Here is a 57,671-nt window from a genome sequence, read left to right as displayed (position 1 = left end):
GTGCATCACGATCCTGGCGAAATGCCCTGCAATTCCGGCGCAGGCACATGATATGCGCGAACATCACGAGCACAACGACAAAAAAACCGCACCAATAAATCAGCATACCCCTTCCTTATCACGCTTCACATGTGGTTGCGCGAGCGACTACGTCATGGGTACCACTTTATAAGTAGCAAGCCGTTGTCGCCATTAGCGAGATCAACAAAGCGGATAAATGAGGTATTTTCAGCAAGTACTCACGGGGAAATAAAAAAATCCGAAGTCGGTGCCCGGCTTCGGATTTTTTTCATTGTGCGGCTATCACTTAGCTGGCTTTACGTTCATGCTCCAGACGATAAGCCACCAGATCTTCGATGGTGACAACAGCCATGTTGTGCTCGCGAGCAAACTGGATACACTCCGGCGCGCGCGCCATGGAGCCATCATCGTTCGTCAGTTCACACAGCACACCGGCCGGTTTGAACCCTGCCAGGGTCACCAGGTCAATCGTCGCTTCGGTATGACCACCGCGCGTCAATACACCGCCCTGCTGCGCACGCAGCGGGAACACGTGGCCCGGACGATTCAGGTCAGAAGGTTTAGCGCCATCGGCAATGGCAGCACGCACAGTAGTAACACGATCGGCAGCCGAAACACCGGTAGTAACCCCCGTAGCCGCTTCGATGGTAACGGTAAAGCCGGTACCGTAAGCGCTGGTATTGTTTTCAACCATCATCGGCAGATCAAGTTGTTTACGACGATCTTCGGTGATGCACAGGCAAACAATGCCGCTACCGTGACGGATGGTCAGCGCCATCTGCTCAACGGTCATGGTTTCAGCGGCAAAGATCATGTCGCCTTCATTCTCGCGATCTTCATCGTCGAGAACCATTACACCGCGACCTTCGCGCAGTGCAGTTAAAGCATTTTCAATACGTTCGAATGGCGTGCCAAAAGAAGAAAGCAGCGTCTGATTCATGGTAAAAGACCTCAATAAAGTTATGGTTACCAGAATCAGGGCAGTCTTAGGAGTATAAAAAAATAACGCGAGCAGGCCTCCAGGCCCAACTGAATCGTTACTCTCTCCCATCCGGACTTTAACCGTCGGCCCCGGAATTACACCGGATCTGCTGACCTTTCGATTTTCATCGAAAGCGCTCGCGGGCTTTCAACCTGTCCTTCATCTTTCACGCCGCTGCTGCGTTGGCTTCCTTCACTCATCCCAGTTACATAGTTGACTATGTTCCTGGAGTTCGCTCAGTTGCCGCCTTGCCGCTACGCGAAATCTATTGGACATCGCTGATTTACCGCCGGTGGGGAATTTCGCCCCGCCCTGAGAATAAGCGGGATAACTATAACGCTATTGATTACCTTCGGCAACGCGTAACCTTCAAACAAATCTGGTTTATCGTTATGGCATATCACACTACAATAATTGTCAGAACCTATCCGAACAGGGAACATACAAATGATTGACCCGAAAAAAATTGAACAGATTGCGCGTCAGGTCCACGAATCGATGCCAAAAGGGATTCGCGAGTTCGGGGAAGATGTTGAGAAAAAAATCCGCCAGTCTCTGCAGGCGCAACTGACTCGCCTTGACCTCGTCAGCCGCGAGGAGTTTGACGTACAGACACAGGTACTGCTCCGTACACGTGAAAAACTGGCCCTGCTCGAGCAACGTCTGAACGAACTGGAAAATCGCAATGCGTCAGCAGAGGTGAAACCGGCTCCGGCAATTCCTCCTGTTGATTCGCCAGATACAGGCGTTTAAGCCAATTCTGGCATCCCCCTCATAGCCAACCGCAAAGGGGTAATCGATAAGGTTTTCATCGATTACCCTACGATATTCCGGGAGCCCATCTGCCTTTTTGTTACTCCCTCATTTATGATAATATCACCTTCAATACTAACGAAAATATGCGTCTGATTTAAAAAAATAACCCAAGGAGAATATATGGATATTTTTCCTGAATACTACTCGCCTTACTTTTTCGCCCTCGCATTTGTGGCGCTTATAGGTATTGTGGAAATTGTCTCACTGTTCTTTGGGAATGTTATTTCAGGTGTTATTGATTCACATCTGGGTGATTATGACGGCGTCGCCTCAGGCCATTTGAACCAGTTTTTCCATTACCTTAATTTTGGTCGCGTTCCCGCACTGGTTGTCCTTTGCCTTATCGCCGGTTGCTTCGGCTTGTCTGGCATCTTTTTACAACATATGAGCGTGACACTGCTGCAAACCCCGCTTCCCAATATAGTCCTGACCCCTTTTTGCCTTATTTTTTCAGGTGTTTGCACACACTATACCGGTAAATTTTTAGGGCGCTGGCTACCGGGAGATGAAACCAGTGCGATCACAGAAGATGATTTTATTGGCGCTATGGCCATTATCACGGGTCACAGTGCGGAGCCTCAACGCCCCTGTGAAGGAAAATTTAAAGATAAGTTTGGGCAGGTACATTATTTACTTCTGGAACCCGAAGAAGGAAAGACGTTTAAACGAGGCGATAAAGTCCTCATTATTTGTCGGTTGTCCGCCAGCCGTTATTTGGCGGAGCTGAACCCCTGGCCGAATGAATTGTAAAAACAAAAGGAAGTATTATGGAAAATCTATTGAATCTATTTCCCTCATGGATGAGTTACGCCCTGATAGTCGTTTTTGTCTTGTTGGTCATCGGGATTATTTTTGCCCGGTTATACCGTCGGGCCTCGGCTGAGCAGGCGTTTGTAAGAACAGGTTTAGGTGGGCAGAAAGTGGTAATGAGCGGCGGCGCGATTGTGATGCCCATCTTCCACGAAATTATTCCGATTAACATGAACACCCTTAAACTTGAGGTGAGCCGTTCTACGGTTGACAGCCTGATCACTAAAGACCGTATGCGTGTTGATGTCGTTGTTGCCTTTTTTGTACGCGTAAAACCGTCGATTGAGGGGATTGCCACTGCCGCACAGACATTGGGGCAGCGTACATTGTCACCAGAAGATCTCCGCGTGCTGATTGAAGATAAATTCGTTGATGCCCTGCGTGCTACGGCCTCCCAGATGACCATGCATGAGTTACAGGACACTCGCGAGAACTTCGTTCAGGGTGTGCAAAACACCGTTGCGGAAGATCTGTCGAAGAACGGTCTGGAGCTGGAAAGCGTCTCGTTAACCAACTTCAACCAGACGGAAAAGGTGCATTTCAACCCGAACAACGCCTTTGATGCGGAAGGTCTCACCAAACTGACTCAGGAAACTGAGCGCCGTCGTCGTGAACGTAACGAAGTCGAGCAGGACGTTGAAGTCGCAGTCCGTGAGAAGAACCGCGATGCCCTGGCGCGCAAACTTGAGATTGAGCAGCAAGAGGCATTTATGACGCTTGAGCAGGAGCAGCAGGTGAAAACCCGCACCGCCGAGCAGAATGCCAAAATCGCCGCCTTCGAAGCAGAGCGCCATCGTGAAGCCGAGCAAACACGTATTCTTGCGGAACGGCAAATTCAGGAAAGTGAAATCGAGCGCGAACAGGCAGTACGATCCAGAAAAGTTGAGGCTGAGCGTGAAGTTCGCATTAAAGAGATCGAGCAACAGCAGGTGACGGAGATTGCCAACCAGACGAAATCCATCGCCATCGCGGCAAAGTCAGAGCAACAGTCTCAGGCGGAAGCGAAAGCCAACGACGCACTGGCGGAAGCCGTTCGTGCCCAGCAAAACGTAGAAACCACACGCCAGACCGCAGAAGCCGATCGTGCAAAACGGGTTGCGCTAATTGCCGCAGCTCAGGATGCGGAAACCAAAGCGGTTGAGCTGACGGTACGCGCCAAAGCCGAGAAAGAAGCGGCAGAATTGCAGGCTGCAGCCATCGTGGAACTGGCGGAAGCAACGCGGAAAAAAGGGCTGGCGGAAGCCGAAGCGCAGCGCGCATTGAACGATGCGATCAACGTGCTTTCCAACGAACAAACCAGCCTCAAATTCAAACTGGCACTTCTGCAGTCTCTGCCTGCGGTTATCGAGAAATCCGTTGAGCCAATGAAGTCCATCGAAGGTATCAAGATCATTCAGGTAGATGGGCTGAACCGCGGCGGAGCGGCAGGCGAAGCGACCACAGGTACGGTTAACGGTGGCAATCTGGCGGAGCAGGCGCTCTCTGCCGCCCTCGCCTACCGAACCCAGGCACCGCTGATTGATTCGCTGCTTAATGAAATTGGGATTTCCGGCGGCTCGCTGGCAGCCATGGCAACGCCGTTAAATTCATCGCCTGCGGTCGGGCCAAATGAAGAAATCGCGGTCACAACGGTAAAAGAAGAAACGGTAAAAGAGGAATAGTTTCTTCCCACCTTATGTAACCCCATCCCTGGCCCATAAAGCCGGGGATTTTTTTATTCTGAACGCGCCTTTTCAGTACGTAACGTTCGGAACGGGGGCCGTTTTGCGTGAACGATCCAGTAATAAAACATCCGAGGGGAAAAGCTCTTGTCCCTGTAGAAGCACTCACCAACAATCGCTGGGTCAGCAAGGGGCTGAAACGGGAAAGCCCCTCCCGAGGAAGGGGCTTTAATAGGGAAAGGGTTATGATGAAGCACGTCATCATACTGATTGTTCTGTTAACGATAAGTTTCGCAGCTTACTAACAGCCAATCAGAGGGGGGAGAAATCCCCTCTCACCCTTGTTCCTTTAATTTAGGTCGAAAAAGCAGCACCGTCAACAGCGAGGAGAGCCTCATAACGAGATGTTCGATGCATCTCCCGCATTCCTTACTTCTCGCTGTCTTTCTGGATTTTCCTGATGATGTTGGTGGTCGAACAGCCATCTTCAAAGTTGAGCACCAGCACTTCACCGCCGTTGGCCCACACTTCTTCGCTCCCGGCGATCTCCTCCGGCTTGTAGTCACCCCCTTTCACCAGTTTGTCCGGCAGAACGGAGGCAATCAGACGCTGCGGCGTATCTTCTTCAAACGGGACCACCCAGTCCACGGCTTCCAGCGCGCTGAGAACAATCATACGTTGCTCAAGCGGGTTAACCGGGCGCGAATCCCCTTTCAGCCGTTTAGTGGAAGCATCGCTGTTCACCGCAACGATCAGACGATCGCCGAGCTTACGGGCATTCGCCAGATATGACACATGACCCGCGTGCAGGATGTCGAACACGCCGTTGGTCATGACCACTTTTTCGCCACGTTTGCGTGCTGCCGCCACGGCGTCGCGCAGTTCTTCTTCGGTCATCACACCAAAACCCGTCTCCGAACGCCCGCGCACCACGTTTTCCAGTTCGACAGGCGAAACCGTTGAAGTTCCGAGTTTACCCACCACAACGCCAGCAGCAGCGTTCGCGAAGAAGCAGGCTTCTTCCAGCGAATTACCCGCAGCAAGCGTAGCAGCCAGCACACCAATCACCGTGTCACCCGCACCGGTCACGTCATACACTTCCTGCGCCTGCGTCGGCAGATGTAGTGGTGCTTTGCCCGGCTGTAGCAGCGTCATTCCCTGTTCAGAACGGGTGACCAGTAGCGCGGTCAGGTCGAAATCGGCAATCAGCTTCATGCCACGTTCAACAATATCGTCTTCGTCTTTGCATTTGCCGACCACGGCTTCAAATTCGGAGAGATTCGGCGTCAGCAGGGTCGCACCACGGTAGCGTTCAAAGTCGGTCCCTTTCGGGTCGATCAGTACAGGCACACCTGCACCGCGCGCCAGCGTGATCATCTGCTGAATGCTCGTCAGCGCCCCTTTGGCGTAATCGGAGAGCACCAGCGCGCCGATGCTGCTCAGCGCCTGATTAATCCGTTCATGCAGCGGCTCAGGATCCACACCATCAAAGCCCTCTTCGAAATCGAGACGAATCAGTTGCTGATTACGCGACAGAACGCGCAGCTTGGTGATGGTAGGGTGAGTTGGAACAGAAACGAAGTCGCATTTCACGTTGACGTCCGCCAGGGCTTTACTCAATGCACGCGCCGCATCGTCAATACCGGTCAACCCAACCAGACGGGCGCCCGCGCCCAGAGAAGCGATGTTCATTGCCACGTTCGCCGCACCACCCGGACGCTCTTCAATGGTTTCGACCTTCACCACTGGCACCGGCGCTTCCGGTGAAATACGGCTGGTTGGACCGTACCAGTAGCGATCCAGCATCACATCGCCTACGACCAGCACTCCCGCTTGATTAAACTCTGGCAGCGTTACTTTCATTCCTGTCTCCTGAGAGATACAAAATTTGCGCGCGATAATAGCACACTTACGCGTCCTCGCACGGCTCCACCAACCACTTGTTCCAGCAGGCTCGCACCATCGCGCGTTCAGCGACAAAACACGCCTCCGGAACATGCCCTGGCAGCTCCTGTAGCGCCAGGTGATGCAGCTCATCACGCAACGTTGTATAGGCGGTGGTAAGTGCCTGCGCTTCCTGCTCTTCCATAATGCCGTTTTGCGCCAGCCCTTCCAGAATGCGGACATTGTCCGACCAGCGCGTCAGTTTCGGTTTTGCATGGGCATAACGCAGCACCAGATACTGGGTGATAAATTCGATATCGGTAATTCCACCCTCATCGGCTTTAATATCAAAGCGATCCTTGTGCTTATTGCTCAAGTGGGCGCGCATTTTTTCGCGCATCTCGCGCACCTCGGTTTGTAACGTTGCACCATCACGCACGGTCATGGTGATATCGCGGCGGATGGCATCAAATTGCGCGTTTAATTGGGGATCGCCATAAACAACGCGGGCGCGAACCAGCGCCTGATGTTCCCACGTCCAGGCTTCGGTGCGCTGGTAGTCGGCAAAGGATTCGGTTGAGGTCACCAGCATTCCCGCCGCACCGGACGGGCGCAAGCGCGCGTCCACTTCATACAGGATCCCGGATGAGGTGCGCGTACTGAACAGATGCATCACGCGCTGGGCAAGGCGCAGATAAAATTGGCGTCCATCGATTTCCCGCTCGCCGTCAGTCATCACGTCCACCGGACAGTCATGAAGGAAAATCAAATCCAGATCGGAACTATAGCCCAGTTCCCAACCGCCCAGTTTGCCGTAACCAACCACCGCAAACCCACGGCCTTCACGATCGCGTAAGTGTTTCGGTTGCCCATAACGCGATACCATCAGGCTCCACGCCTGTTGTACCACGGCTTCAATGATGGCTTCGGCAAGCCATGTTAAGTGATCGCTCACTTTCATCACGGGGAGTGTTCCAGCGAGGTCTGCTGCCGCCACACGCAACAATTGAGCCTGTTTAAACTGGCGTAACGCCTCCAGTTGCTGCTCTTCATCGTCATCCGGCACACGCAGCAGATACTGACGTAGCTCATCCCGGTAGGCATTCATCGCCGTGGGCTGATAAAGGGTATTCGGATCGAGCAACTCATCCAGCAATAACGGATAACGCGCCAGCTTACTGGCCACCATCGGCGAGGCGGCACAGAGTGAAATCAGATGTTTACGCGCACCGGGAAATTCGCTGAGCAGCTCAAGATACGTCGTACGCGTGACAATTCCCGTTAACAGCGGCGTCACGCGAGACAATGGTACAGGGGCATCCTCACGGGAGCAGACATCACTCAACAGATGCGGCATCAGATGGTCGAGCACCTGGCGGCCTCGCGGGCCAATGGTGCGCTTATCCAGCTCTTTGCGAAAATCAGCAATCATCGCGACCACGCGGCGGCGATCATCGTCAGAAAGGTGCGCCAGCACTGGCGTGCTGTCATCTTCCTGAAACGCATCCTGCCACAACTCACTCCATTGCCCGCAGAGCGCATCCCCCTGCTCTTCGGCTTCGTCATCGCCAATCAGGGTGTTGAATATCCCTCGTACGGCAGACATCTGCTTTTCAAGCTCAGCGGTCAGGGTTTCCCAATCAGCGACCCGCATACCCCAGGCCAGACGCGCGCGATTGAGTTCGTCTGTCGGCAGCGTCTGCGTTTGCTCGTCGTTAATGCTTTGCAGCAGGTTTTCCAGACGACGCAGATACAAATAGGCCTGGCGTAACGCCGGTGCATCGCCAGGCGGCAGCAAACCCAGCTTATCGATAGCGTCCAGCGTCGGTAACAGTGAACGGGACTGCAACGACGGCTCGCGCCCACCGCGTATCAACTGGAACACCTGAACGATAAACTCAATCTCACGGATGCCGCCCGCGCCCAGCTTAATGTTATCTTTCAGACCACGGCGGCGCACTTCACGGGCAATCATCCCTTTCATGTTACGCAGAGACTGAATAACGCTGAAATCGATATAGCGACGGAAGACGAACGGCCGCAGCATGGCCCGTAATTCACCAGCGTAAACATCGTCCTTATCGCCCATAATGCGGGCTTTCACCATCGCATAACGTTCCCAGTCGCGCCCCTGCTCCTGATAATAATCTTCCAGCGCGGCAAAACTCAGCACCAGCGGACCGCTGTCGCCAAACGGGCGCAGCCGCATATCCACGCGATAGACAAAGCCATCCTGCGTCGGCTGGTCGAGCACTTTGATCAGGCGCTGTCCCAGACGAGTAAAAAACTGGGCGTTATCAAGTTCGCGTCGCCCACCGCGCGTTGAACCGTTTTCCGGCCAGGCAAAAATCAGATCGATATCGGACGAAAAGTTAAGCTCCCCGCCACCCAGCTTGCCCATGCCAAGGATCAGCAACGGCTGCGGTTCCCCCTGCTGATTGCACGGCGTTCCCCACTCGCGACAGCAGGCATCGTAAAGCCAGTCACGTGCAGCGACGATCAGGGTCTCCGCCAGTACGCTCAACTGCTGCAACGTCTCCTCTTCGGCCACCAGCGCCAGCGACTGCGCCCAGGCAATGCGCACCATCATATGGCGACGGAACAGACGCAGCGCACGCATTAATGATGCCTCATCTCCCACACCCTCCAGCGATTCGCGAAGGGTTTGCGCATACTGCTTCCACTCGTCCGCCTGTGGCGGTGCGCTTTCCAGCTCAGCCAGCCAGTCAGGATGCGCGGCAAGGCTATCCTGCACAAAATCACTGAAAGTAAGCACTAACTGCGCTTGTTCACTAAGCGGTGTTTCACTGAATGACTCAGGCAAGCGGGCCAGTACTGTTTGCCAGTGCTGCAGTAACTGTGGAGAGTGCGGCATCATCGGGGGTTCCTTGACCGGGTTAGCGTTGTCCACTGTGCAGCCAGAAGGGCTGCTGACAGATTGCTTCGTTACGGAAATGTTCGATTTCAATACGCTGGCGTGTCTCAATGGCGTGAAGCAAGCCTTGCCAGTTTTCCAGCCACGCATTTGCCTGCACCGCGTCGTAATAGTCAGACAGCAACAGCACGCTATCTATTTCTCGTGCCAGACGCGGCAACTGATCGCGATAACTGTCTCCCAACGGATGCGCGAACGTACTTTTGAGTTCAGCAGCGCAGCGGGACAAATGAGTATCGGCAAAACGCTTGAAGGAGTCGGCAAATTTCGCCTGCGCTTTGTCATCGAGGAAGGTGCGCCAGCCCTGGGAAACCAGCCACTCTGTCAACAGCAGTTTCGCCGTTGCCGCCTCTGCGCTCCAGGCGGCCGTCGCTGCGGAGACATCTGACGTCAACGTTGCTTCTGCCTGGGTCAGCAAATCGCGCAGGCGCGCGCTCGCTTTACGCGGCACAATGCCGCCGAACAACATAAGAGTATGGCGAATGAGCGTAATCGCAGACTGTACGTCCCCTTTGGCCCGGGTATCGCCGCGAACCCACAGTTCTTCATGGTACTGCCACTGCGAAAGTCCCAGCTCCAGCGCGGCGGTAAAAGCCTGCTCCGTTGTGGCTTTTGGTTGAACTTTGAGTATGGGCGTCGGGCGGCGATGACGTTCGGCATTACCCTGCGCCAGATGATAGCCGCGTGCGGCCTTACTCAGGCTTCCCTGACGCAGCCCTGACTGGGTCACGAGCTGACGGGCAAGTTTGAGGATATCCGCCGGATCGCCGCTTAGCAGTTCAAGCTCAAGCTCACATATAGGCTCTGCCAGCTCGCCGGCTTTAACTTCACCCAGATCGAGCCCAATCTCAATACGGCTTTCACCAACGTTAACCAGCCATTTCTCCCGGTAGAAATCGGTGCTAAAGAGCGGCTGTGTCTGCGCCTGGAGATTTTCTGGCAGCGCGCCATCCGGCCAGACTTCCTGCGGAAAGCGAGCCAGATCCAGCTCCGGTTTATCCAGCGCGATATTATATTCAGGACGTTGATGTAACCCGCCGACAACGCGTCCGGCGATTTTCATCGTCATTTCGTACTGACCGTCGAAGCCGCGGATACGCAGACCCATATCATGACGACGCAGCCAGTTATCTGCCGTTTCGTAATAGATGTTGAGTAACTGGGTGGGCGCTACGCGATCGTCGGTGAGCGAATGAAGATGGTTACGAAGCGTTTCAACGCTGTCGGGATGTACGTAAAATTTTAATTCGATTTCCTGAGCCATGGCTTTGCACTTATGGTTATGTCACATCAGTCAAAATTTCGGCGAACTAACGCGCCCGATGTTTGTCAGTAGATAGTATTTTGTGTCAGATTGCCATGCAATGCGCGATATCATGGGTGTAAAAGTTCACTTATGCGCTTTGTTTGACCCGGATGATTCCGATTGATGCCGCCTGCCAGCTATCGTCAGACTGTTGGCACTGTTTTTATTCACGCTTAAAGATAATAACGACGCCTGATGCTTAAATTACGCCTGATTGGAATGACCTTATTTGCGCTTAGCGTTTCCACATTGGCCCATGCCGAAGAAAAACGTTACGTCTCTGATGAATTGAATACCTGGGTTCGCAGTGGCCCGGGAGATAACTACCGCCTTGTGGGCACGGTAAACGCCGGCGAGGAAGTGGTGCTGTTGCAAACCAATGAAGCGTCTAACTACGCACAGGTACGCGACAGCAGTGGCCGTACGGCCTGGATCCCTCTTAAAGAACTCAATACTCAGCCCAGCCTGCGCACGCGCGTGCCGGAACTGGAAAACCAGGTGAAGACCCTGACCGATAAGCTCAACAATATCGACAATACCTGGAACCAGCGCACGGCGGATATGCAGCAAAAAGTGGCCGGTAGCGATGGGGTCATTAACAGCCTGAAAGAAGAAAATCAGAAGCTTAAGAACGAGCTTATTGTCGCGCAGAAGAAAGTGAACGCCGCTAACCTGCAACTCGACGACAAACAACGCACCATTATCATGCAGTGGTTTATGTATGGCGGTGGCGTATTGGGTGCGGGCCTGTTCCTCGGCCTTGTGCTGCCGCATTTAATCCCGCGCCGTAAACGCAAAGATCGCTGGATGAACTAAGCTGATTAGCCATCTTCTCTACACTTACGTATTATCTGTCGGCAAAAATAAGAACCTGTCTCAATTTCCGATAAGGCAGGTTAATGAAAAGTCACAGATGTGAGGAGTCAGGCGGCGTGAAGAGTTATCTGGTCGGTGGCGCAGTTCGCGATGCGTTACTGGGCCTGTCGGTCAAAGACAAAGATTGGGTAGTGGTTGGCGCCACGCCAGCAGAGATGCTCGACGCGGGCTACCAACAGGTAGGCCGCGATTTTCCCGTGTTTCTCCATCCACAAAGTCACGAAGAGTACGCTCTTGCCCGTACTGAACGAAAATCAGGTTTCGGTTATACCGGTTTTTCCTGCTATGCCGCGCCGGATGTAACGCTTGAGCAAGATCTGTTACGCCGCGACTTAACCGTCAATGCACTTGCGCAGGATGATAACGGCAACATAATCGATCCCTATGGCGGTCAGAACGATTTGTACCGCCGCCTGCTGCGCCATGTTTCCCCCGCGTTTGCCGAAGATCCCTTACGTGTTCTGCGTGTGGCGCGTTTTGCCGCCCGTTATGCGCATTTAAGTTTTCGCATTGCTGACGAAACCATGGCGCTCATGCGCGATATGACCGCCGCAGGTGAGTTGGCGCATCTGACTCCTGAACGCGTCTGGAAAGAGACGGAGAACGCCCTCAAGACCCGTAATCCACAGGTCTTTTTCCAGGTGTTGCGTGACTGCGGGGCGCTAAAAGTGCTGTTCCCGGAAGTGGACGCGCTGTTTGGCGTACCCGCGCCGGCAAAATGGCATCCTGAAATCGATACCGGTCTTCATACCCTGATGACCGTGAGCATGGCTGCGATGCTCAGCCCTGAGGTCGATGTGCGTTTTGCCACTCTCTGCCACGACCTGGGAAAAGGGTTAACCCCACCGGAACTTTGGCCACGCCATCACGGGCATGGCCCGGCGGGCGTCAAACTTGTCGAGGGCGTCTGCCAGCGATTGCGCGTACCGAATGATATCCGCGATCTGGCCAAACTGGTGGCAGAATTCCATGATCTGATCCATACCTTCCCGATCCTGCAGCCAAAGACCATCGTTAAATTGTTCGATTCGATTGATGCCTGGCGCAAGCCGCAGCGGGTTGAGCAAATCGCCCTGACCAGCGAGGCCGACGTGCGCGGACGTGCGGGGTTTGAGGCGTGCGACTACCCGCAAGGACGTTTGCTGCGTGAGGCCTGGGATGTCGCAAAAGCGGTCTCCAGCAAAGCGGTTGTTGAGGCAGGTTTCAAAGGCATTGAAGTGCGTGAAGAGTTAACGCGCCGTCGCATTCAGGCCGTGGCCGGCTGGAAAGAACAACGTTGCCCTCAGCCAAAAGACTGAGGGCATGTTATTTAGATAAAGATGAAGTAGACCGCGGCAGCGACAATAAAGCGATAGATCGCAAACGGGATAAACGAGATACGTTTGATCAACTCCAGGAAGGTTTTGATCGCAATGAGAGCGACGATAAACGCCGTCACGAAGCCGACGGCAAACATCGGAATGTCACCCACGGTCAAGAACTTAAGACTCTTATACAAATCCAGTACGGTGGCGCCCATCATCATTGGCACCGCCAACAGGAACGAGAACTCCGAAGCCGCATAACGGCTCACGCCCATGAGCATACCACCTGAAATTGTTGCCCCAGAACGGGAGAACCCCGGCCATAGCGCCAGACACTGGAAGCAGCCAATCATAAATGCCTGACGCAAGGTGATATCGTCCACCCCTTCGGCGCGCGGCACTTTTGGTTTGAGGCATTCCGCGGCAATCAGCAGTACCCCACCCACTACCAGCGCATACATCACGTTAATGGGGTTAAAGAGAGATTTAATGGCATCGTGGAAAACAAGGCCGAGAACAACGGCGGGAACCATGCCCAGCAGGATATGAATGAGCGTCAGGCGACCTGTGCCTGTGCCTTCATGGGGGGTACGACCAAAGTGAATACCAATCAATCCAAACAGGCGACGCCAGAACATGACCACCACAGCCAAAATCGACCCTAACTGAATCACAACTTCAAACGTTTTTGCGGTATCTCCCTCAAAACCCAGTAAATGCCCCACAAGAATCATGTGGCCCGTACTGGAAACCGGTAAAAACTCCGTCAATCCTTCGACAACACCCAAAATTGCTGCCACCAGCAGCGAGTGCATATCGCTCATCAAATAAACCCCTAAACAGACATAAAAAACGGCTTACCACAAGGGAAGCCGCGTATGGCCATGACGTATGACCAGAAGACTAGCGCTTGGTTTAATAATTATGAATTTAAATAATTTTTTTCAGATTATTGCCACGCTCAATGATGACGCCAACGTTGGCGGCCCGGGCGACAGCCCCTGGCTTGCTCAATTTGATGCGCACCCATGGAGAGTTAAAACGGCTCAGCAGTAAATCAGCGACCTCTCCGGCGACCCGTTCCACCAGCGCAAAACGGTTTCCTTCGACATGCGCAATCACGGTTTCTGCTATGTCTGCATAGCTCAGACAATCATTAACATCGTCGCTCTTTGCCGCCTGGCGGTTATCCCATGCCATTTCGATATCGAACACCAGCTTTTGTTCAATCGTCTGCTCCCAGTCATACACACCGATAGTGGTGATTACCGAAAGTTGCTCTATAAATACAATGTCCATCACGCCCCACCTGCTTTTTGGCTAACCTGGATACCACTTTCCATAATTTATGCGTATTATCCACTGATGCAGATAATAAAACGACATTTTCACAATGGAACAGCGTTATGAGTGCAATCGCGCCTGGAATGATCATCCTCGCGTATCTTTGCGGCTCAATATCCAGCGCCATTCTGGTCTGCCGCATCGCAGGTCTGCCTGACCCACGTGAGAGTGGCTCTGGCAACCCAGGGGCGACCAACGTATTACGAATTGGCGGCAAAGGAGCAGCCGTAACGGTACTGATTTTTGACGTGCTAAAAGGCATGCTGCCGGTATGGGGAGCCTATGCGCTTGGCATCACCCCCTTCTGGCTTGGCCTTATTGCTATCGCCGCCTGCCTTGGGCATATCTGGCCTGTTTTTTTCCATTTTCAGGGCGGAAAGGGCGTAGCTACTGCCTTTGGTGCGATTGCGCCCATTGGCTGGGACTTAACGGGCGTGATGGCGGGAACCTGGCTACTGACCGTACTGCTTAGTGGTTACTCTTCGTTAGGTGCGATTGTCAGCGCGCTGATTGCGCCCTTCTATGTCTGGTGGTTTAAACCCCAGTTTACCTTTCCGGTTGCCATGCTCTCCTGCCTGATCCTGATACGTCACCACGACAATATTCAGCGGTTATGGCGTCGTCAGGAGACAAAAATCTGGCACAGGCTAAAGAAAAAAAAGTAGACGTATCCCCCCCCGGATAAAAAGTATCTAATCCGGGAAAACGCCCTGTTCATCCCTTTCATTGCCTGAATGGGCTGAATTCTGCCGTTACGCCTGTATCGCATCAGGCGTAACGGCGCGCTAAGCCACGTCCCGCGCCCCTCCCCCATATCCTGATGATGTCGTCTATCCTTAACGCTCGATTAACTTTTTGAGCCAGGGGGCAACACGGTGACAAAAATGACCAGTGATTTTTTCATTGAGAGCCTGAAAGCCTGGGGTGTCAGCCGAATTTATGGCTACCCCGGTGATGGCATCAACGGTGTGCTCGGTGCGCTGCAACGCGCGAACAAAGCGGGCAATGGCATTGAGTTTATCCAGGTACGCCATGAAGAAATGGCGGCGTTTATGGCAGCAGGACATGCCAAATTCACCGGCGAGCTGGGCGTGTGTCTCTCAACCGGAGGCCCTGGCGCCACCCATCTGCTGACCGGCCTGTATGACGCGAAAATGGACCATGCTCCGGTGCTGGCCATCGCCGGTCAGGCAGAGGCCACCGCACGCGGCGCCAGCTATCAGCAAGAATTAAACCTCGATCGTGTTTTCGCCGACGTGGCGAACTTTGTACAAGAAGCCGCCTCCCCCAGCCAGGTACGCCACCTTGTCGATCGCGGCGTACGTATCGCGGTGGCGCAAAACGGCGTAACGGTCCTGATATTGCCGAAGGATATTCAGGACGAACCCTGGCAGGCGCCGCCGCATACCCATGGTTTCACCCACTCAGGAGCGGGCTATCAACGTCCAAAAATCGTGCCTTATGAGGCCGATCTGCAACGTGCAGCGGATATTCTTAATAGCGGAAAGAAAGTGGCGATACTGGTTGGGGCGGGTGCCCGTGGCGCGGCACTGGAAGTGGTGCAACTGGCCAATCTGCTTGGTGCTGGCGTGGCAAAAGCGCTGCTCGGCAAAGATGTACTACCGGATGACGCGCCTTTTGTCACCGGCGCGATCGGTTTGCTGGGTACGAAACCGTCTTACGACATGATGATGAATTGCGACACGCTGCTGATGATTGGTACCGGTTTTCCATGGACAGAATTCCTGCCGAAAGAGGGGCAGGCCCGAGCGGTGCAGGTCGATATCGATCCGGCAATGCTGGGGCTACGCTACCCGGTCGAAGTTAATCTTCATGGCGATGCAGCGGAAACCCTGCGCGCACTGCTGCCGCTGCTGACGCATAAAACTGACCGTAGCTGGCAAGAGGAAATTGCCAGAGGGGTGAAATCATGGTGGGAGACCCTTGAGGAACGAGCGATGGCCGACGCCAAACCGGTTAACCCGCAACGCGTCGTCTGGGAAATGTCACCGCTGCTGCCGGACGATGCCATCGTCACGTCCGATTCCGGCTCGTGTGCCAACTGGTTTGCACGCGATTATAAAGTGAAGCAGGGCCAACGCGCCTCACTGTCTGGCGGCCTTGCCTGTATGGGTGCCGCTGTACCTTACGCCATCGCCGCAAAATTTGCCTACCCGCAGAAAGTGGTGGTCGCGCTGGTCGGGGATGGTGCCATGCAAATGAACAACATGGCAGAACTGATCACCATTCAGAAATACTGGCAAAGCTGGAGCGATCCGCGCCTGATCATTTGTGTCTTCAATAACCAGGATCTTAACCAGGTGACCTGGGAGCAGCGCGTAATGGAGGGCAATCCGCGATTTGAGGCAACCCAGGACATTCCCGATGTGGGTTATGCCCGCTTCGCCCAGTCGCTGGGCCTCAAAGGTATTTTCGTGAATGATCCACAACAGTTACCGATTGCCTGGCAGCAAGCCTTGTCAGCAGAGCGCCCCGTTGTACTGGAAGTGAAAACCGATCCGGAAGTGGCGCCGCTACCGCCGCATATCACCCTGAAACAGGCAAAAGCCTTTATGGCCTCAATGGCCAAAGGGGATCGCTCTGCCGGGAAGATTTTCGCCGACACGGCAAACCAGTTGATGAGTGAAATATTGCCGGGCAAAAAATCGTAGCGACAAAAAACAGGCCGGGCGTGTCAGAAGCCCGGCCTGCCGGGGAGTTAGTGCGAAGGCAGTAATTCCGTTTTGATCCACCCGGTCTCACGCTTATCAAAATGTTGATAAGCGGATACCACATCTGACAATGGCTCCACCTGAGTCAGTACCTGGGTGGGGTTGATAGCCCCCACGCGCACCAGTTCCAGCAAGTGCGGAATAATCGCGTGGTGATTGCAGTTACCCATTTTCATGGTCAGATTCTTATTCATCGCCATCCCAATGGGAAAAATCTGCGCGGCGGGAGGATAAACGCCGATAATGCTCAGTGTCCCCGCTTTTTTCAGCCCCTGAATCGCCCACTCCAGCGCCTGGCTCGGCGCATCGCCCGGAACCCAGTTTCCGTCCTGAACATGCTGATGCTGCGCATTGTCCGGCGCCACCTGTTGCACTTCCTGACGATATTGCTCTGCCTTCTGTTCGGCTTGCTGAGCCGCCGGGCCATGGTGAGCGTGCTCGCTATCAACACCAACGGCGTCAATAGCAATATCAACACCCAGCCCACCGGTGAGTAATGCAATGGCCTCCAGCGGATCTTCTTTATCGAAATTGACGGTAAAGGCCCCCTGTCGGCGCGCCATCGCCAGTCTGTCATCATGTGAATCGACGGCAATGACGCGTCCGGCGCCCATCAACAATGCGCTGGCAATCGTAAACTGACCAACAGGCCCGCAGCCAAACACCGCCACCGTGTCGCCGCGCGTAATGTCTGCTATCTCCGCGCCAAACCAGCCCGTCGGAAAGATATCGCTGACAAGAATCGCCTGTTCATCACTGACCTCCTCCGGGACTTTTACCAGCGTATTAGAGGCAAAGGGAATACGCGCCTTTTCTGCCTGTAAGCCGTTGACAGGGCCGGTCGCTTGCGGGCCGCCAAAGAAACAGGTACCGGCCTGTGGGCCGTTCGGATTGGCATTATCACACTGCGCGGTGTTACCGCTGCGACAGGGAGGGCAGTAGCCACAAGAGAGCGTCGAGCAAACCACCACCCGATCGCCGACATCAAAATTACGCACCTGGTCGCCCAGTTGCTCAATAATGCCGACGCCTTCATGGCCGAGGATGGTGCCCGCTTTCATATCGCTAAAGGTGCCACGGATAAAGTGCAGATCGGTACCGCAAATGGCCGAGGCTGTAAGACGAATAACCGCATCAGTGGGTTGTTCAATCTGTGGTTCGGCGACGTCATCAAGACGAATATCGCCAGTAGCGTGCCAGACGAGAGCTTTCATAATGTCTCCTCTTTCGGTGATGTAGAAGAGGCGTCATAACTGAACATCCCTGCCGGCTATGGCAGCCGATTTTGACTCGCAAAGGGGAAAGTATAGTCAGTGATCTGTGGAGATGCGGACGATAGCGGCAAGGAAATGGGAAGATAAAAAGAGGGAAACCAAACGATAACCCCGGTAAGCGTAGCCACCGGGGGAATAGATTACGCAGCGGGTAATTCCGCCAGCGGCCAGCGCGGGCGCACAGTTACGCCAAGTCCGGCAACGCCACCGGCTTTCAGACGCACCATTCCGGCATAGGCAATCATTGCGCCATTATCGGTACAAAATTCCGGGCGAGCATAGAACACCTCACCACGGCGTTTTTTCATCATCTCAGCCAGTTTTGCGCGAAGCGTACGGTTTGCGCTAACGCCACCCGCCATAACCAGACGGGTGAAACCTGTTTGGTCCAGCGCACGTTTACATTTGATCATCAGCGTATCGACCACCGCGTCTTCAAATGCACGGGCGATATCGGCACGCGTTTGCTCATCCGGTTCATTTTCACGAATGGTATTCGCCGCGAAGGTTTTCAGGCCAGAGAAACTGAAATCAAGACCGGGCCTGTCCGTCATAGGACGCGGGAAGACAAAGCGCCCTTCCGTCCCCTGCGACGCCAGTTTCGATAACATGGGCCCACCAGGGTAATCAAGACCGAGCAATTTGGCCGTTTTGTCAAACGCCTCACCGGCGGCATCATCAATGGATTCGCCAAGCAACTGGTACTCGCCAATCCCCGTCACGCTAATCAGTTGCGTGTGTCCGCCGGAGACCAGCAGCGCCACAAACGGGTATTGTGGTGGATTATCTTCCAGCATGGGCGCCAGCAGGTGGCCTTCCATATGGTGAACCGGAATGGCCGGAACATCCCATGCAAATGCCAGCGCCCGGCCGACCGTTGCGCCGACCAGCAACGCGCCGACAAGACCCGGACCTGCGGTATAGGCAACCGCATCGATATCTTTTGCCGCCAGCCCTGCCTCTTTGAGCGCCGCCTGAATCAACGGTACGGTTTTACGTACATGATCGCGGGAGGCCAGTTCAGGCACAACGCCGCCGTAGTCGGCATGCAGTTTTACCTGACTATACAATTGGTTGGCTAAGAGGCCGTTCTTGTCGTCATAAATAGCGATGCCGGTTTCATCGCAGGATGTTTCAATTCCCAGTACACGCATGGCTGTTTTTTACCTCGCTTCAATGCCGCGCAGTGTAGGATCAATGCCCCTTGTTGTAAACTTTACTCACCCCCTTGAAGGACTTCGTGTATACTCCCCACCCTTACAAAAGTCCCTTTCAAAAAAGGCAGCGGTGCTTTACAAAGCAGCAACTGTTGAAGTAAAATTCCGCACCATTTTGAAATAAGCTGGCGTTGACGCCAGCGGCAAACCGAATTTATCAAAGGTGAGAGGCACATGCCGGTAATTAAAGTACGTGAAAACGAGCCGTTCGACGTAGCACTGCGTCGCTTCAAGCGTTCCTGCGAAAAAGCAGGTGTTCTGGCGGAAGTTCGTCGTCGTGAGTTCTATGAAAAACCGACTACCGAACGTAAGCGCGCTAAAGCTTCTGCTGTGAAACGTCACGCGAAGAAACTGGCTCGCGAAAACGCACGCCGCACTCGTCTGTACTAAGTCTTCTGAGAGTTTAGCTCTCAGTTTCAGACCGAGTTGTAGTTGTAAGGCCGTGCTTCCGAAAGGAATGCGCGGCTTATTTTCGTTTATGCATTAGCAAGTACACAAAATCATTCAGGATGCATCAAGGCGGCAAGAGCGTGAATTCCCGGAGCTTACTGTAGTCAGTCAGTGACAGGAGTGAATGATCGTAGCCAACGCAGAGGCAGTTCGACTGACAAAGTGTAATTATGGGGCATATGGCTGGACGAATTCCACGCGTTTTCATCAATGACCTGCTGGCTCGCACCGACATCATCGATCTGATCGATGCGCGTGTGAAACTGAAAAAGCAGGGCAAGAACTGGCACGCATGCTGTCCATTCCATAACGAAAAAAGTCCTTCCTTCACCGTAAACGGTGAAAAACAGTTTTATCACTGCTTCGGCTGTGGGGCGCACGGCAACGCGATCGACTTTCTCATGAACTACGACAAGCTCGAGTTTGTGGAAACCGTCGAAGAGCTGGCCGCCATGCATAACCTGGAAGTGCCCTATGAAGCAGGCAACGGGCCAAGTCAGATAGAGCGCCACCAGCGGCAAAGTCTCTATCAGTTGATGGATGGCCTGAATGCGTTTTATCAGCAATCCCTGATGCAACCTGCCGCTGAACCGGCGCGCCAGTATCTGGAAAGGCGCGGTTTAAGCAGCGATGTCATCGCCCGTTTTGCGATTGGTTACGCCCCTCCCGGCTGGGACAACGTTTTAAAGCGTTTTGGTGCAAACCAGGAAAATCGTCAATCTTTGATTGATGCGGGCATGCTAGTCACTAACGATCAGGGACGCAGTTACGATCGTTTTCGCGAACGGGTGATGTTCCCCATCCGCGACAAGCGTGGTCGGGTAATGGGATTTGGTGGCCGAGTGCTGGGTAACGATACCCCCAAATATCTCAACTCACCAGAGACCGATATTTTCCATAAAGGCCGCCAGTTATACGGGCTTTATGAAGCGCAGCAGGACAATGATGAACCGCAGCGGCTTTTAGTCGTGGAAGGTTACATGGATGTGGTTGCGCTGGCGCAATATGGCATTAACTACGCCGTTGCGTCACTCGGAACTTCGACCACAGCAGACCATATTCAACTGTTGTTTCGGGTAACGAAAAACGTCATTTGCTGTTATGACGGCGACCGTGCAGGCCGCGATGCCGCATGGCGTGCGCTGGAAACCGCATTGCCGTACATGAGCGACGGACGTCAGCTACGCTTTATGTTCCTGCCGGACGGTGAAGACCCGGATACGCTGGTACGTAAGGAAGGTAAAGCAGCGTTTGAAGCGCGGATGGAGCAGGCGATGCCGCTCTCCACGTTTTTGTTTAACAGCTTACTGCCACAGGCGGACTTAACCACGCCGGACGGGACAACGCAACTTGCCGCGCTGGCGCTGCCGTTGATTTCTCAGGTTCCGGGTGAAACGCTACGTATTCAGCTCAGGCAGTTACTGGGTAACAAAATTGGCATCTTCGACGACGCGCAGCTTGATCGTTTAATGCCAAAACAGGCGGAAAATGCCACGGCCCGCCCGGCGCCTCAGCTAAAACGCACAACCATGCGTATACTGATAGGATTGCTGGTCCAGAGCCCGGAACTCGCACCGTTAGTGCCTCCGCTGGAAGGGCTGGATAAATCCAGAATGGCTGGACTTGGCTTATTTACAGAACTGGTCAACACTTGTTTGTCACAGCCTGGATTAACCACAGGGCAGCTTCTGGAACAGTATCGCGGAACAAAAGAAGCCGCAACCCTTGAAAAACTGGCGATGTGGGACGATATAGCAGATAAAGACATTGCAGAAAAAACGTTCAACGACGCGCTCAATCATATGTTTGATTCGATGCTTGTACAGCGGCAAGAAGAGTTGATAGCTCGTGACCGCACGCATGGTTTAAGCAGCGAAGAACGCCGGGAGCTCTGGCAACTAAACCAGGAACTGGCGAAAAAGTAAATTCAACGGCTTAAGTGCCGATAATCGTTCGGGAAGCGCCCGACAGCCGCATTGAGAGGCAGCGGCAAAAATATAAGTAAGCCCTCGTTACACCAAGTTGGCGGTTTTATTTCGCTGACCGACACCAACCCTCTTGAATTAAGTGTGGATACCGTCTTATGGAGCAAAACCCGCAGTCACAGCTGAAACTTCTTGTCCAACGTGGTAAGGAGCAAGGCTATCTGACCTATGCCGAGGTCAATGACCATCTGCCGGAAGATATCGTCGACTCCGATCAGATCGAAGACATCATCCAAATGATCAACGACATGGGCATTCAGGTGATGGAAGAAGCACCGGATGCCGATGATCTACTGCTTGCCGAAACCGCCAACAACACTGATGAAGATGCAGAAGAAGCGGCTGCACAGGTTCTTTCCAGTGTTGAATCTGAAATCGGTCGTACAACCGATCCGGTGCGCATGTACATGCGCGAAATGGGTACCGTTGAACTGTTGACCCGCGAAGGCGAAATTGACATCGCTAAGCGTATCGAAGACGGGATCAACCAGGTTCAGTGCTCCGTTGCCGAGTACCCGGAAGCCATTACTTATCTGCTGGAACAATATGACCGTGTTGAAGCGGAGCAGGCTCGCCTGTCTGATTTGATCACTGGCTTCGTCGATCCAAACGCGGAAGAAGATCTGGCACCTACGGCGACTCACGTCGGTTCTGAACTCTCTCAGGAAGAGCTGGACGACGATGAGGACGAAGATGAAGACGAAGATGGCGATGACAGCAGCGACGATGACAACAGCATCGATCCTGAGCTGGCGCGCGAAAAATTTGCCGAGCTGCGTACACAGTACGAAAAAACCCGCGACACCATCAAAGCGAAAGGCCGTAGCCACGCTGATGCCGCAGCCGAAATCCTGCAGCTATCCGAAGTCTTCAAACAGTTCCGTCTGGTACCGAAACAGTTCGATTACCTGGTAAACAGCATGCGCATCATGATGGACCGCGTGCGTACCCAAGAACGCATTATCATGAAGCTGTGCGTTGAACAGTGCAAGATGCCGAAGAAAAACTTCATTACGCTGTTTACTGGCAACGAAACCAACGAGACCTGGTTCAATGCAGCCCTGGCGATGAACAAGCCGTGGTCTGAAAAACTGCATGAAGTGTCTGAGGACGTTCAGCGCGGCCTGCAGAAACTGCAGCAGATTGAAGAAGAGACCGGCCTGACCATTGAGCAGGTAAAAGACATCAACCGTCGTATGTCCATCGGTGAAGCGAAAGCACGCCGTGCGAAAAAAGAGATGGTTGAAGCGAACTTGCGTCTGGTTATCTCTATCGCCAAGAAATACACCAACCGTGGTCTGCAATTCCTCGATCTGATTCAGGAAGGCAACATCGGTCTGATGAAAGCGGTAGATAAGTTTGAATACCGTCGCGGTTACAAGTTCTCCACCTACGCAACCTGGTGGATCCGTCAGGCAATCACCCGCTCTATCGCGGATCAGGCGCGCACCATCCGTATTCCGGTGCATATGATTGAGACCATTAACAAGCTCAACCGTATCTCCCGCCAGATGCTGCAAGAGATGGGCCGTGAGCCGACGCCGGAAGAGCTGGCCGAGCGTATGCTGATGCCGGAAGATAAGATCCGTAAAGTGCTGAAAATTGCCAAAGAGCCGATCTCCATGGAAACGCCGATTGGCGACGATGAAGATTCGCATCTGGGTGATTTCATCGAGGACACCACCCTCGAGCTGCCGCTGGACTCTGCGACCACCGAGAGCCTGCGTGCCGCTACGCACGACGTTCTGGCTGGCCTGACCGCCCGTGAAGCAAAAGTGCTGCGTATGCGTTTCGGTATCGATATGAATACTGACCACACGCTGGAAGAAGTGGGTAAACAGTTCGACGTTACCCGCGAACGTATCCGTCAGATCGAAGCGAAGGCGCTGCGTAAACTGCGCCACCCGAGCCGCTCTGAAGTGCTGCGTAGCTTCCTCGACGATTAATTCGTCCGCATTTTACGCCTTATCAAACGCCATCCTTCGGGGTGGCGTTTTTTTATCCGTATTAATGGAAAAATAAAATATGGTATCAATGCCAGACTATTTTACATTATCTTAGATATATTTTTAATATGAATATATAAGCAAAACCGCTTGATGAAATAAATATAAACCTGCGACGTGGTATTAATTTATTACGTTTTTGAAATTTATAAACAGGCAATAAAAAGAATTGCAAACCACATTAAACACAACAAAAAAATCCAAAAATTACAAAGAGTTAATCTTAAAAGAACAATAGTAAAAGCTATTATACTCAGCATTACTAAATTCGTTGCAGTTGTATATAAGAGCTGCTTGTGCTAAAAAACGGGAAAATAAAAGATAGTCCCCGAACTCGCAAGTTTAAAAAGTACCTGGTAAACGTCACCACCATGGCGACTGGGTATTTTTTTGCACTTCCAGGAAACGAATGGCAACTGAGTGGTATGTCCTGAATCGGTTGCTGTGACGGTGCGCCTGTTAACTATGGCCTGGACACCGACCGTCACGTAGAGGTTACCAACAGGAAACAAAATGGATTTTAACGTGAACACGGAAACAGAAGAGCAAGCGCTGATTAACAGCGTACACAGCACATTGACGGAGCAAGGTGATGTGCACTCCGCCATCTGGCAGAAGTCATCAATGCGGAAGAGAAGATGACTAAACACCGCATCTCCACCCTACTCATCACCGATAACTCACAGGATGTGATTGGTTTAGTCAGGATTTTCGACTGACACCTCACCTGTTTATACCGACATAAAAAGTCTTCCCCTCAGCAAATTTTTGCCAGGGAGAATAACGTTGAAAGTGACATGTCTACACATAAAGTAAAGTTGCTGGCGTCCTCGTTACGCGCACGTACGGCCAAATTTAACCTTGCCTGGATCCAGCAGCATCTTGCCAGGATTGTTATTGCCACCCCGATGGCACTACTCGTCATCTATTTGGTGATTTTCAGCCAGCCGCGATATATGAGCGAATCAAAGGTCGCGGTAAAACGTCCCAGTGATATCGAAGGCGCCAGCCTGAATGTCGGCTTGCTGCTGGGTGCATCCAACCCCAGTTCCACCGAAGACGCGTTGTATCTCAAGGAGTACATCAACTCAGCAGATATGCTGAAAGTACTCGATAAACAGCTCGATTTTCACGATGCATGGAGCCATAGCGGGCTGGACTTCATTCATCATCTCTCTAAAGATACAACGGCAGAACAGTTCCTCAATTACTACCGCGACCGAATCTCTGTGGTCTTTGATGACAAAACCGGTCTTTTGACGATTCAGACCCAGGGTTTTACGCCGGAATTCTCACAGCAGTTCAATAAAGCAGTCTTGAAAGAGTCAGAGCGTTTTATTAACGAGCTCTCCCATAAAATCGCGCGAGAGCAGTTGAACTTCGCCCAGGAAGAACTGCAGCAGGCCCGTATTCGCCTTGATAAAAGTAAAGCAGAATTACTGGCTTACCAGAATCAGAACAATATCCTCGATCCCGAAGCCTCCGCCACTGCTGCCACCTCTCTGGTGATGACCTTACAAGGTAAAAAAGTTGAGCTGGAAGCCGAGCTGCGTAATTTATTGAGTTACTTGCGTGAAGATGCGCCCCAGGTCATTAGCCTTCGTAATTCAATAAAAGCCCTGCAGGCACAGATCGACACAGAGCAGAGCAAAATCACCGCGCCAGGCGATAAGAAACTCAACAGCATGGCGGCTGACTTTGACGAGATTAAAGCACGCGTCACTTTCGATACCGAAATCTACACGATGGCGATCAAAGCCATTGAAAAAACACGCCTGGAAGCGGCACGTAAACTCAAAGTGTTGTCGGTCATCAGCTCACCGCAACAACCGGAAGAGTCCAGTTTCCCCAATAGCGGCTACCTGCTGGCAAGCTGGTTGTTAGTCTGCTGCCTACTCTTCGGCACCATCAAATTGCTGCTGGCCGTGATTGAAGATCACAAAGACTAATTTTGGACGCACAGTGAATTTTACAGAGTTGAACATGAAATTATTAAAATCGGCACTGCTCCTTCTGGTCTGCCATGCGGCCTGGGCGGCTGGTACGACAGGGATTACAGCCGATCCAAATCTGACAGGGGCGGCACCGTTGCCGTCGCTTATCACCGGCAAGACAGAAGAAACTCAGAACGCAACCGGGTTTGACAACACACCGCCCCCCGTGGCTGCCGCACTGCCCAGCCGCATGTTCGGCGCACAGTTGTTTACCTCTATCAGCGCAGCTTCAGGCGCAGGTCTGGGGTTCAACCCAGGCTATGTGATTGGTCTCGGCGATACCATCCAGATTCGACTTTGGGGCGCATTCCAGTATGACGGGGCGCTCACCGTTGACCCGAAAGGCAATATTTTCCTGCCTAATATTGGCCCGCTGAAAGTCTCGGGTATGACCAATGCGCAGTTGAACAATACCGTCACCAGTAAGATCAAAGAAGTTTATACGTCGAACGTTAACGTCTATGCCTCTCTGCTGCAGGCTCAGCCGGTGAAAGTTTTCGTGACCGGCTATGTGCGAAGCCCTGGCTTGTATGGTGGCGTGGCATCTGACTCCCTGCTCTCTTATCTGAGCAAAGCTGGTGGCGTCGACAGTGAGCGCGGCAGCTACGTTGATATCATCGTCAAACGTGGCAAATCGGTTATCTCACGCGTAAACCTGTACGATTTTCTGCTGAACGGTAAGCTGGGCCTGTCGCAGTTTGTCGATGGCGATACCATCGTCGTTGGTCCACGTCAGCATACGTTCAGCGTAGAAGGCGATGTGTTTAACAGTTACGACTTTGAGTTCGCCAACAGTACGATTCCGGTCACAGAGGCGCTCAGTTGGGCGCGTCCGAAACCCGGCGCCACCCACATGACCATTATCCGCCAGCAAGGCACCGTAAAACGTAGCGAATACTATCCTCTCGGCTCCGCAGCGGGCCGCTCTCTGCAGGATGGCGACCGTCTTATCGTAAGTTCAGACCGCTATGCAGGCACCATTCAGGTACGTGTTGACGGTGCCCATTCCGGCGAACATGCGATAGTTCTGCCGTACGGTTCGACCATGCGTCAGGTGCTATCGCAGATCCGCCCGAATAGCATGTCGCAGATGAAGGCCATCCAGTTGTACAGAACATCTGTTGCGGAGCGTCAGAAAGAGATGCTGAACCTGTCGTTGCAGAAACTGGAAGAGGCCTCTCTTTCAGCACAATCCTCAACACAGGAAGAAGCCCGTTTGCGCATGCAGGAAGCGCAACTGGTTAGCCGGTTCGTCAATAAAGCGCGTGCTGTCGTTCCGAAAGGGCAAGTCGTGCTTAGCGAAAGCAACATCGACTCGGTGCTGCTGGAAGATGGTGACGTCATCATGATTCCGGAAAAAACGTCGCTGGTTATGGTGCACGGGGAAGTGCTGTTCCCGAACGCCGTCTCCTGGCAGGACGGAATGGATGTGGACGATTACATCAAAAAATGCGGTGGCCTGACGCAGAAATCCGGCAATTCAAAAATCATTGTGATTCACCAGAACGGCGAGTCGGTTGATGCTGACGATGCAGGAAAACTGCAACCCGGTGACGAAATCATGGTTCTGCCGAAATACGAATCGAAAAACATTGAAGTTACGCGTGGTATTTCGACCATTCTTTATCAGCTTGCCGTTGCCGCCAGGGTTGTGCTGACAATCTAATCAACTCTGTCGCAGATGCTTTTCCCGGCATGCCGGGGAAAGCGAAACAAGCAGCGGTAAAAACGTTTTCTTCTTTAATCAACGGATTGATATTGATGGAACGAACGAGAAACATACTGGGTATTTATTCCGGGGGGATCTGGCGCATTCCGCATCTGGACAGTTTTCTGCCTGGAAAACCGGTGCGGCTTTCGCCTTATAAAACCATTCCGGAGCAGGTGAATGCTATCGCCGTCTGGGGCCACCGCCCCAGCGCGCAAAAGCCTGTTGCCCTGGCACAATCCGTTGGTCTCCCGGTTATTCGCCTGGAAGATGGCTTTATTCGTTCTCTCGGGTTAGGCGTTCAGGGTTGCCCGCCTCTCTCCATCGTCGTTGATCATTTAGGCATCTATTACGACGCTTCGGTTCCGAGCTCGCTTGAATGCCTGGTAAAAGATAATGACGGCAATAAGCCGCTCGCGGCTGAAGCTCAGGCGATGATGCGCGCCATCGTTGACAATGATTTGTCGAAATACAACCAGGCGCCGCCGTTTGTCGCACCGGATATTATGCCAGAGGCCGTGCTGGTGATTGACCAGACGTTTGGCGATATGTCTGTCACCAAAGGCAACGCCGGCCCGGAAAGCTTCCAGCAGATGCTTGAGACAGCAAAGCAGGAAAATCCGAGCGCAGAAGTTTGGGTGAAGGTGCATCCGGATGTGCTATGCGGCAAAAAGGCGGGGTACTTTGCGAACCTGAAATCCGACGACCGTGTGCGCGTATTTGCCGAAGATGTCAGCCCGCAATCGCTACTGCGGCACATGCAAAAGGTGTATGTGGTCACCTCGCAGTATGGTTTTGAAGCGTTGCTGGCAGGCAAACCCGTCGTCTGCTTTGGGCAGCCATGGTATGCGGGCTGGGGACTAACAGATGACCGCCACCCAAAGGCCCGTGAGCTTGCCGCACGCCGCCAACCGACCACACTGAGCAATCTGTTCACCGCCGCCTACTTGCGCTACTGCCGTTACCGACACCCGGTAAGCGGAAAACCTGCAACGCTGGCGTGCGTTATCGACTGGCTGGTCTTACAGCGTAACCACAACCTGGCACGTCGTGGCACGCTATGGGCGCCGGGATTAAGCCTGTGGAAAACAGCAATACTCAGGCCGTTTCTGAAAACCGTGGAGAACCGGGTACGCTTTGCGAAGCAGTGTCGACAAGCCAGCGCGCTTATTGCCTGGGGTACAAGGGGAGAGAAAAAATGGCAGGCGCAGGCAGATGCACAGCGCATTCCACTGTGGCGGATGGAAGACGGGTTTATCCGCTCCTCCGGCCTGGGTTCCGATTTGCTCGCCCCCCTGTCTTTAGTGCTGGATAAAACCGGTATCTATTACGACGCATCCCGTCCAAGCGATCTGGAAAACCTGCTGAACGCCAGCAGCCTGAGCGAACATCAGCGGGAGCGTGCGCAAGCCCTTCTGCAACAACTTGTGCGCAACAAAGTCAGTAAATACAACCTTGGACAGGAGTGGCACTTACCGCCCGAGGCTACCGGTAAAAAAGTCATTCTGGTACCCGGTCAGGTGGAGGATGACGCCTCGATTCTGACAGGGGCGAGGTCTGTTAACACCAACCGGGATTTATTGCGTACGGTACGCGAGCGCAATCCTGACGCGTTTGTTGTCTTTAAACCGCACCCGGATGTGTTGGTTGGCAACCGTAAAGGGCAAGTCGTGGCGGAAGATATCGCCCGTTGGGCCGACTGCCAGGCGCAGGATGCCGATATCATTCAGTGCATTCAACTCGCTGATGAGTTACACACCATGACCTCTCTTTCCGGCTTCGAAGCCTTAATGCACGGTAAGCGAGTATTTTGCTATGGCCTGCCTTTTTATGCCGGCTGGGGACTCACTCAGGATGAGCACAATATTCCCCGGCGCGCCCGACAGCTCAGTCTTACGGATTTAGTGTGGCAAACGCTTATCGCGTACCCAACTTATATCCATCCACAGCGACTGGAGCCAATGCAGGCAGAAGAGGCCGTAATGTGGCTGAGCACCGCGCCACGCGGTGAAATGAAAATCACGAAAAAAAATATCGGCCGATTAGCCAGACAGTACCGCAAATTATTGATGTTTTACAAAGTTCGTTTTGGTTAGTGTTAATTTGAGACTCATGGACGATGATGCAAAATAATACCGTTAAGACATTACTCGCTGGGAAAAAATATCTGCTGTTGCAAGGACCAATGGGGCCTTTCTTCAATGATGTCGCCAACTGGCTGGAGACGCTGGAACGCGAAGCGGTAAACGTTGTATTTAATGGTGGCGATCGTTTTTATTGTCGACATCGTCAGCACCTTACTTATACACAAACGCCGAAGGAATTCCCGACCTGGCTGAAAGAGACCTGGAAAGTTTATCCATTCGACACTATCTTGTGCTTCGGTGACTGCCGTCCATTGCACAGGGCGGCGCATACCTGGGCGAAAGCGAAAGGTATTCGTTTCCTGGCTTTCGAAGAGGGCTATCTGCGGCCTCACTTTATTACGCTTGAAGAAGGCGGAGTGAATGCTTTCTCCCCCCTGCCCCGTGATCCTGATTTTTACCGGAGCTTGCCAGATTTCCCACTCTCAGAACCCCAGCCACTGAAACCGTCCTCAGGCCGCCGTTACATCCACGCGACATGGTATTATCTCGTCGGCTGGCGATATAGACATGAGTTCATGCATTATCGCCATCACAAATCTTTTTCACCATGGTACGAGGGAAAATGCTGGGTGCGCGCGTGGTGGCGTAAGCAATGGTATGGCTGGAAACAACGTGACGTAATGGAGACGCTGCAGACAACACTCGATCAACGCTTTTATCTTGCGATTTTGCAGGTCTATAACGATAGTCAGATCCGCAACCATAGCCCATACGCTGATGTCCGGGATTATATTAACGATGTGATCTTCTCGTTTGCACGTAAAGCGCCGAAAGACGATGTGCTGGTCATTAAGCACCACCCTATGGATCGCGGGCATCGTCTGTATGGCCCCCTGATTAAGCGGCTGAGCAAGAAGTATGGCGTGACCAATCGCGTAATTTATGTCCACGATTTACCGATGCCGGAATTACTGACGCATGCCAAAGCCGTGGTGACTATTAACAGTACGGCGGGAATTTCAGCGTTAGTGCATAACAAACCGCTGAAAGTGATGGGCAACGCCCTGTATGACATCAAAGGGATGACATATCAGGGACACTTGCACCAGTTCTGGACGGCAAATTTCAAGCCGGACATGAAGTTGTTTAAGAAATTTCGTGAGTATTTGCTGGCGAATACGCAGATAAATGCGGTGTATTATGGGGATAAAACAGATATTGAATTCATAAAGCGATTCTTAATTAATAAAATCAATAATCTTAGCAATGAACTACAAAGTCAAAACATGGTGAAGTGACTTCATGTAAATCACTCGCCATCAGCTAGCTTTAAGGACAATACCATAAAAATGAACTTGATAATTCTTGTCATATTTCATCTTTAGTGATCCAAGATGAGATATTGTAAAATCCATTATCAATATAAAATTCTTTAACACAGCAATTAACATCGACAATGCATTCTCCTATATTCCCCCGTAAATTCAGCATGTTAAATTCCGTAACATCATATAAACTCATTTTTAATCAGATTCGGAATATTCATATATATAATTACTAATGCTATTTTTTCTACCAATCAACATTAGTATTGATAGCATTCCATTATTGTCTATACTCAAGCCTTCTGGTTCAAAAAAACCTTCATCACCATAAGATTTAACCCTGTCCATACCCACAGTAACGTTTGTATTAGAGTCCAGTAATTTTCCATCCATTGTAAAATTATAAATAGCCTTAGGATTTACTCTTGCATTGCCCAGGACAATACTTACTATTTTTCCATTGGATGCAATTGCCTGCAATGGTCTTAACTCGCCGGATTTATATGTAAATATATTATCAGGCAAAGACCATTGATATTTATAACCCGAAGTTACAAAGAAAATATCTTTATTTGAATTTATAATCTTGTCAACGATATATTCCAAATCAAAAACTCTGATTATCATGTTCCTTGAAGCGAATCGCCCACGAACTATTAGAAACTTACCATCACTGGAAATTGTGGGTATTACTTCATTTTTTTTGAAAAAAGAATCATCAAAAAAAACAATCTCACGCTTCATTACAAGATCATCATGTTTGATCAAGAAAGCAAGCCCGCTAAATGGTGAATTTTTTTGCTGGTAAAGATCAAATTTATCCCACGCATGCGATCTTCGTATACACCTATGCCTTGATGTCCTATGGAAGCATCAGTTAATATTAAATCACGCCCGCCATTTTTATTTAAATAAACTAAAGGTATAGGGTTTTTATTTTGGTGTTCTAATGTATAAACATCTCCATTTAGGTTAATTACCATTCCCTGTATGTTGTTGTGCGTATCAATAACAATCGGCTCCTTTTGCGAAGCCAATACGTTTGTTATACAGAATAACAACATAGATGCAATAACAATATCGCGAGTAAACCATCTCATTTCTTTAAATTTCCTAAACTTTAATTTCCCCTATTGCATACGATTTAAACCAGCAAGGGCATCATTCAGCTCAGACACTGCTGATAATAGAGTTCTGTAATCATCAGCCCCTTTCCAATTTTTAATATCGCTGTAGAATTCCTCATGTTTTTTCATAATTGACAGGATAGTAAGTTCCTTAGCCAGGTCAGGCCGTGATTTTTTAAAAAACAATAAAGCATATTGATATATTTCTGCACATGATAATGGATAAAGATCTTTACCAACAACACTTTCAATAATTTTAAAAATAACGTCTAAATCAAAATCTTCATTATTAATAAACATGCTTTCCAAAACATACACTAGATTGTCATTTCCGGTTAGTATGAAGAGTTCGGATAAGAATTTCTCGATTCCTTCAGATATAAACACCGTGAAGAGATATTTTGCTCGATTATTATCTGAAATAAGATAGCATTTCTTGTTGATCTCATCATTAAGAATAGCACTCATGCTTGCGAAATTTTTCTCTCTGAACAAACGATCAAGATAATGAATAAGAATAGAGTCTGGCATCACATTCTTTTCGTTATAATGGCACAGCAAATCTATCGGGGTGTTCTTGCTCAAGAGTAGGAATGTTTCTATAGCCATAATGCTGTTTTCGTTGACCGGCAATAGTTGGCTTAATTGAAGATTCATTCTATCCTCAGGCTGATGATGCTTATAGATTTCAGAAAGGAGGTATTCTTTTTCTTCGGAAGTCATCGTTAAGCTAGAGAATGAGTTTATTGCCTTCGGTGCTTCCCCATTCTTGATTAATGTCAAGCAATTTAAAAGCATTACATTTCTTGGATTTTGTTCAGCATTGTGTTCTAATTTACTAGTGTATACCGTTAAAGCTCCCTGGTAATCCTGCTTATTATAAAAATCCACGAATGAAATTAGCGAACAGCAATAATTATATAAATTTAAATTAGATCCTTTTTCAAATATTTTACGCGATTTTAGCTTTAACAAATAGCTTTCAGTATATTTGAGAAATTGCATTGCATCAGGTATAACTTGAAAGCTATCTGCAAATGAAAAATCTGTTGGCGTATTAAAATTTATATTATCCTGTATTACTTCTATTTTTGACAAAATATTATCATTATTATCAAGCTTACAAATAAAAACTATATCTTCAAATACTCCTATTAGCCTGTCATGGAGATAAAGAGGCGTTTTTATTAAATTAGTTTCGAAGCTACTCAAAAATGTGTCTATAGACTTAAACTCTAAGTTACTTGTATATCTTTCAAGATATTCAAGAATAGTTTCGCAGTCATAAACTTTAATACCTTCATTGTTTAATCGGTTGAAGAGACGCGAAGAGTTGTTATGATCATCATAAGGAAAGAAGGATTTAATCCTTTTATCATAAAAAGGGGGCAATATAGATTTATTTGCAAGCATGTTTTTAAGTTCAGTATTTAGCGTATCAATATCACCAATTACTGGTCCAAAGCCAAGCTCCTCATAGTCATAATAACCTTTAGAGTATGAATGTTCAGAGAAGAAAGTTGCACTATCAAACTGGAAATAGATTATTGGCTTCTTCATATATGCAACATCAAATGCAACGGAAGAATAATCAGTGATCAGTAGATCTGCATCTTTAAATATTTCCTGAATACTACAACTAGTTAGATCTCCTACCTGGATATAGTCTGGTATCGCCAACTCAGACAAATAATCAGTTAAATTTGGATGAGGTAAGAATATTATGCTATATCCATAATCCTCTGTTGTTTTGCGAAGCTGCTCTGAACGGAGAAAGCCTCCCCACATTTCACAAAATAATGAATTAATAAATTCAGGGTTTTTAATACGCTTACTGGATTTTCTTATTAATTCTCCAGCTAAGCTTTTACGCCATGTTGGCATTATAAGGATTTGTTTTTTACTTTCATCACGCTTTCTGAGATTATCATAACGAGGGAAACCAGTCAGGATTGTCTCTTGAGAAGTATAACGGTATCTTCCACGGCCAGAGATATCGTCAAACTCGTGTCGTGCGGCAGTGACAAGATAATCAATTTTCCTACTATTCAACCATTCAGATTGGTCATCTTTTGTGATGCCATGCTGAAGAAAAACAAATTTATAATTCATTATATCTGCATAATATTTCCGCGGCAGATAATTAACAATTGCAGGATTTGCATGTGATGAAAGGAGATACTTTGCATTCAATAGTGCAAATCGGTGTGCCAAACTACCAAACTTCACTAAATTAAAACCTTCGTTCTTAAGACGTCGCCAATCGGAAGACTGTTTACTAATTAAAAAGTAGCACTTTTCATTAGGATGATGTTTGGAAACATAACGATAAAAATGTTCTGCATTATCATCTGCACGCAATTCATTATCAATAAACAGCCAGGAATTAGCAAATTTATTTTTAATAATTGAAGTTGTAGCTATAGAACGCAATATTTTTGCTTTTCTCGTTAATGTATAAGGCTGTACATTTTTACGAACATGGCTATTAATAATGCTAGATATTGCGACTTTTGATAAACGCTTGCCATTTACAATGATACCGGTGATAAACTGATTCTGCAAAGATAGTTCCTGAGTCGGTGAATTGTAGGAGACCCAGAAATAGATTTCAAAGGAAAAGGAGAGATCGAATATGGTTAATTCCCTTACTTTTGCGGACAAGGGTATCGTCTCTTTGCCATTCAAAAACAATCGAGGAAGAGTGTCATGATGTGAGGCAATTTTAAATTTAACACTCATGTTTGAAAGGTTGATGTCTTCGATGTAGCACAGATCTCTTTCAGCATCTAAACCCAAGAGTTTTAAATATCCTATCTTATGCACATGATTATAGTTTTTTGCCGAATAGCCTTTTAAGACATTGACGCCAAGTAAATTAACAATTGTAACAAAGCAAGTTTTGATTTCATCCTGTAAGTCTTGATTTATTAATTCGTCAGCTTTTTTATTCTTAAGTAAGAGAAGTACAAGGTTATGAATGAGGCAAAATAAATATTTACTTTCCTGTATCGAAAATTGTTTAGTTTTGAGAATCTCTTTAACTTCAAATAATAATATTTTTAGCGAATTTCCTTCTTTTACAATTTCCTGGAGTTCAGATTCGAGACTAGAGCCAGAACTACTATACGAAAAAGCATTTGGAATAAACTGGATATCAGAATCTAACACACATAAAGCAGCAATTTTAAGAGCGTTAATAACCTTACTTGCTATTGCATCTGGTTTGATGAATTTTTTTATTTCATAAAGATATTTAGTTTTAAAAAAGCTCACTGCCAATGACGGAAAAAAGTAATCCTTTGATGTTAGGTTTTCGACATTTGCACTCGCTTTTAAATTGGCAATTAATGGATCGAGTTGTGTAACAGAAGCATCATTTGTATATCCGTGTAAAACTATTTCTGCTGACTGAGAATTGAAATTATACAGATGATAATTTTTAAGAAAATTTTTATGTAATAATTCACCTTGCTCGAGGATTTTAACATAAAAGGTATTTACTTTACTTGCAGCTGAGTGAATCTCATCAGTGATATTTATAACTTCGCTGCTATTAATTATCACGTATGGGCTATTTATCCCTGACGTTTTATTTGCCAGAACCACGCTTTCAACGGAATCGTTAATTTCTTGTTCATTATTTGCAATGATGATAAACCCAATTGATGGATTATTATTTAAATAGAATCCGCATGGTTTTATCTTTTTTATAAATTTAGAGTCAGCTATAAATTTCTTGGGTTCCCTGACCATTTTTCTTAATTTTTTTTTAATCACTTTAACGTCCTAATGTTATAACTGATAACACTATTAAAATTTCACTTATTCAATAGAAAATTGATTCGTCTTTTAAATGTATCAAATCGATCTATATGTCCAGGTTTATTATCAAAGAAAATCGCATAATCATGAATACTCTTGCCCTGATTAACGCAAAGAGAAACGAAAGGTACGAGTAGTGTCGAATTTATTTCTTCCTGATCGCTAACATTATGTGAATGTGCCTCGATAAGTTTTTTATAATTTTCCTGACGCGCTAAATAATAGTCTTCATGGCCGTCTTTTTCATGATAGAGATGAAATGCCATATCTTTTTCAAGCAGAACTTCAAGACAAGCTTCTCCTAGATATCGTCTAAAGCCAACCGCAAACAGGGGCGATCTCTCCGTTTTATCAAGCGTGAAATCATTAAATTTTTTTAACATGCCATGTAATTCATATAATCGTATGAGGAAATCAAAATCTTCATATCCATGCCCCCGAAATCTTTCATCAAACCCTTTTATCATCCTATAATCGTCGGATTTCAAAATTGTAATTGATGATGGGCTAGCCAGATGCAAAAATTCTTTACGGGAGAAATCAAAAAATTTTTTCTTCATTCCCTCAACGGAAACCTTTTTTTTCCTTAAAAGCGTGGTCCCATATTCAGTAAGATAAAGACATGGTAATACGTAAAATGGTCTTATCGATCTTTCAATTTTATCTTTGTACTTTATAAAAAGATCAAAATCTGGATAAATGTCCACATCAAGTAAAATTATATAGTCCGTGTCAACCAGTTCAAATGCTAAATTTCGTAACAAAGATGAATTAATATATTCAGACACATTTTTTTTAGAATTCATCTGCACATATGGATATCTCTGTAACCGAGAAATTAATTCAAAATCATAGCGAGTTCCACGGTTATTATGTCCAAATATTATCTTAACGTTAGATTGCTGAGCAACCTCGGCTAACACTAGCGCTTTTTCGATGAGATCTTTCGACCTACGTTTTAGATCGATTGGAATTATTGCAGTAAGCATTTGACTATGGCCGTTTTTTACTTCTAAAGCTTTTCTTCTTCCAAATATTTTTTAATTGCATTTTCGACATTATCGAAATAATGAACAACATTATCTCGACCTAAGAAGAGAGCAACATCACAATATTCTTTCAAAGAATTTAAGCTATGTGACACCATTAAGAAACTGGATTCAGAATGGCGGGATTTAAAAAGATCTGAGCATTTCTGCTTAAATCTGGCATCACCTACTGCTGTAACTTCGTCGACGAGATAGTAATCAAATTTAAAAGCCATACTTAAACCAAAACCCAACCGGGATTTCATCCCTGAGGAATAAGACTTGATTGGCATATCAAAGTATTTACCTAATTCTGCAAATTCTTCAACGAAATCAACTTTATTTTTTAATTCTGATTTCTCAGAATATAAGCGTGCAACAAATTTAACGTTTTCCCGCCCTGTTAAGCTGCCCTGAAAACCACCAGATAGCCCCACAGGCCAGGATATTGTTTTATTCGTATATATACTGCCACTATCAGGCCTATCTATGCCTCCTATAACGCGAAGAAGTGTTGATTTTCCTGCTCCATTTCGTCCAAGCAGTGCAACACTTTTACCGCCAGGCAACTCAACATTCAAATCTTTAAAGACATAATGACGCCCCTGGGGAGTGCGGTAGGATTTCGTGAGATTTTCAATTCTTATCATGATGTTAACATCGCCTCCTCACGTGTCCTGTACAACGCTAACCCAATGAAAGGCATTATTATTGCGCTCAAAGCTAAATATCCCAAACTAACGCCATCGGTCAAATATCCGGCGACAACAGATTCTCGGCTGAGCTCAATAGCATGAACAATTGGATTCCATAAAAGATAATGCCAATATTCTTTAGGAACTGAGTGGATTGGAAACATAATGCATGAAATAAAATATAGAGGTTTCAACACTATAGGCAAAAATTTTGCAAGTTCTGGAAAGGTTTTACCAAGGACCATGAAAACCAAACCCAGTCCACATGAGAATATAATTAATAAAAACCAACTAAATACTAATATAAGAATATTAGTTACTGAATACTCCTCCCCCAAAACCCACACTATCGCCATAAGTATTAAATATACAGCGGCATATATTAAGGTTTCCAGAGATGCTCTGGCAATGATTGTATCAATTGGCTTTACTGGACGATAGTTAAATAATCCCAGATTCGCCTCGATAGCACCAATCGAGCGATTGGTTATATTGGTAAAAATAAAATAGGGAATAATGCCATTTAATAGAAATACGGGAAATGATATATCTGGCATCGTTCTGTGCATTATGAAACCAAAAATAACCATGAGGACAAGCAAATGTGCCGCTGGCTCCAATATCGCCCACAGATACCCCAAACGGTACTTACCAAATCGTGTCTTGATCTCGCGTAAAAACAGGGCCTTAACAGCCGCTTGCTGAACTTCTAACCCACTTCTGGCCATTAGTGATGTAACCTTGATGTCATGAGACACGCTACCGCCCCTGGCTTTAGCTACCAGCATGCTCGGGGATGCGTATAAATAAAACTAAAAAGTTATCTTGCTAATTTTTTAACCTGGCGAATTTTCGCATTTTGGGAATGAAATTCCTGACAGGAAGGTAAAGACAAAAGGATAAAAATTGCGGGTATCTTCCTGATAAAAACTTACTGAACTTCCAAATCAGCTATAAATGTAGCGAGGTATCCGGATAGATCCTATAAGTTATAATCTATTAATATAACGATATTAATTAATAAGTTCTATAACTATAGGAGCTCGTTCGAAAAAATAAATAAAACCTTTTAATATCAGTTAGTTAAAAATATTTAAAATTCACAAACCGAATAACTTGGAAAGATTTCATTATTTCATGAATAATATTGATATGAAAAATATTTCATAATATTTATTCCGCCTGCCAAACTTATACACTTTTACAACCAAAATATATTGCATTTAACATTGAATATGCATTGAGCTAACGTATTACGATAAAGAATAATTAAGAACCTCATTAGTCAACTAACTTGAAAAAACGACAAGTTGATGGTTATTTAAAATAGATTTCATTCATTAGTTGTAGTGATGCTTTAGTGCAAAAATTAGTTTTATAGCGCCTCACCAATCACGTGCGGGTGGTTCATGATAAATCTTGTATGTTGTTCTGTTTAGGCTGCTGAGCTTTCGAAGCTCCCAAGTTTGAGTCGCATCGATAGCAAAATGTTGTCGTCTTCGGGAGTCTACCTGCGCGGCATTCTCTTCCAAATTTCCAGTGTACGGAGCAATGAGTACCGCGAGTTAAGAGTCATCATTGTGTTTAAGCAGACTTCACCCGTTTGAACGTCGCTCATACTACCCACTGCCATCGGCTTTTAAAGCCAAACCTAAGCCACACAGGATCAGTTGATCTTCCACCGCTCGTTGTATGTGTTCCCTGAGGGGTTGCCGCAATTCATTCTGTAGAAAGCAACGCGCAACCTGGCACAAGAATATCGAGGCTATCTATTTCCCCGATGTTGGATGCGGAACTTAAGTATAAAGGATTGATAATGCGTTGTTTATAAAACAACCAGATGGAATGTTGATGCTGGATCGCCTGGAGAAGTTACTTTATAATTGCCCGCCACGGCCCCTTAGCTCAGTGGTTAGAGCAGGCGACTCATAATCGCTTGGTCGCTGGTTCAAACCCAGCAGGGGCCACCAGACAAAACAAGGAGTTAGATGAGAAATCGTCTGACTCTTTTTTCTTTGGATGCAATCTGGGTCAGGTAAGGAATTGCTCCCTACACTCTTCATCCCGCTGCAACATCCCCGGATAGGATCAGTTTTCAGTCAGCCAGCGAGGGTATGGAATGAAGTGGAAGCAAGATTATTAGGTATTGATTAACGGCTGGACAGGGATAAACGCCAGTAAATTTTTTTTATTAAGAAAATGGTAAGCACACCGAGCAACGCAGACATCAATCCAAGAAAAATCAGCACCGAGAGAGTATGACTGAAAAGCCCACCGAGGCTTGTGAAATCGCTCAGCCGTGCGAATTGCTTAGGCGTCATTACACGTATCACTATTTCCGGGATAGTTAGAAAGAAAATAATCACGACCAAAAAACTAATTACCGTGTTTCCATATTTTTTCATAGCATTCCCTGCCTGGCCCGTAAATTGTGATCGATTATCAACTAACTGTTTCACTCATGCTTAACCTGAGTTAAAGCACAATAAACTTTCCCAACGACATACACGCCAATAATTCCGATAAAGATGGATGACAGACCAATGAAAATCATCGCCGAGAGGAATGGACTGAATAAACCACCCAAACTTGTAAAATCGCTAAGTCTGGCAAGTATGTCATTCGGAACCTTCCTTAAGATGACCTCAGGAATTATTAGAAAAGAAATAATTGCCGCTAAAACATAAATAAGGATTTTTCGATTTTTTTTCATTCGTAACGTTGCCCGTGTGAGCGACCATGATCAATCATTAAACATTAATGTTACAACAAGGCAAATGGAAATGGCAGAAAACTATCTTAAATTGAAAACTCCGTCAGATAGAAGGATGGCATTTGCTTTAACTAAAGCGTTAAGGGAGATCCACGCCAGTCATATGGAGACCTCGCAAACGTTAAACTTGGCAGTCAACGGCTTATTAACTATGGCTCCTGCTTAGTGCCTGACGAGTACTACGGGAGTACGTGCCATGAGCAATGGAGTGAAGATAAACGCTTGTATTTATCTTTGTTAGAAATATACAAAAGAAATGATGTCGTTCTTGATATGGTTCAACTCTATTTCCAAAAAACATTCAAGCGTCTGGGAGATGAGAAAAGTAATACGCTGGTGTCCTATATAAAGCAGAAAATCGGAGAGAAAGCATATGAAGCTGCTGATCGTTCAAGCAAACTAGCTCTTTCTCTGACAATTGCTAAATTGATTGTAAGTAGCACTGATTTTCAGGAATCTTATATTAAGAAAGTAAATTAAATGTCCACTTGGTTTGTGAAAGCTACGGCATTGTATGCTAAAGTTCAGATAGCTGCATTAGCAGCAAATAAACTGAAATTTCAGGATGCGGAATATTACCAATTACTTTATCGAGAAAAGCTGGAAATGCTATACTTTCTTATTGAACTTCAAATGTCTAAAATAATCTATGAAGTAGAGTCTGGCAGGAACAACGAGGAAGTCATTGGCGACGCTTTATATGAAATATTGAAAAGATGAAGAAATTATTATTATTCTTGTGGGGAGCTCACTCTCACTTAGTACCCATCGCACTCATTCTTTCCGGGGCATTTTTGTTTATTCAATTCATTCCCAGCTATTCAGGGATACTTACTTTTTTATGGTTTATTATCGTCTCTTATTTTTATATCAAATATAATCGCAGGTATTAGCACCGCATTTATTACAGCTAAAATGCTCCTTCGTTGGCAGATTGAGTATGCCGGAAGATCTCTAAATGTGAATGGCACGATTATGCGGATACTTACACCAGCAGGGGCCACCAAATTCAAGGGCCTAAGTGAAAACAGAGGCCCTTTGTCGTATTAAAATCCATGTGAGAAGCGAACTGAAATGCGCCTAACTTGCCGGGTCAAACTCGACGTTCACCCGCGCGCGCAGCTCTTCCTTCATATACGAAGTAAAGTATTCAGGGTTTTTAATCACAACACGGTCAGCGGACTCGATTTTATCCGCCCATCCCGCCACTTTTTTTGTGAACTCCGGGTGCCATCCTTCCCGCTCCCCTCGCGCGATAATCTCCTCGGCGTGAGCTGGAACACCAAGCTCTTTCAGATACTTAAACATCCCCTTCACTGTACTCTCATCCATGGAATGTGGTGTTGAGGCTGATGTGTTCATACCGCCAATAAAGTCCAATGCTTTCTCAATTACTGTTGGCATATTCGTATCCTTAAATTAACCATCTAATAATCACCTCTTCACTATGACCTGAAATGGCGAAGAGTCTGCAATTGATGGTCAAATCTGTTACCTGGCCCCAAAATCAGCTTCACATGTGACGTTTTTCTGCTCGATGACGTGCCACACAAGCGCAAAGACTTTTCCTCATTGACCAGGGGCCGGGACTTTAGCGCGTTAGCCCACGCCAGTCATTGTGGTAACGGCCAGTACAGTCCTCAGGAAGGGTACATACAACACAATGCTCTTATAAGGCTTACAAGTATGCTGAAATATCAGGTAAGTTAGTCCTCCACCTGACTATCGCCAGGCGGGTATGAAGTAGAGGGACTATCATGATCGGTAAAGCTTGATATGAGTTATTAAAAAAATGAAGCAGGCAATTTTATGGTTTTTACAGTCATATATCTATTTAATCCCTTTGGCCCTTATTGTGGCAGGGGCATATATCTTCGCGAGATTTATACCTGATTATTTTGGGATACTGACCTTTATGTGGCTTATTATCGTCTCATTTTTTTATATCAAGTATAACCGCTGGTATTAGTGTAGCTGGCACTGGTTGCGATCACGATTTGAGTCGATATTCGTCTGGTATAAGATGTTCAATGGCTCGTGCGGGGGTTCACGGTTATATTCTGACAGCCCTCTTTCCGTGATAACCCACACTTCATTCAATGTGCTCTTCATTGCCCCTTATCTGCTCACATAAACGCCGTATCATGCTCCCGGCTGTACGCGTCCCGCACGAACTCAACCCATGATGAATCTGCCGTTGGCTTGCACAGCGCCTTCCAGAATACGTCGTCAAAACAGCCCGTCAGGAAAAGATAGCGACATACATTCATTACCTCATCGGGACGCCATTCACGCGAACTGCCAATGCCCATCAGGTCAGACTCCAGTCTGCTATACGTTAAATTATCCTCTTCATCTGCCCATGCCCGGTTAAGACGTTCATAAATGGATGCGCCCTTCTGTGCGCTGACCTCAAAAAAGTCGCCATATAATTCATGGGGAAGATACTGATGTTCGCCACCCAAATCATGCAAAAACGGATAAACACCGGACTCCCAGGCAAAGATGTACGCGTCGGTATATTCCTTATGATGCTTACCCAAATGCATGATCTGAATTCGCTGCTGTGTGAACATGGCTTTCATTATGTGTTGATCAGACATCGAACCTGACTCCTTTTCAAATGCGAGAATAATTTTCGGCTCTAAGGTAATGCACAATGCACCAGGCCGCCAGCGGTGAAAACGTGGCGGCGTGAGCGTTTTGTCTATTTTGAGAATTAGCCCCCAATCCCGCCCGGAATAGGCTTACTGCGCATCTGCATTTGCAGTTATGTTAATGCCGCTAAAAAAGTGTTTTTCCGTTGCTAAATAGATTGCCGCATCTTAATTTCACCTCGAAATTATTCATATAGAAAATACCCCATCTCATCACGCTGAAAGGATAAAAGCCCATTTTTTGGCGGGGTGAACTTTGCCTGTTCGCTGTCTAAAATAAGGAATCTCAAGGTTTCCTTTACCATTCGCCAGCAAAAACGGCAAGATAAAAACCAGAAAGAGAACAATTAAATCAGAAGGTTATGAAAAATCTGCATGTTTTCAGTTGCGCCAGACAGTACATGATATTTAGCTATTTTCTTCGTCTGGCCTGAATAGTGTGCGGCGAAATAAACCTGTACACCGGAAAAAACATCTGTTTGTTAGCCCTGGGAGTCCAGGAAAAATCCTGGATTAATACTTCTGTACTCATCATTACAAGGAATGAAAAATGACGCTGCCCGGACTCAACCCCGAAGCAAATATGCCTGGCTATGATTTTGCGCGCTTTAGCGGTAAAGGTGCGACAGATTTCAATTTCGATGCGCTTGGCGCAGCGATGGACTGTACACGTGATTTTGCGCAGGCTGGAATTATCTATGCCGATGGCACGGAGCGGTACTTGGTGCGCCCCAGCAAACGTCACCCGAATGGACAAAGCGGCATCGTAACGCATGTGGTTGTGACAAAGCCTCCCGCACAAGGGTCAAAAACCACGGTGGGTAAATCGTTGACCGACGCCGTCTCCGCAACCTCTCTCGGTCCGGAAATCGCCTCAACCGTCCTCTCCTGCGGCGCAATGATCATTACCGCCGGGGTGATGGCCACCGCGGGCGCCGCAGTCCCGCTCACTGCAGGAGCCAGCGGCGCGCTGGTCGCCCTGGGCTATGCCGGCGCCGCTGCCACGGGTCTGCAATGCATCAACGGCCTCTACCGTTTATATGACCTGGTGGAGAATGGCGGCGAAGATGTGGCCTGGCTGGATTCGCAAGGCTGGTATAACGCCACCTCTACCGCGCTCGATCTTATCTCGCTGGCAAGCGCAGGTGGCGTACTGAAAGAGGTGGTCACGACGTGGCGCGCAATGAAATCCGTTTCGTCGTTAAAGGCGTCTCAGTGGCTGAAAGAGTACCCCCGCCAGGATCGCAAACGCCTGACGGAGCTCATCATCAAGCTGCAAAACCCTGGCATCAGTAATAAAGAAATCAAAGCCCTTATCCGCGCAGGCATTTATCCTAAACGCTTCCCGGTCGAGCCGGTGCAGGTGGAGCTCGCCCGGCAACTGGGTAACCTGGTGACCAGTGCGGCGGCGCTGGCGGGAAGCGCAGTGAGCGGTGTCGTCGCCTCGCCGGGCAATATTCCCAAAACAGGCCGCTATATTGTGGGCACCATTCAGTCACTGGCGGTACTGTAATGCGCCTGGCCACGCTAATTTCCGGTTGGCTTTTTTGTGATCTGCTGGCCCATGGAAGGGAGATGGAACAGGTTATCGCCCGTGGCGATAACAGTCTGTTGCAACATTCAACGCCCGAACTGGAGCGCTGGTTTGATAAACCGCCGTCTGAACTGCCCCGGCAGAACGGATTTCCTTTGGCGTTTGTGCTGTTGTTGTTCCTGTTAGCCTTCGCCTGTAATTTACTGACGCTGATGGCGATGCTGCCAAAACAGACACCGCCAGTCAGGGCGCTTATCTTCTTCCTGCCCGCAATCCTGTTTATTTTCAGCAACCTGACCGCCACCTATATGATTGCACGCGGTAAAACATCCGGGCTGGCCTGGTATGGCCTGGTGCATGGCGTCCTTACCGTGCTGAGTGCGCTGCTGCTGATGTTTACCGTGCTGGATGGGCAGACGCATCATGCGGTCATCATGCTGGTGGCACTGCTCATCATGCTGGCCTGCCGCTATGTGCTTAACGGTCGCGGATTTATTTTATTCGTGCTCTACGGTCGCACGCAGCGTATCGCAACACTGTCTCGCGGAATGCGCATACGATCGGGCCAATAAGGACAAAAAAGCCGCCAGTGCGTAACGCATGGCGGCTTTTTTTAAGCTGATGGCTATAAGCCAGTGCTAAAGGTAATCAGTCCGAGCACAATACCGGGCGAATTGGCTATCACAATCGGCCAGTTTTTCCTTTCACTCAGTAAACCGTACGTCACCCACAACACGCAGTTCACGGCGGCGGCCAGCGGTTGTAGCGGGTTAGTTTTCACCCCGTGCAAATTATCCAGAATCAACGGTATATACGAGATATACATAAAACAGCAGGCAATGGTCGCCACCCAGCCCACAACAGCATGCGCTCTTGCGTACAACATCACGCTTCGCCTTATGACGTGTGAATGTTCACTCCGCGTCAACGCGTCGGGCAACTGAATCCCGGCTCACCAGGGTTCCCTGATGGGAAAACACGTTTTTTGCGTCGGGATGCAGTAAAATTTCGACCGCATCACGGATCATTTCGTCCATCGGGACGTGGATAGTTGTCAAAGAAGGCGTGTAGTACTTACCAATCACCGAATCATCGAACCCGGCCAACGAGATCTCTCCCGGCACCGATTTCCCCGCATCCTGAAACGCTTTCGCCAGACCAATGGCCATATCGTCATTGGCGGCCAGCACGCAGGTGAACGGAATATTGAGCGCCAGCAACTGGCGTCCCGCCTCATAACCGCTTTCGGTGCTCCAGCCGCCCCGCACTACCAGTTGCGGATCGGGGCTGATACCCGCTTTTCGCAACGCATCGCGGTAGCCGCGTAAACGGCGTTCACCGGTCGGCGAACCACATACGCCCGCCACAAATGCAATCCGGGTATGCCCCTGCGCCAGCAAATGTTCCACCATCTCCTCGCTGCTGCGGCGATGATCGGTAAACACGCAGCGGTTTCGGTTTCTGATAAGTTCACGATTAATGACAACTATCGGAGTCTGGTTGCCGTCAATGATGTCATCCAGCTCACTGACCGACAGATATTTGGGGTAGATCATGATGGCTTCACAGCGAAGCTCGAGGAGCAAACCAATCGCATCGCGCTCGTCCTGAGCGCTGTGTTTCCCGTCTGCAAGCACCAGTTGACGGCTGTGACCTTCACTGCGCGTCGCCGCCTGATAAACCATGCTTGAGAAGAACGGGCCGTTGTACAACCCGTTAGTGATAACCAGCCCAATCGAATTCGTTTTGTTATTAGCAAGATTGCGCGCCAGTTGGTTTGGCCGATAACCGGTATCAGCAACGGCCTGTAAAATTCTGGCCTTCACCTCTTCCCGGACAAACACCTTACCGTTTAGCGCGCGCGATACCGTCGCCTTTGACACTCCTGCCATTCTGGCGACGTCCAGTATCGTTACCATAAGAAAACCTCAATCAATGGGTGGCTCACACTGAGCCAGAAACATCCGGCTCAGAAACATGCTGCAAAAGAGTGCGACTCGCGAAGCCCGACGGGTTACGTCGTGACGCCGTTGACACCATGTTCGTGCGCCCGCGCCTCCTTATGCGAGAGACATCAGTGGCGCCCCCATACCAATCGCGCCATCAAGCTGGTGCTTTGTCAGCGTGAAATCTTCACTGTTAACCACCAGAACCGGGGTTGTCAGATCATAGCCTTCGCGTTCGATGCTGGCTTTGTCGAATTCAAGAAGAGGCGTACCCGCTTTGACCACATCCCCCTCTTTCACCAACGGACGGAAATGCTGCCCCTGCAGGTTGACGGTATTTAACCCAACATGGATCAATAACTCTGCTCCATTATCGCACAATAACCCAATGGCATGATGTGATGCGATCACGGTCGCCACCGTCGCGTCACACGGTGCCACGACTTTGCCTTCTTCGGGCTTGATGGCAATACCATCGCCAAGCGCTTTACCGGCAAAGGCTTCATCTGCCACGCTCTCCAGCGCCACCACTTCCCCTTTTAAGGGGCTAAGCATCTTCACTGCACTGGCCACAGCGGTATTTGACGTCGCTTGCGCTTTGACAGGTGTTGCCGGTTTCGTTTCCTCTTCGTTTGCCGGATCTTCAAAGCCCACGAACTGCACCATCACGATCGTCAGCACGATACAGGTTCCGGCCCCTACCAGTTCGCCGATAAACGACATCGGCGCATTCGGACTGATAGCATTGACCAGGGTAAACAAGCCAGGCAACGCGGCATACGCGTAGTACAGGCTACCGAAGAGACTGGCGACGACCGCACCCATCGCCCCGCCGATACAGCCGCAAATAAACGGCTTTTTAAAACGCAGCGTCACACCGTAAATCGCCGGTTCGGTGATACCAAAAATCGCCGTGATCCCGGCAGACATTGAGGTCGCTTTTAACTGGGTATTGCGGGTTTTCAGGAACACGCCAAACACCGCCGCCATCTGACCAATAACCGCAATGGTCTGGTAAGCCTGGAAGGAGTCGTAACCCTGGGTGTCAAAATTGGCCATGATAACCGGCGTAATCCCCCAGTGAACCCCGAAGATAACAATAATCTGCCACACGCCGCCAATCACCGCCGCCGCAACGGCCGGTGCTGCGTGGAAGAGCGCGTTATAGCCATTTGCCACCCCCATTGCCGCCCAGGTGGTAATGGGGCCAATCACAATCAGGGTCAGCGGCACGATGACAACGAAACAGATCAACGGCGTAAAGAGTGGGCTGACCACGTCCGGGATCCACTTTTCTACCCGGCGTTCGAACCAGGAGAGCGCCCACACCAGGAACAGCGGTGGCAAAACCGAGGAGGTATACACCGTTTTAGAAAGCGGGAAGAAAAGGAAATTGATGCTCTCCCCGCCAGCAATACGCCCCGCCAGCGCAGCCCAGTCAGGGCTAATCAGCGCACAACAGCAGAGAACCGCGATAAACGGGTTACATTTGAAATGGCGCGCCGCCGTAATGGCGATAAAAACCGGCAGGAAGGCAAACGGCGTCCAGGACATAAAGTTGAGCACGGCGAAAGTGCCGGTGGTTTTGATATCGGCATCTATCAGACTGACAACAATCAGCAGCCCTTGCAGAATACCTGCCGCCGCCAGAATGTAGACAATCGGCGCGAACACTGCCGACATGGTGGCAATCACCGCGTCAAGCTTACGCGTTTTTTTCGGGGCGCTGCTTATGGAGCCATTCTCTTTTACCAGACCTGACATCGCGTTGAAGACGTCGGCCACGTGGGTACCGATCACCACCTGAAACTGTCCACCGCTTTCCACCACCGCAATGACCCCAGGCAGGCTTTGCACCAGACGTTTCGCATCAGCGGGCGTTTCATTAAGGACCAGACGTAAACGCGTGGCGCAACGGGTAAAGCTGTTGATGTTCTCTTCCCCTCCGACTTCCCGGAGGATATCACTTGCTAACTTATTGTAATCCCGAATAACAGCCATCTTTTTTCTACCTTTTATTTTCGGTAACTGAGTCATGCAATGAATGAAACCGGTTTCATGCTAACCTGGACAAGCAGCCATGCAACCGGTTTCATGAAAATATGAGAGCTAAATCACTTGATAAGGTGAATATGAAACAGCCGGGAAGTGGGGAAAAAACGTACCGGGGAAGTATTTCTTTCAGGAATGCTAACGCCTGTAACTTGTGACCTGTATTATGATTTCAGCCATATCTGCTTAGCTGAACTGATGCTAATCTTTCAGGGTTGAACGCAGCGGCTGCGGGTACGACAATGAGCTTATTTCGTGTTTGATCATTACCAACTACCATTAACTCAATCTTTAAGCGCCTTAGCGAAAGACCATGAACAAACCCATAAAACGGCTTGAGATCATTAAGTACGCCATTGAACTGGAAGATGAAGGCATTATTCAGAGCCAGCTTCCTTTTCTAAAAAACGAAGTCACCGACAGTGAACTGGCGTTCATCGTATGGGCGCTTGAAGAGAAAAACTTTTCCGATGCGTTGCGCACTATCAATGCCTGGCTGCAGAGCCAACGTTCAGTGGTGCAGTGGCAGGATCCACAGGTTGCCGCCAGCAAACTGGAACTGAAAGCGCTGGAAGAGCAGTTGCGTGAGTTAATTGATAAACGTAACACCCGCATTCAGTTGCTGGATGATTTCAACGATCTGTACCTCACCCGTCTTGGGCCACTGATGTCACAGATCCTGCGCCTGCGTAAGATCCTCGCCGAAGCCGCCGTGCGTCGCCAGGAAGCCGAAGCGCATCGTCGTGAGGCCGATTATCTTCGCTGCCAGAAATATCTGTCGCAGGCGGTGGAGGTGCTTGTCACCCTTACCCGCCGCTGGCAAAGTTTTCCGCCACAGTCCCCGCAGGCGGCGGAAGCGCGTAAGCATTTGCAGCAGCAGAATGCGCTGATCGCCTCTTTGCTGGCCGAAGCGCAGGAACTGGAGCAAGGCTTAACGCGTGAAGATGAACCGGCGCGTCAGGCGCGGGATGAAGCGCGCCAGGAGTATGAAGATTACCAGGAACAACAGCACGATGCCGAACAGCGTTTTGGCTTCGAGCAGAAGATGTCACCGGATGAGCGCGTTGAGCTGAAACGCTTGTGGCGCCAGGCCAGTAAACTTTGCCACCCGGATTTGGTGGACGACGCCTTTAAAGAAGAGGCGCATGCCATGATGGTTCAGTTGAATCAGGCCAGACAGCGCGGCGATCTGGGGGCAATTCGCCTTTTGTTAACCCGCCTGCAAAAAGGGCTGGAGCCGTTAATGGCCAGCGATCGTCTTAACGATCTTGCCCGCCTGCGCCAGCGTATTCATGAGGTGAAGCAGCATATTGCCAGTCTGATCGATGAGCTGAATGCGCTGGAGAAAGAGGAGTCGTGGCAACTGGTATCGTCACTGACCGATCAGGAAGGGTATTTCCGCCAGCAAGAGAAAGCCCTTGCCGAGATTCGTCAATCTCTGGAGCAGCAGGTGAGCGAAGCCGAATACGACGAAGTGGCATAATCCGCAACCTCCCGGATGCGGCGCAGGCGCCTTATCCGTGCTACAACCGGTTTTCTCCCTCTTCCCTGGGGCTGAGGAATCCCCACAAAATGCGAGCACGAACGGTCCCCTCTCCTCTTTGGGGAGAGAGCCAGGGTGAGGGGAATATGCAGCTCAGGAGGTGGGTTCCGTTCACCTTATGTTCATGGCGAAATGGAACCTCCGAACACGTGAACGGGTAAAGGGGAACACCGCGTTCCCCTTTACAATCCCCGCGGCCCCGCAAAAAATCGGTGCTTCGCACTGCGTTCGCCTCCCGCCCCGCTGCCTGCGGTCGGTTTGACTCGACGTCCTGTCTCGACAAACCTCAGTCCGCCATCCCTGGCGGCCTGCCCTTGTCATCGGGTCTTCGTCTCACCGATTTCAGCGGGGACTCAACCCCCTCGCTGCACGCTCTGCGCCAGGGAAGCAAAAATGTCGCTGTGGTTGTCATGCGGCAAAAAGAGTCAGTCGTGGCTAACAAGGTTGAAGACGTTTACAGTATCTACGACCGGTTTTCTCCCCCTCCCTCTGGCCTGAGGAATCCCCACAAAAATGCGAGCACGAACGGTCCCCTCTCCTCTTTGGGGAGAGGGCCAGGGTGAGGGGAATATGCAGCTCAGGAGGTGGGTTCCGTTCACCTTATGTTCATGGCGAAATGGAACCTCCGAACACGTGAACGGGTAAAGGGGAACTGCAGCGAACTACTTCTTATGCCAATAAGCCTGACCACGAACCCGTTGCTGGTCGATAGTGTCAGTCGCATAGTGATCCAGCAACGCTTTCACTACCGCACCCTCGCCCGTCAGCCAGATAAAATAGTCTTCCGGCGGCACAGCAACCGGCGCCAGCTTTTCCACCACCGTCTGCCCGTCATGGCCAATCACCCAATCAATGTTGTAATCACTCAAATGGGCAAAATAATCTTTGTACGAGGCGTCCCCTACGGTGACCACCGCTTTGACTTCCGGGCGCACCGCCAGGCGGTTTAACCCTTCCAGCCGACGACGCAACGCCGGCATTCCGGACTCATCGCACACATACAACTGCCAGGCATAATCTTCCGGCACCACCAGCGATCCACGCGGTCCGCCGATGGTCAGCTTGTCGCCTGCCCGGGCCTGCATCGCCCAGGTGCTTGCCACACCACCTTCATGAATAAAGAAATCGATCGCCAGCTCCTGGCGACGCTCATCATACAGCGGTGTGTAATCACGCGTTGCAGGGCGTGGACCCTCTGCCCAAACGATACCCTCATCGGTTACCTGTGGAGGCGTAAACGCGCTACCCGGCTGTGGGAAAAAGACTTTGGTATGGTCGTCGAACCCGCGAGAGGTAAACCCCTCCAGCGCCTCGCCGCCCAGCACAATGCGCTGAAACCCGGCACCCACGCGCTCGACGCGTAACACGGTCAACTCGCGAAAACGCAACTCATTGCGTACACGCTGCGGATAACGTTGTTGTTTGATTGTCATAATCGGCCTTCGTGAAATTGAATACGATATATCTAAATTGATTTTTAAATGATAATGATTGCTGTTTATTAAGATGGCAAGCATTTTTTAGATACATAAAATCAGAAACGCACAACCTGCAAAAAAGAAAATTAAAAACCATCAAAATCAATTAATTATAAAAATAAACAGAACCAGGCTTGTCATATTTTCAATTTTAGATATAAATTAGATATATCAAATTCATCAAGGAGCACAACATGCGACATCATCACAATGCGTTCGATGAAGAATGCCAGCAGGGTCACGATAACGAGTGTCCCGCCGGGCGTCGCGGGGAACATCACCGCGGCCACCACGGCGAAGCCCATCATGGGCGCGGCGGCGGACGCCGTCAGCGCTTTTTCGGCCACGGCGAATTACGCCTGGTTATCCTGGATATCCTGACCCGTAATGCCAGCCATGGTTATGAGTTGATTAAAGAGATCGAAACCCTGACCCAGGGAAATTACACCCCCAGTCCGGGTGTGATTTACCCGACGCTGGATCTCTTGCAGGATCAGCAGCTTATTATTATTCACGAGGAAGACGGCGGACGTAAAAAGATAGCCATTACCTCGCAAGGTCAGGCGTGGCTTGCCGAAAATAGCGAGCACCTGCAACATATTCAGGCGCGAATCAAGGCGCGAAGCGTGGGTTATCAGTTACGAAAAGATCCGCAAATGAAGCGCGCGCTGGAAAACTTCAAGGCGGTGCTGGATTTGAAAGTTAACCAGTCAGAGATCAGCGCCGCCCAGTTAAAACAAATTATCGGTATTATCGACCGGGCGGCGCTGGATATCTCTCAACTGGATTAAGCCATCGCCCCGTCTTCACGCAGGCGGAAAACTTGCACCAGCTCGCGCAGGTGCGTCGCCTGCTCATTAAGCGCTGCCGCCGCCGCAACAGACTCTTCCACCAGGCTTGAGTTCTGTTGCGTGGTGGAATCAATCAGCCCGATAGCGCTATTGATTTGCGAAATACCGTCGGTCTGCTCGCGGCTTGCCTGGCCAATCTCACGCAGGATCACATCCATCTCCTGAACGTTGCTCACCATGCCGTTGATCAAACTGCTGGCTTTTTCCACCAGTGCCATGCCTTCACGGGTCTGGCTGGTGGAATTTTCAATAAGCTGGCGGATTTCATTGGCAGATGCGGCACTCTTTTGCGCCAGTTGACGCACTTCACCAGCCACAACCGCAAAGCCACGACCATGCTCGCCTGCACGTGCCGCTTCCACTGCCGCGTTTAGCGCCAGGATATTGGTCTGGAAAGCGATGGCGTCAATCAGATTGATGATGTCAGACATGCGGTTGGAGGTCTCATTGATCACACGCATCTTCTCGGTGACCTGTTTCATCATCTCGCCATTGTTTTTAACCACATTGGCCGCATCCGCAGACAGGCTGGTGGCTTCGGTGGTGTGATCGGCCGTGTTTTTCACGGTCGCGGTAATCTGCTCCATGGACGATGCAGTCTGTTCGACAGAGCTGGCCTGCTCCTCTGTGCGGGCCGCCAGATCCTGGTTTCCGGCCACAATTTGCGCCGCGGCGCTTGAGATACTGGCCGAGCCAAACTGCACTTCCTGAACAATGTCCACCAGGCGGGTTTTCATCTCCATCAAAGCACGCAGCAGGATACCGGTCTCATCACGATAGTCGGAGTGGATAGTGCGGGTTAAATCACCGCTGGCAATCGCCTCGGCAAACGTCACCGCTTCACGCAGCGGGCGAGTAATGGCGCGCACTATCACCCATCCCAAAAGCGTACCCACGCCGATACTGATAATAGCCAGGGCAATCAGCAGTAAACGGTTGGTGCTGAAATCGCTTTGAACCTGCTCACTACCATGACGCATCTGCGCATCCTGGATAGCAATCAGGGCCAGCACTTTCTCTTTGTAGGCTTTTTGGATTGGCACCATTTTGGTCATCATTTCAGTAATAGCCGCCGAATGATCATCCTTCTTCACGTCTTCCAGAATACGAAAACGCGAGTCCAGAAATTGCTGACGGATATCTTTAATCTCGGCGAGGATTTTTTGCGATTCGCTGTCATGGAGGTTTTTTGTCAGATCGTCCAGAAGAACCGTTACGCGGGAACTAATTTCGCCGAGCTGCTTCTCGGTCTCTGCCTGCCATTTGCCATCCGTGTCCAGTAACATAAGTTGCTGCGTACTGACAAAGCTCTGGAAGTTATCGATGAGTTGATTGGCTTTTACGGTGGTCGGATAATCATTGTGAATAATATCCTGCATTCCATTATTAGCACGATTCAGACTGAACAGTGAAAGAGCGGAGCTGGCTACCATCAAGACAATAAAAAATCCGAACGCGAAAAATAATTTCGCACCAATTTTTACATCATGTAAAAACATATATTCCCCCATGCACATGATTATAATTTTGCGAAAAAACCCTTTTCAACAAAGAGTTAGATGTATTGCTTTAAAAGAGACGCCAGAAATAATATCTCCACTGCATGTTATCGGTAACCGCTGCGCTAACTTTATGAGATTGATCGTTTTTTTATTTCAGTTGTGATTATTCTGATAGTTATCAGCTATTAATTGAGATCTATCGATCGTTATATGTTCTGAGGGAAGAAGTTGCGCAACGTATATTAACGCCACTTAATTGTCTTTTAATCAGAATAACAAGTTAAATTAAATAGAATATAATTGATCAAAAAAGAAACTATATTTAATATTAATTTAACATTTTATAAATATAAATAGAACAAATTAGAATGCACAATATAAGCACATAAAACATAAGGTTAAATATATATTAAAGAGAAAATTCCCTCTCTTTGAATAGAGAGGGAGAGAAATTAATGAAGCACGGAAACGGCGTCCTGCAAACGGCTGGCGCGGTGTTTTACCATTGAAGAAATATTGGCGTTTTCGGCTACCAGCCCGGCATTTTTTTGCGCGATGGTATCCAGCTCTGCCACGGCATGCGTCAGTTCTGACAGCCCTTGCGCCTGTTCAGAAGTCGACTGGCTAATCTGGCCAATCAGGGAGGTCACGTTTTGAACCTGAGTGACGATATTGTCCATTGTCCTGCCTGCCGCATGGACCTGTTCATAGCCCGATTGCACTTTGCTGGCGCTGGCATCAATTAACTTGCGAATATCATTTGCCGCACTGGCGCTACGGCTGGCAAGGTGGCGAACCTCCCCGGCCACCACCGCAAAACCTTTGCCCTGTTCACCTGCACGGGCGGCCTCCACTGCGGCATTGAGCGCCAGAATGTTGGTCTGAAAAGCGATGTCATTAATCAATGCGGTGATTGAACCGATGCGCTGCGTACTGTCAGCAATTTCGTCCATCGTTTTCACCACCGTTTCCATCGCTTTTCCTCCATTCGCCGCCGCGCTACTGGCGGAGCTGGAGAGTTTGTCAGCCTCTGTCGCGGTATGGGAATTATTTTGCACCGAGGCGGCCATCTGGCTCATCGTGGCAACGGTCTGCTGCACATTGACGACGGTCTGCCGAGTACGCTCGTTCAGATCGTCGTTACCTTTTGCCAGCGTTTCGCTACCGCTGCGCACGCTACTCACCTGACCGGAAACATCGTGAATCAGCCAGCGACACATTAACCCCAACTGCCCAACGGACCGCAGAGTAAGACCCAGTTCGTCGCTACGTTTCAGATGCGTCACGCTGTTACGTTCACCGGTCGCCACGCTGAGGGCCTGACGGGCGACTTCCTCAACCGGACGCACAATTTGCCATTCGAGGCAGGCACAGCCCAACAGCAAGATCGCGGCACTCAACAAAATCGTCGCCGGACCATTCCCGGAAAGCCACAGGCCAGCCGCCAGCACCATCCATAAGAGCGCCATCACCCCGCGTGTCCGCCAGCGTAATGGCAGAGAGGGCAGCTTACCCAGCCAGCCCCGGCTAACCACCAGCCCTTTATGGATCCGCTTTTTAGCTCGCCCTTCCTGAATGGCTTTATATAAAGGTGTGACAGCGGCAATTTCTTCCTGGGTGGCGCGGGTACGAATGGACATATAGCCCGTCACTTTTCCGTTACGCACCATTGGCGCAGCGTTAGCCCGTACCCAGTAATGATCGCCATTCCGACGGCGGTTTTTAACAATACCGCTCCAGGGTTCGCCCTGTTTCAGGGTGTACCACATGTCCGCAAAGGCGGCTTTCGGCATATCCGGGTGGCGAACCAGGTTGTGCGGCTGGCCGATCAGTTCGTCCAGCTCAAAGCCGCTTACCTGCGAAAAAGTGTCATTGGCGTGGGTGATATAGCTTTGCAAATCGGTGGTCGACATCAGGGTGGTGTCAGCATCAAGGGTGTATTCCCGTTGCGTGACAAACGGCGGAGCAGACATGATAAGCATCCTTTGCAAGTTATTCGGCTGTTAAAAATTTTATCGAATGTTATTTCGGCGATAATGAATTTATCTTTAGTTGTTAAATTTGATTTAGATCGCAATTTGCGATTAAACCGCACTATTTGTATGTTTTTAAGCTGCTGATTTATATAGTAACGCCTTGAAACTACCAAATTTTCCTGATTTATCGCTGCGCGAAAATGAGGCGGCAATCGCACTACCATGGTGCATTTCGCTTAAAAAACGCTCAATGCGCGTTTTCTTTTCCTCTATTTCAGAGCGTAACAAAGGGTAAGATCCGGGATCTAATCTCGTACAAATGCATTTTCCCCTGGTGTTTATCCCGATTTTCATTTACGGCTTCGATGTGGCGCAATCCCTGCAATACTTAAATCAGTATCATGTGATACGCGAGCCCCGGGAGCATATTTTGAACAGATTACCTTCCAGCGCATCGGCTCTTGCCTGCAGCGCACACGCACTGAACCTCATAGAGAAACGAAAGCTTGATCATGAGGAGATGAAAGAATTAAACCGAGAGGTACGAGAATACTTTAAAGAGCATGTCAATCCGGGGTTTTTAGAGTATCGAAAATCTGTTACTGCCGGCGGGGATTACGGAGCCGTAGAGTGGCAAGCGGGAAGTTTGAATACGCTTGTCGACACCCAGGGACAGGAATTTTTAGATTGTCTGGGTGGGTTTGGTATCTTCAATGTGGGGCACCGTAATCCAGTAGTGGTTTCCGCCGTACAGAATCAACTCGCAAAACAACCTCTGCATAGCCAGGAGCTTCTCGACCCATTGCGGGCGATGCTGGCAAAAACGCTGGCGGCATTAGCCCCAGGCAAACTCAAATACAGCTTCTTTAGCAACAGCGGCACGGAATCCGTCGAAGCGGCATTAAAGCTCGCTAAAGCGTATCAGTCGCCACGGGGCAAATTTACCTTTGTCGCGACCAGCGGCGCGTTCCACGGTAAATCCCTGGGTGCGTTGTCTGCGACGGCGAAATCGACCTTCCGCAAACCGTTTATGCCATTGCTGCCGGGCTTCCGTCATGTGCCGTTTGGCGATATCGAGGCCATGCGTACCCTGCTCAGTGAATGTCATAAAACCGGCGATGATGTCGCTGCGGTGATCCTTGAGCCAATTCAGGGCGAAGGCGGCGTTATCCTGCCACCGCAGGGTTATCTGCCGGCCGTGCGTAAGCTGTGTGATGAGTTTGGCGCGCTGCTTATCTTTGATGAAGTGCAGACCGGGATGGGCCGTACGGGCAAGATGTTCGCCTGCGAGCACGAGAACGTCCAGCCGGACATTTTATGTCTTGCGAAAGCGCTCGGCGGCGGCGTGATGCCGATCGGCGCGACTATCGCGACCGAAGAGGTCTTCTCCGTCCTGTTCGATAATCCTTTCCTGCATACCACCACGTTTGGCGGTAACCCGCTGGCCTGTGCGGCCGCGCTGGCGACCATCAACGTGCTGCTGGAAGAGAACTTACCGGCACAGGCAGAGCAGAAAGGTGACATGCTGCTAGACGGCTTCCGCCTGCTGGCGCGTGAATACCCGGATCTGGTGCAGGATGCACGCGGCAGAGGGATGCTGATGGCTATCGAGTTTGTGGATAACGAAATCGGCTATACGTTTGCGAGCGAGATGTTCCGCCAGCGAGTACTGGTTGCCGGGACACTCAACAACTCGAAAACTATTCGTATTGAACCGCCGTTAACACTGACGATTGAACAGTGTGAACAGGTACTCAAAGCGGCACGCACCGCGCTGGCAGCAATGCGCGTGGCGGTGGAAGAAGCGTAAAGACGGTGCGCCCTTCTCCCCCTCACCCCTGCCCTCTCCCTTGTACGGTCCGGAGACATAGTGAACGCTTGTTCGGGGACATGGTAGACACTTACAACTGAGGCATAAGAACCCGTTTATGGAGTCACTTATGCCCTGGGATGCGAGAGATACCATG

Annotated in this window: 48 protein-coding genes, 1 tRNA gene, 1 pseudogene and 1 riboswitch (1 of these 51 running past the window's edge); of the genes and pseudogenes, 24 read left to right on the top strand and 26 right to left on the bottom strand. The window is 49.4% G+C overall.

Going from position 1 to position 57,671, the window contains the following annotated elements:
- On the bottom strand, positions 1-106 hold the 5' portion of the coding sequence (locus ABU190_RS17190; protein WP_039078102.1) for a hypothetical protein. 107 nt of this gene lie to the left of the window's left edge; the window shows 106 of its 213 coding nt (coding positions 1-106); it begins with the start codon at positions 104-106; the stop codon falls past the left edge of the window.
- 201 nt (positions 107-307) lie between these two features.
- Positions 308-961: a 3,4-dihydroxy-2-butanone-4-phosphate synthase gene (gene ribB, locus ABU190_RS17185; RefSeq protein ID WP_039078103.1), complete on the bottom strand. Its 654-nt coding sequence runs from the start codon at positions 959-961 to the stop codon at positions 308-310.
- 95 nt (positions 962-1,056) lie between these two features.
- A riboswitch (FMN riboswitch) is annotated at positions 1,057-1,327 on the bottom strand.
- A gap of 123 nt (positions 1,328-1,450) precedes the next feature.
- Between ribB and ubiK the strand changes: the two genes are divergently transcribed.
- From ubiK to ABU190_RS17165, 4 genes are all read left to right on the top strand, one after another.
- On the top strand, positions 1,451-1,756 hold the full coding sequence (ubiK, locus tag ABU190_RS17180) for a ubiquinone biosynthesis accessory factor UbiK (protein WP_039078104.1): 306 nt from the start codon (positions 1,451-1,453) through the stop codon (positions 1,754-1,756).
- Positions 1,757-1,939: 183 nt separating this feature from the next.
- Positions 1,940-2,569: an OB-fold-containig protein gene (locus tag ABU190_RS17175; RefSeq protein ID WP_354691941.1), complete on the top strand. Its 630-nt coding sequence runs from the start codon at positions 1,940-1,942 to the stop codon at positions 2,567-2,569.
- A 17-nt stretch (positions 2,570-2,586) separates the two neighbouring features.
- Positions 2,587-4,290: a flotillin family protein gene (locus tag ABU190_RS17170; RefSeq protein WP_354691940.1), complete on the top strand. Its 1,704-nt coding sequence runs from the start codon at positions 2,587-2,589 to the stop codon at positions 4,288-4,290.
- 245 nt (positions 4,291-4,535) lie between these two features.
- Positions 4,536-4,595: a type I toxin-antitoxin system Ibs family toxin gene (locus tag ABU190_RS17165; RefSeq protein ID WP_354692052.1), complete on the top strand. Its 60-nt coding sequence runs from the start codon at positions 4,536-4,538 to the stop codon at positions 4,593-4,595.
- 124 nt (positions 4,596-4,719) lie between these two features.
- Here the strand turns inward: ABU190_RS17165 and hldE are convergent, their stop codons facing one another.
- From hldE to ABU190_RS17150, 3 genes are read right to left on the bottom strand one after another with little or no spacing between them, the layout of a single operon-like run.
- On the bottom strand, positions 4,720-6,153 hold the full coding sequence (gene hldE / locus ABU190_RS17160) for a bifunctional D-glycero-beta-D-manno-heptose-7-phosphate kinase/D-glycero-beta-D-manno-heptose 1-phosphate adenylyltransferase HldE (RefSeq protein WP_354691939.1): 1,434 nt from the start codon (positions 6,151-6,153) through the stop codon (positions 4,720-4,722).
- 46 nt (positions 6,154-6,199) lie between these two features.
- Positions 6,200-9,052 (bottom strand): bifunctional [glutamate--ammonia ligase]-adenylyl-L-tyrosine phosphorylase/[glutamate--ammonia-ligase] adenylyltransferase, encoded by a 2,853-nt coding sequence (glnE, locus tag ABU190_RS17155; protein ID WP_354691938.1) that lies wholly within the window; start codon positions 9,050-9,052, stop codon positions 6,200-6,202.
- A gap of 19 nt (positions 9,053-9,071) precedes the next feature.
- A complete protein-coding gene (locus ABU190_RS17150; protein ID WP_354691937.1) occupies positions 9,072-10,373 on the bottom strand; it encodes an inorganic triphosphatase in 1,302 nt (433 codons plus the stop codon).
- Between the two features lie 237 nt (positions 10,374-10,610).
- On the opposite strand from ABU190_RS17150, the gene ABU190_RS17145 reads away from it, so the two are divergent.
- Positions 10,611-11,231: a TIGR04211 family SH3 domain-containing protein gene (locus tag ABU190_RS17145; RefSeq protein WP_039078109.1), complete on the top strand. Its 621-nt coding sequence runs from the start codon at positions 10,611-10,613 to the stop codon at positions 11,229-11,231.
- A gap of 116 nt (positions 11,232-11,347) precedes the next feature.
- Entirely contained in the window at positions 11,348-12,589 is a 1,242-nt protein-coding gene (locus ABU190_RS17140; RefSeq protein WP_354692051.1) for a multifunctional CCA addition/repair protein, read from the top strand.
- 11 nt (positions 12,590-12,600) lie between these two features.
- Here ABU190_RS17140 and bacA read toward each other — a convergent pair whose 3' ends face one another.
- On the bottom strand, positions 12,601-13,419 hold the full coding sequence (bacA, locus tag ABU190_RS17135; RefSeq protein ID WP_039078111.1) for an undecaprenyl-diphosphate phosphatase: 819 nt from the start codon (positions 13,417-13,419) through the stop codon (positions 12,601-12,603).
- A 106-nt stretch (positions 13,420-13,525) separates the two neighbouring features.
- Positions 13,526-13,894 carry a bifunctional dihydroneopterin aldolase/7,8-dihydroneopterin epimerase gene (gene folB / locus ABU190_RS17130; RefSeq protein WP_354691936.1) on the bottom strand — a complete coding sequence of 123 codons (369 nt, stop codon included), beginning with the start codon at positions 13,892-13,894 and terminating at the stop codon, positions 13,526-13,528.
- 107 nt (positions 13,895-14,001) lie between these two features.
- Between folB and plsY the strand changes: the two genes are divergently transcribed.
- Together plsY and ABU190_RS17120 are read left to right on the top strand one after the other, a co-directional pair.
- Positions 14,002-14,604 carry a glycerol-3-phosphate 1-O-acyltransferase PlsY gene (gene plsY, locus ABU190_RS17125; RefSeq protein WP_296409412.1) on the top strand — a complete coding sequence of 201 codons (603 nt, stop codon included), beginning with the start codon at positions 14,002-14,004 and terminating at the stop codon, positions 14,602-14,604.
- Positions 14,605-14,814: 210 nt separating this feature from the next.
- Positions 14,815-16,611, top strand: coding sequence for a thiamine pyrophosphate-requiring protein (locus tag ABU190_RS17120; RefSeq protein ID WP_107223701.1), 1,797 nt, complete (start codon positions 14,815-14,817; stop codon positions 16,609-16,611).
- A gap of 47 nt (positions 16,612-16,658) precedes the next feature.
- Here ABU190_RS17120 and ABU190_RS17115 read toward each other — a convergent pair whose 3' ends face one another.
- Positions 16,659-17,885 carry a zinc-dependent alcohol dehydrogenase gene (locus ABU190_RS17115; protein ID WP_354691935.1) on the bottom strand — a complete coding sequence of 409 codons (1,227 nt, stop codon included), beginning with the start codon at positions 17,883-17,885 and terminating at the stop codon, positions 16,659-16,661.
- Positions 17,886-18,085: 200 nt separating this feature from the next.
- A complete protein-coding gene (gene tsaD / locus ABU190_RS17110) occupies positions 18,086-19,099 on the bottom strand; it encodes a tRNA (adenosine(37)-N6)-threonylcarbamoyltransferase complex transferase subunit TsaD (protein WP_039078116.1) in 1,014 nt (337 codons plus the stop codon).
- Between the two features lie 237 nt (positions 19,100-19,336).
- On the opposite strand from tsaD, the gene rpsU reads away from it, so the two are divergent.
- The 8 genes and pseudogenes from rpsU to ABU190_RS17070 all read left to right on the top strand — a co-directional run bounded on the left by rpsU (position 19,337) and on the right by ABU190_RS17070 (position 30,690).
- Positions 19,337-19,552 (top strand): 30S ribosomal protein S21, encoded by a 216-nt coding sequence (gene rpsU / locus ABU190_RS17105; RefSeq protein WP_001144069.1) that lies wholly within the window; start codon positions 19,337-19,339, stop codon positions 19,550-19,552.
- A gap of 239 nt (positions 19,553-19,791) precedes the next feature.
- Positions 19,792-21,537: a DNA primase gene (dnaG, locus tag ABU190_RS17100; protein WP_079497196.1), complete on the top strand. Its 1,746-nt coding sequence runs from the start codon at positions 19,792-19,794 to the stop codon at positions 21,535-21,537.
- Between the two features lie 158 nt (positions 21,538-21,695).
- Positions 21,696-23,543: an RNA polymerase sigma factor RpoD gene (gene rpoD / locus ABU190_RS17095; protein WP_271849673.1), complete on the top strand. Its 1,848-nt coding sequence runs from the start codon at positions 21,696-21,698 to the stop codon at positions 23,541-23,543.
- A 677-nt stretch (positions 23,544-24,220) separates the two neighbouring features.
- A pseudogene (locus ABU190_RS17090) lies at positions 24,221-24,322 on the top strand (KpsF/GutQ family sugar-phosphate isomerase); the annotation flags it as partial.
- A 78-nt stretch (positions 24,323-24,400) separates the two neighbouring features.
- The gene (locus tag ABU190_RS17085) at positions 24,401-25,552 is read left to right on the top strand and encodes a capsule biosynthesis protein (RefSeq protein ID WP_354691934.1); all 1,152 of its coding nucleotides are present in this window, start codon (positions 24,401-24,403) and stop codon (positions 25,550-25,552) included.
- A 34-nt stretch (positions 25,553-25,586) separates the two neighbouring features.
- Complete coding sequence (locus ABU190_RS17080) at positions 25,587-27,263, top strand: polysaccharide biosynthesis/export family protein (RefSeq protein ID WP_354691933.1); 1,677 nt, start codon at positions 25,587-25,589, stop codon at positions 27,261-27,263.
- A 113-nt stretch (positions 27,264-27,376) separates the two neighbouring features.
- Positions 27,377-29,401, top strand: coding sequence for a capsular polysaccharide biosynthesis protein (locus tag ABU190_RS17075; protein ID WP_354692050.1), 2,025 nt, complete (start codon positions 27,377-27,379; stop codon positions 29,399-29,401).
- Between the two features lie 26 nt (positions 29,402-29,427).
- Entirely contained in the window at positions 29,428-30,690 is a 1,263-nt protein-coding gene (locus ABU190_RS17070) for a capsular biosynthesis protein (RefSeq protein WP_354692049.1), read from the top strand.
- Between the two features lie 225 nt (positions 30,691-30,915).
- Here ABU190_RS17070 and ABU190_RS17065 read toward each other — a convergent pair whose 3' ends face one another.
- The 6 genes from ABU190_RS17065 to ABU190_RS17040 are packed head-to-tail and all read right to left on the bottom strand — an operon-like array spanning position 30,916 to position 38,120.
- The gene (locus ABU190_RS17065) at positions 30,916-31,461 is read right to left on the bottom strand and encodes a hypothetical protein (protein ID WP_354691932.1); all 546 of its coding nucleotides are present in this window, start codon (positions 31,459-31,461) and stop codon (positions 30,916-30,918) included.
- Between the two features lie 20 nt (positions 31,462-31,481).
- Entirely contained in the window at positions 31,482-31,817 is a 336-nt protein-coding gene (locus tag ABU190_RS17060) for a hypothetical protein (RefSeq protein WP_354691931.1), read from the bottom strand.
- 30 nt (positions 31,818-31,847) lie between these two features.
- Positions 31,848-35,624, bottom strand: coding sequence for a CDP-glycerol glycerophosphotransferase family protein (locus ABU190_RS17055; protein WP_354691930.1), 3,777 nt, complete (start codon positions 35,622-35,624; stop codon positions 31,848-31,850).
- A 41-nt stretch (positions 35,625-35,665) separates the two neighbouring features.
- The gene (locus ABU190_RS17050; protein ID WP_079497086.1) at positions 35,666-36,658 is read right to left on the bottom strand and encodes a galactosyltransferase-related protein; all 993 of its coding nucleotides are present in this window, start codon (positions 36,656-36,658) and stop codon (positions 35,666-35,668) included.
- Between the two features lie 23 nt (positions 36,659-36,681).
- Entirely contained in the window at positions 36,682-37,347 is a 666-nt protein-coding gene (locus tag ABU190_RS17045) for an ABC transporter ATP-binding protein (RefSeq protein WP_079497085.1), read from the bottom strand.
- On the bottom strand, positions 37,344-38,120 hold the full coding sequence (locus ABU190_RS17040; protein ID WP_354692048.1) for an ABC transporter permease: 777 nt from the start codon (positions 38,118-38,120) through the stop codon (positions 37,344-37,346). The genes ABU190_RS17045 and ABU190_RS17040 overlap by 4 nt, the downstream gene beginning before the upstream one ends.
- 1,166 nt (positions 38,121-39,286) lie before the next feature.
- Here ABU190_RS17040 and ABU190_RS17035 point away from each other — a divergent pair.
- Positions 39,287-39,362 (top strand) — tRNA-Ile (locus ABU190_RS17035).
- 180 nt (positions 39,363-39,542) lie between these two features.
- Here ABU190_RS17035 and ABU190_RS17030 read toward each other — a convergent pair.
- A complete protein-coding gene (locus ABU190_RS17030; RefSeq protein ID WP_354691929.1) occupies positions 39,543-39,851 on the bottom strand; it encodes a hypothetical protein in 309 nt (102 codons plus the stop codon).
- Complete coding sequence (locus tag ABU190_RS17025; protein ID WP_354691928.1) at positions 39,848-40,105, bottom strand: hypothetical protein; 258 nt, start codon at positions 40,103-40,105, stop codon at positions 39,848-39,850. The genes ABU190_RS17030 and ABU190_RS17025 overlap by 4 nt, the downstream gene beginning before the upstream one ends.
- A 225-nt stretch (positions 40,106-40,330) precedes the next feature.
- Here ABU190_RS17025 and ABU190_RS17020 point away from each other — a divergent pair, with 225 nt between their 5' ends.
- Positions 40,331-40,645 (top strand): hypothetical protein, encoded by a 315-nt coding sequence (locus ABU190_RS17020; RefSeq protein WP_354691927.1) that lies wholly within the window; start codon positions 40,331-40,333, stop codon positions 40,643-40,645.
- Positions 40,646-40,885, top strand: a complete 240-nt coding sequence (locus tag ABU190_RS17015; RefSeq protein ID WP_354691926.1) for a hypothetical protein — start codon at positions 40,646-40,648, stop codon at positions 40,883-40,885.
- 360 nt (positions 40,886-41,245) lie between these two features.
- Here ABU190_RS17015 and ABU190_RS17010 read toward each other — a convergent pair whose 3' ends face one another.
- Together ABU190_RS17010 and ABU190_RS17005 are read right to left on the bottom strand one after the other, a co-directional pair.
- Positions 41,246-41,569 (bottom strand): DUF1889 family protein, encoded by a 324-nt coding sequence (locus tag ABU190_RS17010; RefSeq protein WP_039078157.1) that lies wholly within the window; start codon positions 41,567-41,569, stop codon positions 41,246-41,248.
- A gap of 722 nt (positions 41,570-42,291) precedes the next feature.
- Positions 42,292-42,768: a hypothetical protein gene (locus ABU190_RS17005; protein ID WP_354691925.1), complete on the bottom strand. Its 477-nt coding sequence runs from the start codon at positions 42,766-42,768 to the stop codon at positions 42,292-42,294.
- A gap of 604 nt (positions 42,769-43,372) precedes the next feature.
- Between ABU190_RS17005 and ABU190_RS17000 the strand changes: the two genes are divergently transcribed.
- A complete protein-coding gene (locus tag ABU190_RS17000) occupies positions 43,373-44,335 on the top strand; it encodes a hypothetical protein (protein WP_039078159.1) in 963 nt (320 codons plus the stop codon).
- Positions 44,336-44,397: 62 nt separating this feature from the next.
- The gene (locus ABU190_RS16995; protein WP_354691924.1) at positions 44,398-44,928 is read left to right on the top strand and encodes a hypothetical protein; all 531 of its coding nucleotides are present in this window, start codon (positions 44,398-44,400) and stop codon (positions 44,926-44,928) included.
- Between the two features lie 53 nt (positions 44,929-44,981).
- Here ABU190_RS16995 and ABU190_RS16990 read toward each other — a convergent pair whose 3' ends face one another.
- The 3 genes from ABU190_RS16990 to ABU190_RS16980 form a co-directional block, all read right to left on the bottom strand.
- On the bottom strand, positions 44,982-45,242 hold the full coding sequence (locus tag ABU190_RS16990; RefSeq protein ID WP_079497083.1) for a hypothetical protein: 261 nt from the start codon (positions 45,240-45,242) through the stop codon (positions 44,982-44,984).
- Positions 45,243-45,270: 28 nt separating this feature from the next.
- Positions 45,271-46,275, bottom strand: coding sequence for a LacI family DNA-binding transcriptional regulator (locus ABU190_RS16985; RefSeq protein ID WP_354691923.1), 1,005 nt, complete (start codon positions 46,273-46,275; stop codon positions 45,271-45,273).
- A gap of 141 nt (positions 46,276-46,416) precedes the next feature.
- A complete protein-coding gene (locus tag ABU190_RS16980; protein WP_354691922.1) occupies positions 46,417-48,303 on the bottom strand; it encodes a beta-glucoside-specific PTS transporter subunit IIABC in 1,887 nt (628 codons plus the stop codon).
- Between the two features lie 364 nt (positions 48,304-48,667).
- On the opposite strand from ABU190_RS16980, the gene ABU190_RS16975 reads away from it, so the two are divergent.
- A complete protein-coding gene (locus tag ABU190_RS16975; protein ID WP_039078163.1) occupies positions 48,668-49,837 on the top strand; it encodes a DNA repair protein in 1,170 nt (389 codons plus the stop codon).
- 722 nt (positions 49,838-50,559) lie between these two features.
- Here the strand turns inward: ABU190_RS16975 and ABU190_RS16970 are convergent.
- Positions 50,560-51,333 carry a siderophore-interacting protein gene (locus ABU190_RS16970; protein WP_354692047.1) on the bottom strand — a complete coding sequence of 258 codons (774 nt, stop codon included), beginning with the start codon at positions 51,331-51,333 and terminating at the stop codon, positions 50,560-50,562.
- 236 nt (positions 51,334-51,569) lie between these two features.
- Here ABU190_RS16970 and ABU190_RS16965 point away from each other — a divergent pair, with 236 nt between their 5' ends.
- A complete protein-coding gene (locus ABU190_RS16965) occupies positions 51,570-52,166 on the top strand; it encodes a PadR family transcriptional regulator (RefSeq protein ID WP_354691921.1) in 597 nt (198 codons plus the stop codon).
- On the opposite strand, the gene ABU190_RS16960 is transcribed toward ABU190_RS16965, so the two are convergent.
- The 3 genes from ABU190_RS16960 to ABU190_RS16950 all read right to left on the bottom strand — a co-directional run bounded on the left by ABU190_RS16960 (position 52,163) and on the right by ABU190_RS16950 (position 55,992).
- A complete protein-coding gene (locus ABU190_RS16960; protein ID WP_039078166.1) occupies positions 52,163-53,725 on the bottom strand; it encodes a methyl-accepting chemotaxis protein in 1,563 nt (520 codons plus the stop codon). The genes ABU190_RS16965 and ABU190_RS16960 overlap by 4 nt on opposite strands.
- Before the next feature lie 455 nt (positions 53,726-54,180).
- Positions 54,181-55,701 carry a methyl-accepting chemotaxis protein gene (locus tag ABU190_RS16955; RefSeq protein WP_354691920.1) on the bottom strand — a complete coding sequence of 507 codons (1,521 nt, stop codon included), beginning with the start codon at positions 55,699-55,701 and terminating at the stop codon, positions 54,181-54,183.
- 135 nt (positions 55,702-55,836) lie between these two features.
- Complete coding sequence (locus ABU190_RS16950) at positions 55,837-55,992, bottom strand: hypothetical protein (protein WP_354691919.1); 156 nt, start codon at positions 55,990-55,992, stop codon at positions 55,837-55,839.
- Positions 55,993-56,134: 142 nt separating this feature from the next.
- Here ABU190_RS16950 and ygjG point away from each other — a divergent pair, with 142 nt between their 5' ends.
- Complete coding sequence (gene ygjG, locus ABU190_RS16945; protein WP_047373471.1) at positions 56,135-57,514, top strand: putrescine aminotransferase; 1,380 nt, start codon at positions 56,135-56,137, stop codon at positions 57,512-57,514.
- Positions 57,515-57,671: the final 157 nt, after the last annotated feature.

It is taken from the genome of Phytobacter sp. RSE-02 (assembly GCF_040578655.1).
Taxonomy (GTDB): Bacteria; Pseudomonadota; Gammaproteobacteria; order Enterobacterales; family Enterobacteriaceae; genus Phytobacter; species Phytobacter diazotrophicus.
The sequence above is the reverse complement of the archived record's forward strand: the minus strand, read 5'-3'. Positions and strand labels throughout refer to the sequence as shown.

What these genes read in the sequence shown, in the direction of transcription:
- ribB (WP_039078103.1), bottom strand. Translation starts at nt 961, where the DNA reads ATGAATCAGACGCTGCTTTCTTCTTTTGGCACGCCATTCGAACGTATT.
- ubiK (WP_039078104.1), top strand. Translation starts at nt 1,451, where the DNA reads ATGATTGACCCGAAAAAAATTGAACAGATTGCGCGTCAGGTCCACGAA.
- ABU190_RS17175 (WP_354691941.1), top strand. Translation starts at nt 1,940, where the DNA reads ATGGATATTTTTCCTGAATACTACTCGCCTTACTTTTTCGCCCTCGCA.
- ABU190_RS17170 (WP_354691940.1), top strand. Translation starts at nt 2,587, where the DNA reads ATGGAAAATCTATTGAATCTATTTCCCTCATGGATGAGTTACGCCCTG.
- hldE (WP_354691939.1), bottom strand. Translation starts at nt 6,153, where the DNA reads ATGAAAGTAACGCTGCCAGAGTTTAATCAAGCGGGAGTGCTGGTCGTA.
- glnE (WP_354691938.1), bottom strand. Translation starts at nt 9,052, where the DNA reads ATGATGCCGCACTCTCCACAGTTACTGCAGCACTGGCAAACAGTACTG.
- ABU190_RS17150 (WP_354691937.1), bottom strand. Translation starts at nt 10,373, where the DNA reads ATGGCTCAGGAAATCGAATTAAAATTTTACGTACATCCCGACAGCGTT.
- ABU190_RS17145 (WP_039078109.1), top strand. Translation starts at nt 10,611, where the DNA reads ATGCTTAAATTACGCCTGATTGGAATGACCTTATTTGCGCTTAGCGTT.
- bacA (WP_039078111.1), bottom strand. Translation starts at nt 13,419, where the DNA reads ATGAGCGATATGCACTCGCTGCTGGTGGCAGCAATTTTGGGTGTTGTC.
- folB (WP_354691936.1), bottom strand. Translation starts at nt 13,894, where the DNA reads ATGGACATTGTATTTATAGAGCAACTTTCGGTAATCACCACTATCGGT.
- plsY (WP_296409412.1), top strand. Translation starts at nt 14,002, where the DNA reads ATGAGTGCAATCGCGCCTGGAATGATCATCCTCGCGTATCTTTGCGGC.
- ABU190_RS17115 (WP_354691935.1), bottom strand. Translation starts at nt 17,885, where the DNA reads ATGAAAGCTCTCGTCTGGCACGCTACTGGCGATATTCGTCTTGATGAC.
- tsaD (WP_039078116.1), bottom strand. Translation starts at nt 19,099, where the DNA reads ATGCGTGTACTGGGAATTGAAACATCCTGCGATGAAACCGGCATCGCT.
- rpsU (WP_001144069.1), top strand. Translation starts at nt 19,337, where the DNA reads ATGCCGGTAATTAAAGTACGTGAAAACGAGCCGTTCGACGTAGCACTG.
- dnaG (WP_079497196.1), top strand. Translation starts at nt 19,792, where the DNA reads ATGGCTGGACGAATTCCACGCGTTTTCATCAATGACCTGCTGGCTCGC.
- rpoD (WP_271849673.1), top strand. Translation starts at nt 21,696, where the DNA reads ATGGAGCAAAACCCGCAGTCACAGCTGAAACTTCTTGTCCAACGTGGT.
- ABU190_RS17085 (WP_354691934.1), top strand. Translation starts at nt 24,401, where the DNA reads ATGTCTACACATAAAGTAAAGTTGCTGGCGTCCTCGTTACGCGCACGT.
- ABU190_RS17080 (WP_354691933.1), top strand. Translation starts at nt 25,587, where the DNA reads ATGAAATTATTAAAATCGGCACTGCTCCTTCTGGTCTGCCATGCGGCC.
- ABU190_RS17070 (WP_354692049.1), top strand. Translation starts at nt 29,428, where the DNA reads ATGCAAAATAATACCGTTAAGACATTACTCGCTGGGAAAAAATATCTG.
- ABU190_RS17065 (WP_354691932.1), bottom strand. Translation starts at nt 31,461, where the DNA reads ATGAAGCGTGAGATTGTTTTTTTTGATGATTCTTTTTTCAAAAAAAAT.
- ABU190_RS17060 (WP_354691931.1), bottom strand. Translation starts at nt 31,817, where the DNA reads ATGAGATGGTTTACTCGCGATATTGTTATTGCATCTATGTTGTTATTC.
- ABU190_RS17050 (WP_079497086.1), bottom strand. Translation starts at nt 36,658, where the DNA reads ATGCTTACTGCAATAATTCCAATCGATCTAAAACGTAGGTCGAAAGAT.
- ABU190_RS17045 (WP_079497085.1), bottom strand. Translation starts at nt 37,347, where the DNA reads ATGATAAGAATTGAAAATCTCACGAAATCCTACCGCACTCCCCAGGGG.
- ABU190_RS17040 (WP_354692048.1), bottom strand. Translation starts at nt 38,120, where the DNA reads ATGGCCAGAAGTGGGTTAGAAGTTCAGCAAGCGGCTGTTAAGGCCCTG.
- ABU190_RS17025 (WP_354691928.1), bottom strand. Translation starts at nt 40,105, where the DNA reads ATGAAAAAAAATCGAAAAATCCTTATTTATGTTTTAGCGGCAATTATT.
- ABU190_RS17015 (WP_354691926.1), top strand. Translation starts at nt 40,646, where the DNA reads ATGTCCACTTGGTTTGTGAAAGCTACGGCATTGTATGCTAAAGTTCAG.
- ABU190_RS17010 (WP_039078157.1), bottom strand. Translation starts at nt 41,569, where the DNA reads ATGCCAACAGTAATTGAGAAAGCATTGGACTTTATTGGCGGTATGAAC.
- ABU190_RS17005 (WP_354691925.1), bottom strand. Translation starts at nt 42,768, where the DNA reads ATGTCTGATCAACACATAATGAAAGCCATGTTCACACAGCAGCGAATT.
- ABU190_RS17000 (WP_039078159.1), top strand. Translation starts at nt 43,373, where the DNA reads ATGACGCTGCCCGGACTCAACCCCGAAGCAAATATGCCTGGCTATGAT.
- ABU190_RS16995 (WP_354691924.1), top strand. Translation starts at nt 44,398, where the DNA reads ATGGAACAGGTTATCGCCCGTGGCGATAACAGTCTGTTGCAACATTCA.
- ABU190_RS16990 (WP_079497083.1), bottom strand. Translation starts at nt 45,242, where the DNA reads ATGTTGTACGCAAGAGCGCATGCTGTTGTGGGCTGGGTGGCGACCATT.
- ABU190_RS16985 (WP_354691923.1), bottom strand. Translation starts at nt 46,275, where the DNA reads ATGGTAACGATACTGGACGTCGCCAGAATGGCAGGAGTGTCAAAGGCG.
- ABU190_RS16980 (WP_354691922.1), bottom strand. Translation starts at nt 48,303, where the DNA reads ATGGCTGTTATTCGGGATTACAATAAGTTAGCAAGTGATATCCTCCGG.
- ABU190_RS16975 (WP_039078163.1), top strand. Translation starts at nt 48,668, where the DNA reads ATGAACAAACCCATAAAACGGCTTGAGATCATTAAGTACGCCATTGAA.
- ABU190_RS16965 (WP_354691921.1), top strand. Translation starts at nt 51,570, where the DNA reads ATGCGACATCATCACAATGCGTTCGATGAAGAATGCCAGCAGGGTCAC.
- ABU190_RS16960 (WP_039078166.1), bottom strand. Translation starts at nt 53,725, where the DNA reads ATGTTTTTACATGATGTAAAAATTGGTGCGAAATTATTTTTCGCGTTC.
- ABU190_RS16955 (WP_354691920.1), bottom strand. Translation starts at nt 55,701, where the DNA reads ATGTCTGCTCCGCCGTTTGTCACGCAACGGGAATACACCCTTGATGCT.